The sequence below is a fragment of the Brevibacillus sp. NPDC058079 genome (assembly GCF_042885155.1).
Classification (GTDB): domain Bacteria; phylum Bacillota; class Bacilli; order Brevibacillales; family Brevibacillaceae; genus Brevibacillus.
In genome coordinates this window covers 1-57,671 of sequence record NZ_JBHVSO010000004.1, presented here as the reverse complement: position 1 = coordinate 57,671, position 57,671 = coordinate 1, and the positions used below count along the sequence as shown (strand labels likewise).

The 57,671-nt window shown below is 48.0% G+C and carries 58 protein-coding genes (1 of these 58 running past the window's edge); 41 read left to right on the top strand and 17 right to left on the bottom strand.

Annotated features, from left to right (window positions below):
* The 13 genes from ACFVS2_RS13440 to ACFVS2_RS13380 all read left to right on the top strand — a co-directional run.
* Positions 1–822, top strand: the end of a protein-coding gene (locus ACFVS2_RS13440) for an ABC transporter substrate-binding protein (protein WP_390234626.1). Its footprint begins 927 nt before the window's first position; 822 of the gene's 1,749 nt are visible here — the last part of the coding sequence; its start codon lies off the left edge, out of view; its stop codon occupies positions 820–822.
* An 87-nt stretch (positions 823–909) separates the two neighbouring features.
* On the top strand, positions 910–1,866 hold the full coding sequence (locus tag ACFVS2_RS13435; RefSeq protein WP_007729598.1) for an ABC transporter permease: 957 nt from the start codon (positions 910–912) through the stop codon (positions 1,864–1,866).
* Between the two features lie 11 nt (positions 1,867–1,877).
* The gene (gene opp4C / locus ACFVS2_RS13430; RefSeq protein ID WP_390234623.1) at positions 1,878–2,804 is read left to right on the top strand and encodes an oligopeptide ABC transporter permease; all 927 of its coding nucleotides are present in this window, start codon (positions 1,878–1,880) and stop codon (positions 2,802–2,804) included.
* Positions 2,805–3,115: 311 nt separating this feature from the next.
* Positions 3,116–4,102 carry an ABC transporter ATP-binding protein gene (locus ACFVS2_RS13425; RefSeq protein ID WP_390234621.1) on the top strand — a complete coding sequence of 329 codons (987 nt, stop codon included), beginning with the start codon at positions 3,116–3,118 and terminating at the stop codon, positions 4,100–4,102.
* Positions 4,092–5,057, top strand: coding sequence for an ABC transporter ATP-binding protein (locus tag ACFVS2_RS13420; RefSeq protein ID WP_304502541.1), 966 nt, complete (start codon positions 4,092–4,094; stop codon positions 5,055–5,057). Before ACFVS2_RS13425 ends, ACFVS2_RS13420 begins: the two co-directional genes overlap by 11 nt.
* Before the next feature lie 332 nt (positions 5,058–5,389).
* A complete protein-coding gene (locus ACFVS2_RS13415) occupies positions 5,390–5,584 on the top strand; it encodes a YezD family protein (RefSeq protein ID WP_390234619.1) in 195 nt (64 codons plus the stop codon).
* A 36-nt stretch (positions 5,585–5,620) separates the two neighbouring features.
* The gene (locus ACFVS2_RS13410) at positions 5,621–5,902 is read left to right on the top strand and encodes a DUF2325 domain-containing protein (protein WP_007729617.1); all 282 of its coding nucleotides are present in this window, start codon (positions 5,621–5,623) and stop codon (positions 5,900–5,902) included.
* Positions 5,903–6,125: 223 nt separating this feature from the next.
* Positions 6,126–7,769, top strand: a complete 1,644-nt coding sequence (locus ACFVS2_RS13405; RefSeq protein ID WP_390234616.1) for a peptide ABC transporter substrate-binding protein — start codon at positions 6,126–6,128, stop codon at positions 7,767–7,769.
* A gap of 71 nt (positions 7,770–7,840) precedes the next feature.
* Positions 7,841–8,731, top strand: coding sequence for a serine hydrolase (locus ACFVS2_RS13400; protein ID WP_390234614.1), 891 nt, complete (start codon positions 7,841–7,843; stop codon positions 8,729–8,731).
* 5 nt (positions 8,732–8,736) lie between these two features.
* Positions 8,737–10,161, top strand: a complete 1,425-nt coding sequence (locus tag ACFVS2_RS13395; protein WP_390234612.1) for a serine hydrolase — start codon at positions 8,737–8,739, stop codon at positions 10,159–10,161.
* 143 nt (positions 10,162–10,304) lie between these two features.
* Positions 10,305–11,480: a sensor histidine kinase gene (locus ACFVS2_RS13390; protein ID WP_390234610.1), complete on the top strand. Its 1,176-nt coding sequence runs from the start codon at positions 10,305–10,307 to the stop codon at positions 11,478–11,480.
* A gap of 100 nt (positions 11,481–11,580) precedes the next feature.
* Positions 11,581–12,300 (top strand): 3'-5' exonuclease, encoded by a 720-nt coding sequence (locus ACFVS2_RS13385; RefSeq protein ID WP_173620525.1) that lies wholly within the window; start codon positions 11,581–11,583, stop codon positions 12,298–12,300.
* A 25-nt stretch (positions 12,301–12,325) separates the two neighbouring features.
* Entirely contained in the window at positions 12,326–13,189 is an 864-nt protein-coding gene (locus tag ACFVS2_RS13380) for a GNAT family N-acetyltransferase (protein WP_390234608.1), read from the top strand.
* Between the two features lie 64 nt (positions 13,190–13,253).
* On the opposite strand, the gene ACFVS2_RS13375 is transcribed toward ACFVS2_RS13380, so the two are convergent.
* The gene (locus ACFVS2_RS13375; RefSeq protein WP_007729630.1) at positions 13,254–14,222 is read right to left on the bottom strand and encodes an MraY family glycosyltransferase; all 969 of its coding nucleotides are present in this window, start codon (positions 14,220–14,222) and stop codon (positions 13,254–13,256) included.
* A 186-nt stretch (positions 14,223–14,408) separates the two neighbouring features.
* On the opposite strand from ACFVS2_RS13375, the gene ACFVS2_RS13370 reads away from it, so the two are divergent.
* From ACFVS2_RS13370 to ACFVS2_RS13300, 15 genes are all read left to right on the top strand, one after another.
* A complete protein-coding gene (locus ACFVS2_RS13370; RefSeq protein WP_390234606.1) occupies positions 14,409–14,801 on the top strand; it encodes a hypothetical protein in 393 nt (130 codons plus the stop codon).
* A gap of 93 nt (positions 14,802–14,894) precedes the next feature.
* Positions 14,895–15,407: a GNAT family N-acetyltransferase gene (locus ACFVS2_RS13365; RefSeq protein ID WP_173620522.1), complete on the top strand. Its 513-nt coding sequence runs from the start codon at positions 14,895–14,897 to the stop codon at positions 15,405–15,407.
* A gap of 89 nt (positions 15,408–15,496) precedes the next feature.
* Positions 15,497–15,919: a GNAT family N-acetyltransferase gene (locus ACFVS2_RS13360; protein WP_390234604.1), complete on the top strand. Its 423-nt coding sequence runs from the start codon at positions 15,497–15,499 to the stop codon at positions 15,917–15,919.
* Positions 15,920–16,002: 83 nt separating this feature from the next.
* Entirely contained in the window at positions 16,003–17,859 is a 1,857-nt protein-coding gene (locus tag ACFVS2_RS13355) for a cache domain-containing sensor histidine kinase (protein WP_390234602.1), read from the top strand.
* Positions 17,831–18,589 carry a response regulator transcription factor gene (locus ACFVS2_RS13350; RefSeq protein WP_173620519.1) on the top strand — a complete coding sequence of 253 codons (759 nt, stop codon included), beginning with the start codon at positions 17,831–17,833 and terminating at the stop codon, positions 18,587–18,589. Before ACFVS2_RS13355 ends, ACFVS2_RS13350 begins: the two co-directional genes overlap by 29 nt.
* A 91-nt stretch (positions 18,590–18,680) precedes the next feature.
* Positions 18,681–19,973, top strand: coding sequence for an ABC transporter substrate-binding protein (locus tag ACFVS2_RS13345; protein WP_390234600.1), 1,293 nt, complete (start codon positions 18,681–18,683; stop codon positions 19,971–19,973).
* A gap of 54 nt (positions 19,974–20,027) precedes the next feature.
* Complete coding sequence (locus ACFVS2_RS13340) at positions 20,028–20,747, top strand: hypothetical protein (RefSeq protein ID WP_390234598.1); 720 nt, start codon at positions 20,028–20,030, stop codon at positions 20,745–20,747.
* A gap of 11 nt (positions 20,748–20,758) precedes the next feature.
* On the top strand, positions 20,759–21,697 hold the full coding sequence (locus ACFVS2_RS13335; RefSeq protein ID WP_390234595.1) for a carbohydrate ABC transporter permease: 939 nt from the start codon (positions 20,759–20,761) through the stop codon (positions 21,695–21,697).
* Positions 21,687–22,544: a carbohydrate ABC transporter permease gene (locus ACFVS2_RS13330; RefSeq protein WP_064203104.1), complete on the top strand. Its 858-nt coding sequence runs from the start codon at positions 21,687–21,689 to the stop codon at positions 22,542–22,544. The genes ACFVS2_RS13335 and ACFVS2_RS13330 overlap by 11 nt, the downstream gene beginning before the upstream one ends.
* A gap of 51 nt (positions 22,545–22,595) precedes the next feature.
* Complete coding sequence (locus ACFVS2_RS13325) at positions 22,596–23,939, top strand: FAD-dependent oxidoreductase (RefSeq protein WP_390234593.1); 1,344 nt, start codon at positions 22,596–22,598, stop codon at positions 23,937–23,939.
* Between the two features lie 30 nt (positions 23,940–23,969).
* Positions 23,970–25,658, top strand: coding sequence for a DUF4127 family protein (locus ACFVS2_RS13320; RefSeq protein ID WP_390234590.1), 1,689 nt, complete (start codon positions 23,970–23,972; stop codon positions 25,656–25,658).
* Between the two features lie 73 nt (positions 25,659–25,731).
* Entirely contained in the window at positions 25,732–26,205 is a 474-nt protein-coding gene (locus ACFVS2_RS13315; protein ID WP_390234587.1) for an MgtC/SapB family protein, read from the top strand.
* Positions 26,206–26,773: 568 nt separating this feature from the next.
* A complete protein-coding gene (locus tag ACFVS2_RS13310; RefSeq protein ID WP_390234584.1) occupies positions 26,774–28,873 on the top strand; it encodes a sensor histidine kinase in 2,100 nt (699 codons plus the stop codon).
* Positions 28,870–29,481: a response regulator gene (locus ACFVS2_RS13305; RefSeq protein ID WP_173620511.1), complete on the top strand. Its 612-nt coding sequence runs from the start codon at positions 28,870–28,872 to the stop codon at positions 29,479–29,481. The genes ACFVS2_RS13310 and ACFVS2_RS13305 overlap by 4 nt, the downstream gene beginning before the upstream one ends.
* A 111-nt stretch (positions 29,482–29,592) precedes the next feature.
* Positions 29,593–30,705, top strand: coding sequence for an aminopeptidase (locus ACFVS2_RS13300; protein WP_390234581.1), 1,113 nt, complete (start codon positions 29,593–29,595; stop codon positions 30,703–30,705).
* 24 nt (positions 30,706–30,729) lie between these two features.
* On the opposite strand, the gene ACFVS2_RS13295 is transcribed toward ACFVS2_RS13300, so the two are convergent.
* Together ACFVS2_RS13295 and ACFVS2_RS13290 are read right to left on the bottom strand one after the other, a co-directional pair.
* Positions 30,730–31,158: a DMT family transporter gene (locus tag ACFVS2_RS13295; protein ID WP_007729656.1), complete on the bottom strand. Its 429-nt coding sequence runs from the start codon at positions 31,156–31,158 to the stop codon at positions 30,730–30,732.
* Between the two features lie 23 nt (positions 31,159–31,181).
* Positions 31,182–31,880, bottom strand: a complete 699-nt coding sequence (locus ACFVS2_RS13290; RefSeq protein WP_390234577.1) for a cyclic nucleotide-binding domain-containing protein — start codon at positions 31,878–31,880, stop codon at positions 31,182–31,184.
* A gap of 191 nt (positions 31,881–32,071) precedes the next feature.
* Between ACFVS2_RS13290 and ACFVS2_RS13285 the strand changes: the two genes are divergently transcribed.
* Complete coding sequence (locus ACFVS2_RS13285) at positions 32,072–32,956, top strand: NAD(P)-dependent oxidoreductase (protein ID WP_173620508.1); 885 nt, start codon at positions 32,072–32,074, stop codon at positions 32,954–32,956.
* A gap of 50 nt (positions 32,957–33,006) precedes the next feature.
* Here ACFVS2_RS13285 and ACFVS2_RS13280 read toward each other — a convergent pair whose 3' ends face one another.
* Positions 33,007–34,068 carry an AI-2E family transporter gene (locus tag ACFVS2_RS13280; RefSeq protein WP_173620507.1) on the bottom strand — a complete coding sequence of 354 codons (1,062 nt, stop codon included), beginning with the start codon at positions 34,066–34,068 and terminating at the stop codon, positions 33,007–33,009.
* 203 nt (positions 34,069–34,271) lie between these two features.
* Between ACFVS2_RS13280 and ACFVS2_RS13275 the strand changes: the two genes are divergently transcribed.
* Complete coding sequence (locus tag ACFVS2_RS13275; RefSeq protein ID WP_390234574.1) at positions 34,272–37,184, top strand: WG repeat-containing protein; 2,913 nt, start codon at positions 34,272–34,274, stop codon at positions 37,182–37,184.
* 51 nt (positions 37,185–37,235) lie between these two features.
* Here ACFVS2_RS13275 and ACFVS2_RS13270 read toward each other — a convergent pair whose 3' ends face one another.
* The gene (locus ACFVS2_RS13270) at positions 37,236–37,418 is read right to left on the bottom strand and encodes a hypothetical protein (protein WP_390234572.1); all 183 of its coding nucleotides are present in this window, start codon (positions 37,416–37,418) and stop codon (positions 37,236–37,238) included.
* A 39-nt stretch (positions 37,419–37,457) separates the two neighbouring features.
* Between ACFVS2_RS13270 and ACFVS2_RS13265 the strand changes: the two genes are divergently transcribed.
* Positions 37,458–37,955: a GNAT family N-acetyltransferase gene (locus ACFVS2_RS13265; RefSeq protein ID WP_390234570.1), complete on the top strand. Its 498-nt coding sequence runs from the start codon at positions 37,458–37,460 to the stop codon at positions 37,953–37,955.
* 74 nt (positions 37,956–38,029) lie between these two features.
* On the opposite strand, the gene ACFVS2_RS13260 is transcribed toward ACFVS2_RS13265, so the two are convergent.
* Positions 38,030–38,563: an acyl-CoA thioesterase gene (locus ACFVS2_RS13260; protein ID WP_007729671.1), complete on the bottom strand. Its 534-nt coding sequence runs from the start codon at positions 38,561–38,563 to the stop codon at positions 38,030–38,032.
* A 167-nt stretch (positions 38,564–38,730) separates the two neighbouring features.
* Between ACFVS2_RS13260 and ACFVS2_RS13255 the strand changes: the two genes are divergently transcribed.
* From ACFVS2_RS13255 to cydC, 10 genes are all read left to right on the top strand, one after another.
* Entirely contained in the window at positions 38,731–38,940 is a 210-nt protein-coding gene (locus ACFVS2_RS13255) for a hypothetical protein (protein WP_056491323.1), read from the top strand.
* A 379-nt stretch (positions 38,941–39,319) separates the two neighbouring features.
* A complete protein-coding gene (locus ACFVS2_RS13250) occupies positions 39,320–40,264 on the top strand; it encodes a GNAT family N-acetyltransferase (RefSeq protein WP_390234568.1) in 945 nt (314 codons plus the stop codon).
* 232 nt (positions 40,265–40,496) lie between these two features.
* Positions 40,497–42,233, top strand: a complete 1,737-nt coding sequence (spoIIP, locus tag ACFVS2_RS13245; protein WP_390234566.1) for a stage II sporulation protein P — start codon at positions 40,497–40,499, stop codon at positions 42,231–42,233.
* Positions 42,234–42,295: 62 nt separating this feature from the next.
* Positions 42,296–43,162 (top strand): pentapeptide repeat-containing protein, encoded by an 867-nt coding sequence (locus ACFVS2_RS13240; RefSeq protein WP_390234563.1) that lies wholly within the window; start codon positions 42,296–42,298, stop codon positions 43,160–43,162.
* Positions 43,163–43,383: 221 nt separating this feature from the next.
* A complete protein-coding gene (locus ACFVS2_RS13235) occupies positions 43,384–43,968 on the top strand; it encodes a sigma-70 family RNA polymerase sigma factor (protein WP_173620500.1) in 585 nt (194 codons plus the stop codon).
* Positions 43,958–44,707: a hypothetical protein gene (locus tag ACFVS2_RS13230; protein ID WP_173620499.1), complete on the top strand. Its 750-nt coding sequence runs from the start codon at positions 43,958–43,960 to the stop codon at positions 44,705–44,707. Before ACFVS2_RS13235 ends, ACFVS2_RS13230 begins: the two co-directional genes overlap by 11 nt.
* A 511-nt stretch (positions 44,708–45,218) precedes the next feature.
* Positions 45,219–46,634, top strand: coding sequence for a cytochrome ubiquinol oxidase subunit I (locus ACFVS2_RS13225; protein ID WP_007729684.1), 1,416 nt, complete (start codon positions 45,219–45,221; stop codon positions 46,632–46,634).
* A complete protein-coding gene (gene cydB / locus ACFVS2_RS13220) occupies positions 46,624–47,637 on the top strand; it encodes a cytochrome d ubiquinol oxidase subunit II (protein WP_173620497.1) in 1,014 nt (337 codons plus the stop codon). Before ACFVS2_RS13225 ends, cydB begins: the two co-directional genes overlap by 11 nt.
* Positions 47,637–49,382, top strand: coding sequence for a thiol reductant ABC exporter subunit CydD (gene cydD, locus ACFVS2_RS13215; RefSeq protein ID WP_390234559.1), 1,746 nt, complete (start codon positions 47,637–47,639; stop codon positions 49,380–49,382). Before cydB ends, cydD begins: the two co-directional genes overlap by 1 nt.
* On the top strand, positions 49,379–51,136 hold the full coding sequence (gene cydC / locus ACFVS2_RS13210) for a thiol reductant ABC exporter subunit CydC (protein ID WP_390234557.1): 1,758 nt from the start codon (positions 49,379–49,381) through the stop codon (positions 51,134–51,136). Before cydD ends, cydC begins: the two co-directional genes overlap by 4 nt.
* A 44-nt stretch (positions 51,137–51,180) precedes the next feature.
* Here cydC and ACFVS2_RS13205 read toward each other — a convergent pair whose 3' ends face one another.
* The 11 genes from ACFVS2_RS13205 to ACFVS2_RS13155 form a co-directional block, all read right to left on the bottom strand.
* Complete coding sequence (locus ACFVS2_RS13205) at positions 51,181–51,519, bottom strand: YmaF family protein (RefSeq protein ID WP_015892832.1); 339 nt, start codon at positions 51,517–51,519, stop codon at positions 51,181–51,183.
* A gap of 168 nt (positions 51,520–51,687) precedes the next feature.
* Positions 51,688–51,942, bottom strand: a complete 255-nt coding sequence (locus tag ACFVS2_RS13200; protein WP_390234554.1) for a hypothetical protein — start codon at positions 51,940–51,942, stop codon at positions 51,688–51,690.
* A gap of 189 nt (positions 51,943–52,131) precedes the next feature.
* Positions 52,132–52,695, bottom strand: coding sequence for a signal peptidase I (gene lepB / locus ACFVS2_RS13195; protein ID WP_390234552.1), 564 nt, complete (start codon positions 52,693–52,695; stop codon positions 52,132–52,134).
* A 102-nt stretch (positions 52,696–52,797) separates the two neighbouring features.
* Positions 52,798–53,085, bottom strand: a complete 288-nt coding sequence (locus tag ACFVS2_RS13190; RefSeq protein ID WP_390234550.1) for a hypothetical protein — start codon at positions 53,083–53,085, stop codon at positions 52,798–52,800.
* Between the two features lie 71 nt (positions 53,086–53,156).
* Positions 53,157–53,627 carry a GNAT family N-acetyltransferase gene (locus ACFVS2_RS13185; RefSeq protein ID WP_390235464.1) on the bottom strand — a complete coding sequence of 157 codons (471 nt, stop codon included), beginning with the start codon at positions 53,625–53,627 and terminating at the stop codon, positions 53,157–53,159.
* Positions 53,628–53,653: 26 nt separating this feature from the next.
* A complete protein-coding gene (locus ACFVS2_RS13180; protein WP_390234548.1) occupies positions 53,654–53,833 on the bottom strand; it encodes a hypothetical protein in 180 nt (59 codons plus the stop codon).
* A gap of 186 nt (positions 53,834–54,019) precedes the next feature.
* The gene (locus ACFVS2_RS13175; protein ID WP_173620491.1) at positions 54,020–54,376 is read right to left on the bottom strand and encodes a group I truncated hemoglobin; all 357 of its coding nucleotides are present in this window, start codon (positions 54,374–54,376) and stop codon (positions 54,020–54,022) included.
* Between the two features lie 139 nt (positions 54,377–54,515).
* Positions 54,516–55,193: a hypothetical protein gene (locus tag ACFVS2_RS13170; RefSeq protein ID WP_390234545.1), complete on the bottom strand. Its 678-nt coding sequence runs from the start codon at positions 55,191–55,193 to the stop codon at positions 54,516–54,518.
* Between the two features lie 262 nt (positions 55,194–55,455).
* Complete coding sequence (locus ACFVS2_RS13165; RefSeq protein WP_173620489.1) at positions 55,456–55,821, bottom strand: HsmA family protein; 366 nt, start codon at positions 55,819–55,821, stop codon at positions 55,456–55,458.
* A gap of 131 nt (positions 55,822–55,952) precedes the next feature.
* Positions 55,953–56,156, bottom strand: a complete 204-nt coding sequence (locus ACFVS2_RS13160) for a hypothetical protein (RefSeq protein ID WP_007729712.1) — start codon at positions 56,154–56,156, stop codon at positions 55,953–55,955.
* A 99-nt stretch (positions 56,157–56,255) separates the two neighbouring features.
* The gene (locus ACFVS2_RS13155; RefSeq protein ID WP_390234542.1) at positions 56,256–57,089 is read right to left on the bottom strand and encodes a hypothetical protein; all 834 of its coding nucleotides are present in this window, start codon (positions 57,087–57,089) and stop codon (positions 56,256–56,258) included.
* Positions 57,090–57,671: the final 582 nt, after the last annotated feature.

The window sequence follows — 57,671 nt, the reverse complement described above, 5'->3', positions numbered from 1 at the left end:
TCGGATAACATTGAGCAGCTGCAAGAGCTGGGATACGTGAATATCAATCTGTACACATCCAGTGCCTATTCGTACATCAAGTTCAATCATTCCAAGCCATTTTTCAAAGACAAGCGCGTCCGCCAAGCCTTCATCTACGGACTGGATCGCCAAAAGATTTTGGACTTGACCTACCAAGGATACGCGCAAGTCGCCAATATACCGATCAGTCCTGTTTCGTGGGCCTATACGGAGGATGTCAATCCGTACGCATACAATCCGGAAAAGGCGAAGCAGCTCCTGGAGGAAGCGGGCTGGAAGCCGGGCGCGGACGGTATCCGTGAAAAAGACGGGCAGAAGCTAGTCGTGCATTACTACACGACAAAAGGAAAGCTGGGAGAGGTTCTGATCCCGATTGCCAAAGAAAACTACAAAGAGTTGGGCATCCAGTTTGAAGCGGAAATGATGGACTACAACGCCGTTTTGGCACGGACGGAAAAAGGAGATCACGACCTCGCTTCGTTCTCGACGACAATGCTGATCGATCCAGATGACGGTGTAGATGCCTTCTCGACGAAAAAGGGCAAGAGCGGATTTACCGGAACGAATGGCTACTCCAATGCCAAAGTAGACGAATTGTTGGAAGCAGGTCTATCTACGTTGGACATTGAGAAGCGCAAAACGATCTACAAAGACCTGTACAAAGAGCTGAGCGATGACCCACCATACATCTTCCTCGGCTACCGCAAAATTTTGTCTGCGCACAACGGCAAGATCAAGGGCTTGGAACCGAATCCGTTCACGGGCATTTCGACCAGCCTGCCTAGTATCAAAATGGAGTAACAAGTTCGAGTAACTGACTCACGAATGTTGTGCCCGGCCCTGGGGCTGGGCTTTCTTTTTTTCCCCAAGCATGAAAGGAGGCCAACGATGACGTCCTACTTCCTGAAAAGGGTCTTTTACATGGCATTGACGCTCTTCGGCGCATCCATTTTGATTTTTTTCCTGTATGCCCTAACGCCCGGTGATTTCGTCGATACGAGTCCCAAGCTGACAGCCGAACGAAAGCTGGAGCTAAAAGCGATGTACGGGCTGGATAAGCCTGTCGTCGAACGGTATTTCATCTGGATGAAAAACGCCCTCCAAGGCGATTTTGGTTATTCCCTGCAGTACCAGCAGCCGGTGATGTCGCTGTTGAACGATTACATCTGGAATTCGTTTTTGCTGGCGATTACCTCTACCTTTTTTACGTGGCTGATCGCAATCTCAATCGGAGTTCTGTCTGCTGCAAGGCAACATTCCTGGTTCGATGCGCTCGTGACGATCGGTGTTTTTGCTGCGATGTCGCTACCTGTCTTTTTCGTTGGACTACTGTTTATCAAGTTGTTTGCCGTTGATGCCAAGCTGTTTCCCGCAGGGGGCATGATGACGATCGGCAGCAAGGAAACAGGGCTCGCCTATGCGTGGGACGTGGTTCAGCACATGTTTTTGCCTGTGATGGTGCTGACTTTGCTGAGCGTGGGGACGCTGACTCGCTATTTCCGCACGAACATGCTGGAGGTTATTCAACAAGACTTCGTGCGCACAGCCCGGGCAAAAGGACTGAAGGAAAAAGTCGTCCTGCACAAGCACGCGCTGCGGAATGCGCTCCTGCCCGCCATTACACTGCTAGGCTTTGAGCTGCCAGCATTGTTCGGTGGGGCGATTATCACGGAAAAAATCTTTAACTGGCCCGGTGTCGGACAGTTGTACATGCAGGCGTTTTCTGTACGGGACTATCCGCTCTTGATGGGCTTTACGATGTTTCTGGCGATTCTCACCGTCATTGGAAACTTATCTGCTGATTTGCTGTACAGAGTGGCTGACCCGCGGGTTCGGTTGAAATAGGAGGGAAAACGATGGCATCAACGGTAAGTGAAGTAGCGGAGGTGACGAGACCAGAGCAGGTAGCGTTGCGTTCTTCCTTGTGGCACGAGGCGTTTTTGCGATTGAAAAAGAAGCGTCTGGCGATGGTTGGACTTGTGTTTTTACTCGTCATGGCAGTGCTATGTTTCATCGGTCCGTTTTTTTCTCCGTATGCATCCGGGAAGATTAATACGGCCATGATCAACAAGCCGCCAAGCTTCTCCCATTGGCTCGGGACGGACAGCTTGGGCAGAGACATTTTGACGCGGTTGATGCAGGCTGGCCGAATCTCGCTGACAGTCGGCATTGCTTCCATGGTGCTCTCCGTTTCCATTGGCGCCCTTCTCGGGGCACTGGCTGGCTTTTACCGTGGGTGGGTCGATCAAGTGATCATGCGGGTAGCAGACGTACTCATGACCATTCCTGGTCTGCCGCTCTTGTTTATTATGGGCGCAGTCCTCTCCGAGTGGAAAATCCCGACCGACTACCGCATTTACATCGTCATGGTCATGCTGAGCCTGATCGGCTGGCCCGGCTTGGCGCGAATGGTCCGCAGCCAGATGCTCACCCTGCGTGAAAGTGAATTCATGCAAGCAGCAGAAGTACTCGGTCTGCGCGACAGACGCAAGCTATTCTTTCATTTGCTGCCCAATCTGACACCGCTCTTGATTGTAGTTGCCACCTTGAACGTCGGTGGTGCGATCCTAAGTGAATCTGTATTATCGTATTTCGGCCTCGGAGTCGTCCCACCAACACCCACATGGGGCAACATGATGGATGCGGCAAACACACTGATCGATTTTCAGAAAAGACCGTGGCTGTGGGTTCCTCCTGGGATTGCTATTTTTGCTACTGTTATCTCGATCAATCTGCTGGGGGATGGATTGCGGGATGCTTTGGACCCGAAGCAGAAGCGTTGAGGGGTTCTTTTGAATTGTTTTCACCTTATTGAACTTACTTTCAAAAGGATAGCTGAAGCAGCGCAGGGAGAAGTGATTTCCAGTCCAAGCGCCTCTGGAGCCCATCCTAGCTTCGGAAAAAATGGCGGGGAATTTCAGCTTCACTTATGGACTACTTCCCCGAAACTTCAACGTTTGAAGCGCTCCCGCCATTTATTCCGAAGCGGACAGTGATACCCCTTGCGGGGCGTAGGCCGAAGCGTAGACTGGAAATCACTTCTCCCTCTCCGCTACAGCTCCTTCAAATACACGAAAAGGCAGGTGAGCCAAGCATGAATGCTTTAGTCGAAATCCAAAATTTAAGTACCTACTTCAAGTCCGAACAAGGCGTGGTCAAAGCAGTCGATGCCCTCGATCTGCGCGTCTATGAGGGAGAGACAGTATGCATCGTAGGCGAGTCGGGCTGCGGCAAAAGCGCGGCAGCCATGTCATTGATGGGACTAATCCCAGAGGCGGTAGGCAATATCGTTTCGGGTGAGATATGGTTTGCAGGCCGTGATCTGCGAAAAGTCAGCAAAGAAGAAATGCGAAAGCTCCGCGGCAATGAGCTGGCAATGATTTTTCAGGAGCCGATGTCGTCACTCAATCCCGTATTGACCATCGGTGAGCAGATCATGGAGCCGATCGTGGAGCATCAAGGTCTAAGCAAAAAAGTAGCCCGAGCGCGAGCCGTTGAGTTGATCGAGCTAGTCGGAATCCCGCGGGCAAAAGAAATCGCCAAATCGTACCCCCATGAATTGAGCGGGGGTATGCTGCAACGCATTATGATTGCCATCGCAATATCCTGCAATCCCCGCCTGCTGATCGCCGATGAGCCGACGACTGCTTTGGATGTGACCATTCAGGCGCAAATTCTCGATCTGCTGCGCAAAATCAAGGAGGAAGCCCAAACTGCGATTCTTTTTATCACGCATGATCTGGGTGTCGTAGCGGAAATGGCCGATCACGTAGTTGTGATGTACGCAGGGAAAGTGGTAGAGGTGTCTCCTGTTGTCGAGCTGTTCGAGGAGCCGAAGCATCCGTATACACAAGGCCTGCTTCGCTCCAAGCCTGTGTTGAATCAACGCAGAGCCAAGCTGTATTCCATCCCTGGTCAAGTACCGAATCCGGCGACACTCGGTGAATCGTGCTATTTTCTTGACCGCTGCGATCAGTGCTTGGACATTTGCCGGGTGAAGCAGCCGCCTCTGCGCGATGGGGGAGAAGGCAGAAAGGTCGCGTGCTGGTTGTATGAGGAGGAGATCGCCCGTGGACAATAACTTGCTGGAAGTGCGCCGATTGAAAAAATACTACCCGATTACCGGAGGGCTTTTAGGCAGGAGGATCGGCCATGTAAAAGCGGTGGATGACGTCAGCTTTTCCATCCAAAAAGGGGAGACGTTCGGGCTGGTTGGTGAATCCGGAAGCGGAAAAAGCACGACAGGTCGCACCATCCTGCGCCTTTTGGAAAAGACAGAGGGAGAAGTCCGCTTCCAGGGTATCGATGTGCACGCCTTGAATCGCCAAGAGCTCCGAGCTTTGCGCCCGCGGATGCAATATATTTTTCAAGACCCGTACAGCTCGCTGAATCCGCGGGTCCGAATCGGAGAAGCACTGGGGGAAGCGCTGCTTGATCACGGGCTGCTCCCACAAGCAGAGGTCAGGGAAAGAGTCTTAGAGGTCATGGCATTATGTGGATTGGCACCGTATCATGTCGATCGGTACCCGCATGAGTTCTCGGGCGGTCAGCGTCAACGGATCGGTATCGCACGGGCGATTATGATGAACCCTGATTTTATCGTCGCGGATGAGCCAGTATCTGCTCTGGATGTGTCGATCCAAGCCCAAATCATCAATTTGTTTGCAGAGTTGCAGGAGCAAAGGAAGCTGACGTACTTATTTATTTCGCATGATTTGAGCGTCGTGGAGCATCTGTGCACGAGGATCGGCGTTATGTATTTGGGGTCATTGCTGGAGCTGGCACCTCGGGATGAGTTATTTTTGGAGCCGCTTCATCCGTACACCAAAGCATTGCTCTCCTCTGTACCGCTTCCGATCCCGAAGAAAAAGCGGGAGCGTATCGTCTTGCAGGGAGACATGCCAAGTCCGGCGAATCCTCCGGCAGGGTGCAAATTCCACACGCGCTGCCCGTTTGTGAAGGACATTTGCCGACAGGAAGTGCCTGCTTTTCGCGAAGTTAGCACCGACAGATTTGTCGCCTGTCACTTGGTGTAACGGGAATCAATGGGGGAATGAAGAACTGCACCGGGCATTGACCGATAGCAGAATGATATGGTAATATTTTCATATCATAGTAAACGTATCGGTTTTTAAATAATTAACTGATCGGTCGACCGAAAGCTCCCGCGAGGACAAAGACAATCGAGCTGTCTAGTTGCGCAGGGGGCTTTCGTCAATCGAAGGAAAATGAGGTGAGAAAAGCCTCTTGATTCCCAAACTGTTTGACATTGACGGTTAAGGGATCAAGAGGTATTATCAGATCAAAAAACAAAGTAAGTTGGTATGATTAATATGAATTGATTTTACGAAACAGGAGGGGGCTTCCCATGGCAAAAAATGAGATTTTCCTAGACGATCTCTTATTAGAGAAAATCGCGCGCGCACTGGATGGTCTGGAATACGGCTCCATACATATTGTGGTTCACGATTCACAGGTCGTTCAGATTGAGCGAACGGAAAAATACAGACTCCCTGCGGAAAAGGCTGAGACAAAGATTTCGCAAGCGCGCACCGGAAAATAGAAGAAAAGGCGTGGAAAAAAGAGAGGAGGAAGGACTATGGCAGGCGTTCTTGTGGTAGGAGGAGATCGAGTAGCAGAAATCGAGAGCTTGTTGCAGAACAAAGGGTTCCAGAATGTCTATCACGTATCTGGTCGCAAAAAATCCGATGTGAAGGCGACGATTCCTTCTGATACGGAGCTTGTTCTTGTCTTTATTAACTTTGTGAGTCACAGCTTGAGCAAAAATATAAAGAAGCTCGCGAAGCAAAAGCACGTCCCGATCGTATTTTGCCGACGGTCATGTGATGCTGTAGCCATGTATGAACCAGCGATAAGCTAGAGAGGACAGTCCAAATATGCGCGGATGAATAGAAGTATTCAAGGATGAATACTTCTTTTTTGCGTGACAGAGACTACTGGTAGAAACTTGTCGGACCGATTCGGGTAAAAGTATTCAGCACTGAATAAAACCAACAAAAGAACAACCGAAAACACGAATGGCATAAAATTTGCAGAATATTTATTCAATAATCGGTTATCCAACTCAAACAGGGGGGTACAGCATGAAAAGACCAGTTGTCGTGACAAGTCTCTTCGTTTTGCTTACGGGACTATTTGCAGGCTGTAGCAGCGGCAATACGCCGACTCAAACCGCACCAGACAACCAGCAGCAACCAGCGCCAGCACAGCAGGCAACTGTGCAGACTGCGGCAGAGCAGACGTTGCACATGAATGCCGCCGAGCCTGAAACACTTGATTCAGGCATGTCCAACGATGTGATTTCTGGTGCCTTCATCCGTTCGTTGTACGACGGACTCGTTCGATTGGACAAGGATGGCAAGCCAGCCAATTCCGTTGCATCCGACATTCAAGTATCGGAGGACAAAAAGGTGTATACCTTTACATTGCGCGACAGCAAGTGGAGCAATGGCGACCCGGTTACGGCTCAAGACTTCGCCTTCGGCTGGATGCGCGTGCTCAATCCAAAGACAGCCAGCGGCTCCGCCTACAAGTACTATCCGATCAAAAATGCCCGCGCCTTTTTCGAAGGAAAGGCGAAAGCGGAGGATGTCGGCATCAAAGTCGTCAATGACAAGACACTGCAAGTCACCTTGGAAAACCCTACCCCTTACTTCCTGACACTTGCGACCTTCTACTATCCGGTCAACCAAAAGGTAGTAGAAGCCAATCCCGATTGGGCGAAAAAGGTCGAGTCCATCGTGACGAATGGGCCGTTCAAGCTGGTGAATTGGGAGCATAAAAACAAGATTGAGCTGGCCAAAAACGAGCACTATTGGGACAAAGATGTCGTGAAGTTTAACGAAATCGAGTTTTCCATGATTGAAGATACCAATACCGAGCTGGAGCTGTTCAATAGCGGCGAGCTGGATTGGGCTGGCGGCCCGATTAGCGGACTACCTGCGGACGCCATTGGACCGTTGCGCGATGAAGGCAAGCTGCAAACCATGCAACGTGCCACCAACTACTATCTCTTGTTCCAGACAGAGAAGCCGCCATTTACGAATAGCAAAATCCGCAAAGCGTTTGCCTACGCGATCAACCGCAGTGACATCGCAGAAAATATTGGTCAGGCCGGACAGACTCCCTTGATGGGCTTCGTCCCCATTTCCGCTTCCCTGAAGCCAGAAGGATATTTCAAGGATAACGATGTGGCGACGGCGAAACAGTTATTGGCAGAAGGAATGAAGGAGACGGGCATCACTAAACTGCCCGAAATCACCTATCTTTACAATACCTCCGACCTCAACAAGAAGATTGCCGAAGCATTGCAGGCTCAATGGAAACAATCTCTCGGTGTGGACGTCAAGCTGATCAACAAAGAATTGAAGGTCATGTTTGACGATCAGGAGCAAGGGAAGTACATGATTTCCCGAACAGGCTGGACGGGAGATTACAACGACTCCGTCAACTTCCTGGAGTTGATGATGGAGAAGTACAGCTCCAATAACTCTACTTTCTGGTTTAGCGAGAAGTACGTAGAACTGGTGAAAAAGGCGTACGCCGAGCCAGATGAGGCCAAACGCAATCAGTATCTAGTCGAAGCGGAGAGCATCTTGATGGAAGAAATGCCGGTCACAGGTGTGTACTCCAGCGTCAATTCGTGGGTACAAAATGAAAAGGTAAAAGGCATCACGGTCGATCCATTGGGCTACATCGACTTCAAGTGGGGATACAAAGAACAATAGCGCTGAAAAGAAAAGGCCGACACAAAAATCCATGTGTGGGCCGTTTCGCGAGCGATGAGGGAGGAATTTTAATGACTTGGCAGCAAGCAGTAGAAAACGTGCTGAAGGAAGCACCCGGTATTTTTGGAATCGCAGCTGTGCATCTGGAAACAGGAGAGACAGCAGGGCATCTGGATGAAGAGTTGTTTCAACTGGCGAGTGCATTCAAAATTCCGATCATGGTCACCTTGATGCGCGAAGTGGAAGCAGGACGAATCCGCCTCGACCAGCGTGTGACACTGAAATGGGAGGATCGCGTGCCGGGGTCAGGCATTTTGCAAGAGCTGGATGCCGGAGCGGCCTTAACAGTCAAAGACTTAGCGACACTGATGACGATTGTCAGCGATAACTATGCGACAGACAAAATCATCGAGCTGATCGGCGGCATCGACAAGGTGAATGAGCACATGCATGAGCTGGGGCTTTCGCAGATTCATTTGCGGCATAATTGCTGGGAGCTCCTCAACCACTGTGTAGGTATGAATGAGCCTGCACCTTCGGAAGCAGGGTTCGATGAGTTCATGCGACGGGAAGAGTCAGGCAATTACGAATTGATCCACGATGTATCGATACCTACCCGTGATAATAACGTAGCGACACCAGCCGAGCTAAACCGCCTGCTTATCATGATTGTGCGAAAAGAAATTCTCACGGAAGCCTCCTGCGAGCTGATGCTGGACATCATGCGACGTCAGCATTACAACAGCCGTCTGCCGTACTTGTTGCCAGAAGGAACAAAGGTCGCGCATAAGACAGGGACCGTCAATGCAGTCGTCAATGATGCTGGCATCATTTATTTGCCCGAAGGAAAAGGAATGATTGCGATCACGGCACTATCACGCGGTGTGACTGACAAAGAAGCCGCAGAGCTTACCATCGCCCGTGTAGCAAAAGCGATTTATGAGCAAGCAATGGGGAGTTGATGAAAATGACGGCATGGAAGGAACAGTTCCAGGCGTATGCACAGCAGCTGCTGGACGAGGCAAAGGCTCCGGGCGCCGCTATTGCTGTTGCACGTGATGGTGAGCTTTTGTACGAGGGGACGTTTGGTTTTCGCGACAGAGAGCAGCAACTGCCACTTTCCCTCCACACCGTTTTTGGCATCGCATCCATCACCAAATCATTTACCTGCGTTGCGATCATGCAGCTGCAGGAGGCAGGCAAGCTGTCTGTCCACGATCCGGTCGTGAAATATTTGCCTGAATTTCGGGCGGGCGACCACGAGCTGACTGCGCGCATGACGATACATCACTTCATGACACATACGCCTGGAATAGCGCCCATGCCTTACTTAGACGGTGCAATGAGGCGGAGTATGGAGAATGATCCCGCTGTCATTGGCACCAAGGCGGAGGAAGAACTGAAAACAGTGCCTTATCTGGATACTTACGAAGAAGTCATGGAAGCCATTGCTGGATTCGAAGGGAAGCCGCTCTCAGAGCCAGGGGGTGCCTTTAGCTACAACAACGATGCGTACGGGCTTTTGGGGGCGATCATTGAACGGGTCAGCAACCAGACGTATGAAAACTACGTTGCGACACATATTTTGCAGCCACTGGACATGGACAGAACCGTTTTCTCCGTGGATGAATTGGCTGACAAGGATGACGTCACGATTTTGTATACCAACAAAAAAATCGAGGACGAAAACCAAATCATTGCAGCACCCATCTGGCACGATGCCCCAGCGATGCGAGCAGCCGGTTTCCTCAAATCGACTGTGAATGATTTACTCGCTTATTTGGAAGTCTTTCGTTTGGGGGCAACGAGAAACCCGACATCGATTCTGTCTGCCGATAGTGTCCGGGAGATGCTCACTCCCTTTGCTCGTGTGGACGGGCACCGCTCCTACGGCTATGGTCTGATGGTCTCGCCTGCCTTTCCAGATAGCTTACTGGTAGAGCATGGCGGATCGCTGAAGGGAATCAGCTCGCACATTTTTTCGGTTCCGGATCAAGGGATTACGGGCGTGATTCTGGTCAATCTCGATGGCGTGAGCGTCCGAGAGTTGGTCCTCGGCTTTTTGAACAGTTATTTTGCAAGACCGGCTGGAGCTCCGGTCTATGTCTATGATCCATACGAGGTCACAGATGAGCAGCTGCCACTGTACGAGGGTCGCTACTCTTCGCAGGAATGGGTAAGCGCATCGATAGCCAAAAGCGAAGGCAAGCTATTCCTAGAGGTGGATGGTCACTCGTATCCACTGATCCCGGTACAAAAGGACAGCTTCGTTTTCCAAAAAAGAGATTCCATCCCTTGGATTGAGTTTTTCCGGGATGAAGACGGGCAAATAGTGAGGATGAGCTACGGATTGCGTCAGTTGACGAGAGAAACCACAAAATCGCCAAGTTAAAAGGGGAAACAAGGGTAGGAATCCTGAGGGTTCTTATCCTTTTTTTCTTCCCCAAAAGGGAACCCACCCGTTGCTAGCGAATTGTTCTTCTCGAATGGGAAAAAAAGGCAGGGGCAATCTAGGAACAATGGGAGACGAATAGGATGGATTGGATAGCGGCGAAAGACAGATGGCTATCGTCGTTGCTCTTGTCGATGGAAGATGTCGTGGAAGGGCATATGACGGACATGCTTTCGTTTGGCGGACCGATTTCCCATTACTATCGAAAATATGAACAGCAGCAGCGAATGGGAATTTCCGGTATGTTGACGGATGTCATGCAGCAATTGTTTTCCGAAGAGAAAGAGTACGCCGAGTATTTGTACGCACTGTCTGTGGAGTCCTACATTTGGGGGGAGACATGGGCAAAAGGAGACATTTCAAAGGAAGTACTGCTGCAAACGTTATACAATCTGCGCCAGCTTATCTTTGAGCGTGTGAGACATTCCTGTACGGATGCCGAGATAAGAGATGCGCTACTGTCTCGCCTGCATGAGATATTAAACATTCGTTACTACCATGCGATGCGCGGATATTTGGCCTGCAAGGATCAAATGATCAGCCATTTGCATCGGCAAAAAATCGGGATCATTGAGCAGATGGCAGCGGGAATGGCACATGAAATACGCAACCCCCTGACAGCGGTGAATGGGTTTTTGCAGCTTATGCGAAAAACGATAGAACACGACGGTCGCAGCCGAGGGTGGGAGATGTTTGAACAGTACATTCAAATTTGCCAGCACGAGATGCAGTCCTTGAATAATCTGGTGACGAGCTTTTTGATTCTTGCCCGCAAAAATGAAACGGGGAACAGTCAAAATGAGATCGTCGAGCTTCGTCCCTTGATGGAGCGTGTGCACGAGCTTGCGAAGCATTACGTGATGGAGAAAGAGGTGCGGTTGTCCTTTGGTTATGCAGAGTCGCATGTTCAGGTGTGGGCGATTCCTTCCTATGTGGAGCAAATTTGCCTGAATCTGATTAAGAATGCAATGGATGCGGTAGCCCATAATGGATATGTCACCATTTATACGGAAACCTCTTCGATGCAATCATTTGTAAGTGTGACGATTGAGGATAATGGATGCGGGATTTCCGAGCAACGCCAAAAGCACTTATTCGAACCTTTTTATATAACGAAGGAAAAAGGGACCGGGATTGGACTGTCGGTATGCAAAAAGCTCCTCGAAGAAATGGGCGGTAAGATCAATATCCAATCGACAGTAGGAGTAGGGACGAAAGTAGAAATCCTATTCGCAGTCCCTCCTGCAAAAGAATTTTAACAAAGTGGTTGCCAATCAGGCAGCCGCTTTTGTCTTTGTTTTGCTTTCTATGCCCAATCCAAGCCATAATAGAGACAATACATACAGGATGTGATTACGCTTGCAGATCATTGTTTTTGACCTTGAAACGACACTGACTTATCAGAGAGACAAGATCCCGGAAATTATTGAGATCGGAGCGGCAAAAGTCGTACCCGGAAAAAATGGCGTGGAGGTCGACACATTCCAGCGATACACCTTTCCAGCCATTGAGCGCAGAATTACAGAGAGAACGCGCAAATTCATCGGTCTCGATAAAGAGAACATGCCAACCTTTATCCCGTTTCGCCGGGCATTCGCAGAATTTATGAAGTGGATCGGCAACGATTCTGAATACTACCTGTGCACATGGGGGCAAGACGACAAGCGTCTGATGATCGAGCATTGTGCGCGGTTTGGCTTGGACTTCAACTGGATGCGCAATTACAACGACATCCAGCCGCCAATTAGCATGCTTTTGGCTGATCGCAAACAGATGAGTCTGAAAGAAGCGATCGACACGGCAGGAATCATCCAGGAGGGCAGGCTGCACTCCGCCTTGGTCGATGCCATCCACACAGCTCATTTGCTCATCAAATACAACAAGACGGTACAGTTGAAAGAAAACACGCCAGAAGAGAACTACAATTTGTCGAGCTCGTTGTACATTACGTGCCGATCCTGCAAAAAAAGCAAATACTACACGGCATTCGGGCGAAAAAGCAGAAGATGCGAGGCTTGCTTGCAACATCGCAAGAAGTTGGAAAAAGCCGCAGAAGCAGCAACCGTCCAACAGAGCTAACGGGAGAGAACGGAGGAGTGCGTAGATGATAAGACAAGCACAATCAACTGACAAAGAGACAATCGTGACGATGATCGGCGAAGGCATGCTTTGGAGGACCGAAGAGATTGTTGATATCGTGGAAAAAGCTACGGTTTACATCTGGGAGGAAGATGATCAAATCATCGGCTGTGGCACATATGATTTGAACTCCTCCGGCGAAGACGGGACAGCAGAAATATACGTCTATACAAAACCAGACCAGCGAAAGCGAGGAGTCGGTTCCCGGCTGTTCGATAAGCTTTGGCTGGAACTGCAACAGCACGAGGAGAAGCCGAGGGCAGTCATGGCTACCTATCGGGTAGACCACGGGCAAGGTGCTGATTTTTTTGCCAAGAGAGGTTTCGCTTCTATCTGGGGACATCATCTGATGAAATACACAGGAGAGATCGGGCCTGCGCCGACACTCGACGTACGAAAATTCACCGAGTCCGATATGGATATGTACATCCAATCGCAGAGTGACGCTTACTATGAGGTGCGCAAAGGCATCGATCTTCTGCCATACCGTTTGGCGGATTATCCTGAGAAAACGATGAACGCATGGAAAAACTGGCTGCTGGGTGAGATGAGAGAGGACATTTATTTGTTCGAGCATGAGGGAGTATTCGTAGGGTCCTTGATCATCACAGGACATGGCGAGGTTTACGATGTGTTCGTAGATCCCATGCATCAAGGCAAAGGCTATGGCAAAGAGCTTGTCCACTTTTTTGTGAACCGGACGCTGGAAAAGGGCTTGAAGCCCTATCTCGTCACAGGTACTCACAACGAACCTGCGATTGCATTGTACGAACGGACAGGCTTCCAGACGTTTCAGACGACCACGACAGCGAAGAGAGACTTTGCGTAATCCGCTTATAAAAAAATGCCGCAGGGATTAGACCCGAGCGGCATTTTTCATTGTGACCGATAGCCTATACTCCGAGCAGGAGCAGGATAATGGACGTCAGACTAAAGCAAACACTGATCAAGCACAGGAAGGTGACGACCTGCTTTGGATTGAGTCCAGAACGCAGCAGGCGATAATGAACCTGGCTGGCATCTGCTTGGTAGATCGGCTTTCCTTGCAGGAAGCGTTTAGTCACGACAAACAGATTATCGAAAATCGGCACACCGAGAGCTAAAATCGGAATGAACAAGGAGAGAACAGTTGCTTGCTTAAAGGCACCATCCAACGCGATAACCGCCAAGATAAAGCCGAGGAAGGTCGCGCCTGCATCTCCCATGAAAATTTTGGCCGGCGGCTTGTTGTACCGCAGATAAGCCAAGGCAACACCGACCAGACTGATCGCCATAATCGCAGAAGTGCTTTGTCCTTTTACCAAAGCGACTACGAAGAGCGTGCCTGCGGAGATCGCAGAAAGCCCTCCAGCCAAGCCATCCATGCCATCCGAAAAATTGATGACCGTCGTTACTCCGAAAATCCACAGGATGGTCAGGATGAACTGCAACCATTCCGGGAGCAATATGTATTCGCCACTCAATGGATTGTAAAAGCCGGAAAAAGTAATACCCGACAAGTAGACAATCACGGCGGCTGATACTTGGACGATCAGCTTGGGCAGGGCGGAAAAATCCTTGCCTTGCGTCTTGTACCAGTCATCAATGGTACCAATAATAAGCAGCAGTAGTGAGCCTGACAGAACAGCGATCGTTTGCCCGGTCGATTCTTTCGAGAAGAGCAAAAACGATGCAGCAAAGCCGACAAAAATAGCGTAGCTAGCTGTCAATGGGATAGGCTCCCGGTGAATTTTTCTTTCCACGTCTTTACGTGGCTTGTCCACAAAATCAAGGCGAAATGCCAATTTAGCCAGAGGCGGAATCAGCACCATAACGATACAAAACGACAGTAAAAACGAAAGAGCGTACGTTATCGTGACCATCTCCTACAGGTAGTGGGCTTTCTATATGCAAAGATACTCGCATACCGTGTTGTTTGACAAGTCTATTATAGGAAGGATTCCAAATTTTGTCGACTCTTGCAATCACGCTAGGGTGAGGTACCAAAAAAAGTTGGTACTTATCTCCAACAGAACTGATCCCTATAATCCTTCGTAGGAGGGATCCAGATGGAATACTTGTCATTATGGTTTATCGTAGGGATCATCTTTTCCATAACACTCGCGGCGAGACAGATCAAGCCTTGGCTGAAATTCGTTATATTCGGTTACTACCTCGTGCTATCCTACCTATTTATCTCTCGTAAAGAACAGATATATAGTGAATATCATCGGGTGCCCGTTCCAGAGCAGTTCTGGGAAACCAACTCGGATTGGGTGGGATTCATGCTGGGCTTTTATTTTGTCCCATTTTTTCTCATCCTGCTGTTCATCTACTTTTGGCTGTTTCGAAAAGCTAACAGTGTGAAGAGACGGTTTTTCATTGCTCTTACCATTGTACCCGCAGCGATTATTTATCTATGCTTGCTGTTTGTTTTCAGTATGTACGGATATCGACCTTAAACAAGTGATGTCAGATTATCTTACATAGTTTTGGTTTCTCCGTTATAGTGTAAGAAGGGAGAAAAAATCTTCTTCAAATACGGAGGGGCTCTTATGAAGTCAGCGCTTTGTTATCGGGAAGGAATCGAGTTTTCAGAGGAAGAACTGCGTCAGCTGTCCCAGTTGCTGGTCGATGTCGTGGAGGATGGGGCTTCCCTTGGTTTTTTACCACCTATGCAGCTAGAAGAAGCACGCGTCTATTGGACTTCGGTGCCCAATGAACATGTGAAAATTTGGGTAGCTGTACAGGAAGATGTCATCGTCGGAGCCATCCAGTTGCATCTGGTGAGTCGTCCAAATGGATTGCATCGGGCAGAAATCGCCAAGCTGATGGTTCATCCTAGAGCGCAGCGTCAAGGCATTGGGCGTGGACTGATGCTGTTGGCGGAGGCAAGGGCCCTTGCTGAAAACCGCAGTCTCCTCGTTTTGGATACACGAGCGGGCGATCCGTCCAATCAGTTGTATCAGTCGATGGGCTATCAAGAAGCAGGGCGCATTCCGGGGTTTGCCCGAGCGGCTGATGGCAGCTTGCATGATACCGTCCTTTACTTTAAAACATTGGAATAGTCGAACAAGCTACAAGCGGACGGTTAACAGGCGTCCGTTTTTCTGTTTAAATAGTATGAAAAGTTTCCATGCTGGGAGGTTCTTATAATTTGTCATTTGGACCCCAAGAATTGACAGTCACCCTAGATGAGCAAAAAGAAAACATCAAAAGATGTCTAGAAACTCATAATCAACTGTTTTTAATTGCAGAAGTGGACGGGAGAATTGTGGGGAACCTGACTTTTCGAGGGGGTATCCGATCGAGAACGCGGCATGTAGGTGAATTTGGGATTAGCGTTTTGAAAGAGTTTTGGGGATCAGGGATTGGGAGACTTCTACTGGAATCACTGCTGGAATGGGCCAAGCAATCAAAGGTGATACGAAAAATCAATCTGAAAGTCCGTTCAGACAACGATTCTGCTATTCGCTTGTACAGAAAGCTAGGCTTCAAGGAATTCGGTACGGTGACGAGAGGATTTTTGATAGAGGATACATTTTACGATTGTCTCCACATGGGCATCGAAATAGACTGAGGAACAGACCGTCAGGATGTTGACCTGACGGATTTTTGATGAACAAAATACTGATTATTCAAACAAGTGGGAAGGGGGCCATCATGAAAAGGAAAGTCTCGACGTTTTTTTTGCAAGGAACACTGCGGGTGAAGATTCTCACGCTTTTTCTCTGTTTGATTGCAATCCCGCTAAGTTTGCAGGGAATCATCACGTATAACAAGTTTTCTGCTTCAACGGAATTGAGGACGGCTGAATACACGGGGCAGATTGTGGGTCAGATCAATCGCAACCTGGAGCGCAATATTCGGGAGATGAAGCGCTTATCACTCATGCCGCTCTACGATCCAGAAGTCCTGTCCATTTTAAAAGGAATTCAGACTAATACGTCGGCTACTTCTTTTCTCTCCATGGAAAAAAGGGAGAAGATGACGCTGTATATATCCAGTCTTTCCTATAGCCGACCGGAAGTAAAAGGCATTCAAATCATCGCGGGGAATGGCATGATTTTTTCCAATCTGGACCCTTCCGTCATGAAGAGCAAGGGAGATTTGGCAGAAGAGGGATGGTATTCGCGCGTGATCAAGGAACAGGGGGCAGCCGTCATTATTCCACAGCATCGGCCCGGCTATTATTTGGATGCCTCTGGTGAGCGCTATGTGTCAGTAGCTCGATTATTGCGAGAGCCATATACGAAAGTACCGCTCGGAATCATTAAAATCGATATGAAAATGGACATGTTTGACCAGATCTTGTCCGATATGCCTTTTACCCAGGATGGGAGCTTGATCATCGTAAATGAGGGAAACGAGCTGTTTTATGAAAAGAGGGAGAGCGAAGGCTCACCGGGCTATCGTACTTTGCTGCAAGAAACTAACGGGATCAATCGTGGAAATGCGAATCAGATGATGATTCAGGGTCAGCGATATCTCTTCGTGGATCATCAATCGAGAGAGACGGGGCTTGTGGTGATCAGTCTGATTCCGCTCGATATCCTGCTCGCAGAATCCAATAGCTTGCGCAGTTTTACGATGCTGATTGCGGCGATGTTTTTACTCGTCGCTGGCGGGCTCGCGATTTATTTTTCCTATTCACTCAGCAAGCCGCTCGTTCAATTGAAAGAAAAAATGCTGCAAGTAAAGCGAGGTAACTTCCATGAACGAGTTCCTGTCGATTCCCAAGACGAGATCGGGAAGCTGAGCGAGCAATTTAATCAGATGGTCGAGGAAATCAACCGCCTTGTCAATGAGGTGTATCTCAGCAGCTTGCGTGAGCGGGAGGCGGAGCTGGCGGCCTTGCAGAGCCAGATCAATCCGCATTTTATTTACAATACACTCGAATCGATCAATATGATGGCGATCCGCTCGGGCAATTACGATGTGTCTGACATGGTTTCTTCGCTCGGAAAACTCATGCGTTATACGGTCGTTCGAGAGGATGGGCACGTTACGCTGACGCAAGAGCTTGTATCGTTAGAATCCTACGTCCGTATCCAAAAGATTCGTCTGGGCGAGCGCCTTCAGGTGTATATGGACGTGGAAGAGAGCCTGTCGGATCAGCGTATTCCGAAGCTGCTGCTACAGCCATTGCTTGAAAATGCAATTGCACACGGGATCGAGCATCAGGAACAGGGGGGGACGATATGGCTCACGGCGCTTTGTCAGGAGGGTGTAATGCAAATCAGCGTGAGGGACAATGGCAAGGGAATGTCTGAGCAATCATTGAGTCGTCTGCTCGCAAGTCTGCGTACGCCTATGCAGCAGCATGAGATGACAGGAAACGCACACAATGGGACAGCATTGCGAAACATTTCCCAGCGGCTGACTTTATTGTTCGGGGAAGAGTACGGGCTGACGATTGTGAGCAGACCGGATCAAGGCACGGAAATTACGATGAAGATTCCGCTCGATTTTCAGAAGGGAGAAATATGCGATGTACAAAGTATTGCTTGTGGAAGATGAACGAATGATTCGGGAAGGCTTGAAAACGTTAATTGAAAAAGGAGCATCTGGTTTTGCCGTCATGGCAGAAGCGGAAAATGGAAAGGATGCCCTGCAGTATATGCGCACGGAAATACCTGATTTGATTGTGACAGATATCCGCATGCGGGAAGTCGACGGCTTGGCGCTCATCGGGAAAATTCGGGAGATGTACGAGGAGCTGCCCATCGTGATTATTAGTGGCTATGGTGATTTTCACTATGCACAGAAAGCGTTGAAGTACAAAGTCTCCGACTATCTTTTGAAGCCCATTGATCGATTAGAGCTGGTGAGCACGCTCGCAAAAATCAGGCAAGCGCTGGATCGCAAAAAGAAAGTCAGGGAAGAAGAAAACAGCGTCGACGGCAGCCATAGAGAAGAAAGACAAATCATTCGCAAGGTAAAAGCATTCATTCATGATCATTTGGACGGCGATTTGAGACTCCAGACGCTGGCGGAGTCTGTTCATTTGAATCCGATTTATTTGAGTCAATTGTTCAAGACCGAGACGGGGGAAAATGTCTCCGACTACATCACCCAGGTGAGGATGAACCGCGCCAAGCGGCTTTTACACGAGACGAGCCTAAAGGTGTATGATATCGCCCGCTTAGTAGGGTATCAGAGCGCGAAGCATTTCATGCTGGTATTTAAAAAGGAAGTCGGGATGACACCCGGGAGCTACCGAGATCTCGTAGGCAGTGAAGATCTTTAAATCTCATACCAAATCTAAATCTCGCGTGATTTATCTCACTATTCGATCAATTTTATACTGGTGACAGGGAAATCAGATAAGGAGGTACGCCATGAAAAAGGCAATCCTGTTGGCATTGTCTACTGCTTTGACAGCGTTTACATTTGGGTGCAGCAACACCGCGACGACTCCCGGTGACTCCGCAGCGGGCAAGAAAGAAGCAGTCGAGCTTACGTTTTTGACATGGGGCAACCAAGCCCACCTAGACCTGTATACGAAGCTCTCTGAAAAATTCACGCAACAAAACCCGACCATCAAGGTGAAGCTGGAATCTGTGCCATTCCCCGATTACCAGCAAAAGGTGACGGTGCTCGCTGCTGGTCAGGAGCTGCCTGACATCGGTTGGGTGTCTGAGCGAATGGTGCCGCAGTTTATGGAGAATGGGATATTGGAAGATGTCTCGGATGTAAAGAACGATGCTGCTTTTAAGCTGGACGACTTTATTCCGTCGACGCTTGAGCTGTTCCGAAAAGACGACAAACTGTACGGACTGCCGTTTTCTACCCCACCTACCGTGATGTTTTACAACAAAGAATTGTTTGAGAAGGCAGGCTTGAAATCGCCGAACGACCTAGCGAAAGAAGGAAAATGGACGTGGGAGGAATTCGAAAAGTCGGCTCAGGCGATCTCGAGCGGAACCGGGGTGAGCAAAATCTACGGGGCCAACTTCTTCCGCGATTGGAAAACGTGGATCATCCTGTCTTCCTATTCGTGGTCAAATGGCAGCGGTCCGTTCAACAAAGAAATGAATCAGTTTACGTGGAATGACCAATACGGGGTGGAGACACTCAGCATGCTCCAACGGATGATGTTTACAGATGGGTCGCATCCGAAGGCGGGTGAGCAGGTCAGCTTTGAATCAGGCAAAATTGGCATGTTCTTTGACGTGTACAGCTACGTTTCGAAGGCACGGACGATCAAGGACTTCAAGTGGGACATTGCTCCAATGCCAGCGGGTTCAAAAGGCTCGGCACCGATGCTCGGTCAGGCAGGGTATTCGATTTTCAAAGGAACGAAGCATTTGGAGGAGACCAAGCTATTCCTCAAGTTCCTCGCGAGTGAGCAGGGTGTCCAGGAGACCTCGACTTACTTTGTACCGCCGCGCTTGTCTGTGCTGAATTCCGATCCGTTTTTGAATGTTCCAGGCAACCCTGACCCTGCACACATCAAGCAGGCGGTTATCGATGAAATGCCTAAGGCACACCTGCAGCCAGGCCATGTGGATTGGCAAAAAATCGACACGTCGATACTGGCTGGTTTTGATCAATTATTCGGTCAAACGGCACAGCCTGCGGATATCGTGAAGTCGCTGGAAGAGAAAGTCAATCCGATCTTGAAAAAGTAAGCTCGCCACAACGGTCTGGGATACAGGCCGTTGTGACTTGAGAGGGGGGTTACGATGAATCGTTTTCGACAAGCACTGGAAGAGAAGCCGTTTCTGCTCATGGTCAGTCTCCCGCAAAACGATGAGACCTTGGCCAGAGCAGCGATGGAGGAAGGCGCAGATGGCTTGAAGATGCACATCAATGTGTACCATCGTGCCAGTGGCAACCGGTTCGGTCCTCTGGCTGAATATACGGACTTTATCCAAAAGATACGCAGCCAGTTCGCAGGGCCGATTGGCATTGTTCCGGGCGGGTCAATGGAGGAGCTCAATCCCGAGGAAATCAAACAGTTCGATTCGCTGGGAATCGACTTCATCTCCATCTATGGTCATCATTTGCCTGCGTCCCTTTTGAAAATCGAAGGGGTGGCGAGTACGTTTGCCATCGATGATCAGTTTGATTTGAACCGATTGGAGGCCGTGAAGCATTTTCCCATGACCGCATTGGAGGCCGTGAAGCATTTTCCCATGACCGCATTGGAGGCGTCGATTATTCCGGGGAGTGAGTATGGCACGAGGCTTACGTTTGCCGACCTGCTCACCTATCGGTACATTGTAGAAAAGGCAGGCATCCCCATCATCGTCCCGACACAGCGGAAAATTGTGGCGGAGGATATGAAAGCTCTGCGGGAAACGGGAGTTCGTGTCCTGTTAGCTGGAGCGATGGCGATCGGGAGGACAGAGGATGAAATGCGCCGTTCCATCCATGCATTGCGGAACGCGATTGACAACTAAGGAGGGATCGTATGGAGAGCAAGTTGAATGTCCCGCTCTCTCCTGACAAGAGAACAAGTGACATAAGGAAAAAATCCTTCAACCGGGAAGCGAATCTGACAGGATGGCTGTTTATAAGTCCGATGGCCATCGGGTTTGTGGTGCTGTTGCTTGGTCCGCTTTTGCTCGCGCTGTACATGAGCTTTACGGATTGGCCGTTACTAGGGGAAGCTGAATTTATTGGATTGGAAAATTACAGAGCGATCTTTCAGGATGCCGAATTTTGGACGGTCGTGGGCAATACCTTTACGTTCTCTGCTGGTCTCGTCCCCCTGAATATCGTGTTGGCGTTGGGGTTGGCCTTACTGCTCGTGCGCAAGCTGCCAGGGATCGGGATTTTTCGCACAGCCATTTTTGTGCCGGTCATGACATCGCTGATCGTCTGGGCGATTGTGTGGAAGTATTTGTTTGCGACAGACACAGGGTTTATCAATCAAATCTTGCAGATGTTCGGGATTACAGGTCCCTCATGGCTGTACAATCCAAAGCTGGCGATGCCAGTGGTGATCGTGACGAGTGTCCTGAAAAATGTGGGCTTGAACATGGTTCTGTTCATCGCTGCCTTACAGCAGGTGCCCGTTCACTTATACGAGGCGGCGCGCATTGATGGAGCCAGTCGGACGCGTCAATTGTTTCAAATTACGATCCCAATGATCAGTCCGACGGTTTTTTTAACTACGTTGTTGACGATCATCGGCTCGCTCAAGGTGTTTGGGCAGATTTACGTCATGACCCAGGGTGGGCCAGATAACAGTACAAAGGTGCTCGTCTATTACATATGGGAGCGTGCCTTCAAAAACTTTGAATTCGGTTATGCGTCTGCACTTGCCTTTGTGCTGTTCTTTATCATTTTAGTGTTTACGCTCTTGCAGTGGCAGTTTAGAAAAAGGTGGGTGTTCCATGAAGAGTAATCGCCACGGATTACAAGCGGGCAAGTTATTGGGAATTGGAGGTCACTATGTAGCGTTAGGAGCGATCTCCCTACTGATGCTGGTGCCTTTTTTGTGGATGCTTTCTACATCGTTAAAAGAGCCGGCCAAAATATTCGTCTTTCCGCCAGAGTTTATTCCTTCGTCGATCCGCTTGGAGAACTACACGGAGGTTTTGGCGAATACGCCGTTTCATTTGTTCTATTGGAACAGCCTGTACATTGCGATTTTGGTTACGGTTGGAACGGTTTTATTTTCATCGATTGCAGGCTATGCGTTTGCCCGAATTCCGTTTCGTGGACGCAATATCGTCTTTCTAGTGCTGCTGTCAACGATGATGATCCCGCATGAAGTGACGTCGATTCCGATGTTTTTGTTCATGCGCATGCTTGGGTTTATTAATACGCATGTGCCGTTGATTGTGCTTCCCATTTTCGGGGCAGGCGGAATTTTTGGAGTGTTCGTCATGCGCCAGTTTTTCCTCGGGATTCCGAAAGAACTGGAGGAAGCGGCGATGATTGATGGCTGCTCGCGTTGGCGGATTTACTGGAGCATCATGCTACCACTAGCGAAGCCAGCCATCGCGACGCTGACGATTTTTACGTTTTTGACGAGCTGGAACGAGTTTTACGATCCGCTCATTTTCATCAACGACAGAGAGCTGATGACGCTGCCGCTCGCTTTGTCCTTGTTTACCGATGAAGTAGGGACAGCTTGGCATCATCTGATGAGTGCGTCCGTTATGGCGACCTTGCCGCTTTTGATCGTGTTCTTTTTCGCCCAAAAGCAGTTTATCGAGGGTGTATCGATGACGGGCCTTAAAGATTAAAGGGTAAAGGGAGTTCAAAATATCGACTTTTTCAACAAGGAGTGAGTGCAGATGGATCGAGTAGTGGAAGCAGATGTAGTCGTGGTAGGCGGGGGACCGGCAGGAATCAGTGCCGCTCTCGCCAGCGGACGATTGGGAGCCAAAACGATCCTGATCGAGCGTTACGGCTTTCTCGGAGGGATGTCGACGATTGCGCTCGTTTATCCGTGGATGACGTTTCATACGGAGAAAGGCGAGCAAGTCATTAAAGGAATTGCACAGGAAATCGTCGACCGCTTGCAAGAAAAGGGGGGATCGCCTGGACATTTGCAAGATACGGTAGGATTCGTCAGCACAGTCACGCCGTATCATCCGGAAATTTACAAGCTGGTCGCTGTGGAAATGCTCAAGGAAGCGGGCGTCAAGCTGTTTGTCCATAGCTTTGTCGATCAGGTGAAGGTAGAGGGGACAGAGATTACTTCTGTTACGCTCACCAGTAAATCAGGCAAGTATGAGATCAAGGCCAAGGTATTCGTCGATGCGACAGGAGATGCAGATATCGCTTATTTATCGGGAGCGCCGACAAGTAAAGGGCGAGAGGCAGATGGGCTGACACAGCCGATGACCATGAAGTTTCGCATGCGTGGCGTCGATCTGGAGCAGGTCAAGCAGTACATGCTTGATCATCCAGACGAGTTTTATCACAAGACGCCGTTTGCGCAGTTGCCGTCCATTCCACTGACGGGTGTCCAAGGCTTTTATACGCATTGGAAGATGTCAGGTGTTCCGATTAATCGGGATCAAGTTCTGTTTTTCACAGGGCCTGAAAGCGATGAAGTTCTGATCAATTGCACGCGGGTGCAGGGGCTGGATGGAACAGATGTCGAGGATTTGACGGAAGCGGAGGAAGAAGGGAGACGTCAAGTGCTATTTATGTCTGAATTTTTGAAAAACAAAGTTCCAGGTTTCGCGAAAGCATCCGTCTCCGCAGTTGGAACGCAAATTGGAATCCGTGAGACGCGCAGAATCGTCGGGGAGTACAGCTTGACGATCGAAGATGTGGTCGCGGGCAGGCGTTTTCCGGATGTCATTGCTCGAAGCGGCTATCCGGTTGACATTCACGATCCTTCTGGCAAAGGCGTAGTGGCAGCAGATATTGAAGGAGAGGGCGCTTATGACATTCCGTATCGATGCCTGATCCCTCCGTCCATTGACAACTTGCTTGCGGCGGGGCGTTGTATCTCTACGACACATGAGGCGCTGGCTACGACCAGGCTTACCCCGAGCTGTATGGCTACAGGGCAAGCAGCAGGTACAGCAGCGGCCATCGCATTTCACGACAAGACCATTCCGCGTTTGATTCACGTGGCAAAATTACAAGAACAATTGCGTCTAGCGAATGCCGTCCTCGATTAAACCTTTTCATTTTGAAAGGAGATTGGATCTATGAAAAAGTTGCGCGTTGTCATTTCAACACTGGCTATGGCAGCACTAGTAACAGGCATGGTTCCATTTACGCAGACGAGTACAGTTGCGGCGAAAAAAGCGTCACCAAAACCAATTGCCAAAGTCGCCCTTGTCCCTCTCGATGATCGTCCGGTCAACACGTATTTTCCACAAATGTCAGCACGGGCAGGCGGGGTGGAGGCGATTATGCCGGATGAAGACATGCTCGGTCACTTTATGACTCCGGGCGATGGGGAAGAAATTGGCGATTGGCTGATCAAACAAGCAAGTAAAGTGGACGGCTCGGTCATCTCTGTCAGCATGCTGGCATATGGCGGGCTAGTTGCGTCCCGTACCGACCAACAGTCCTATGAAGATGCCCTATCGAATATCGAAGCCATTAAGAGACTGAGAGACAAACATTCCAAAAAGCCGATCTACGTCTTCGATACGATTCAACGCCTGGCGGTGACGGCGACTGATCCCGAAACATTGAAGTACTATGAGCAAATCAGAGAATGGGCCATTTTATACGATGAAGTACACAACCTCGGCATGACAGAAAAAAAGGATCGACTCGATCAGTTGGAAAGGGAGATTCCTGAGTCTGTGCTGGAAGATTACTTGAATGCCCGCGAGCGAAACCACAAGATTAACTCCTTGATGATTGATTGGGTAGAGGATGGGACCATTGATTATTTAGTGCTGGCTCAGGATGACGCTGCTCCCCATGGTCTTCACCGGGCAGAGCGGGAGACCTTGGTCAAAAAAGCAAAGGAGCTGGATGTAGAGGATCGTGTGGCGATTTTTCCTGGAGCGGACGAAGTAGGAACCGTCTTGTTGAGCCGATTCGCCTTGAACGAAATGCGCATCCATCCAAAAGTAGCAGTCGAGTATTCGGGTATAGACGGCAGTGAGTGGACGGCGCCGTTTGAAGACACGACCTTTGATGTAAATGTCGAGAAGCATATCATCGCAGCAGGCGGCAAGCCAGTTCGGGATGAAGACGATGCAGATATCGTGTTAATGATCAATTCACCGAAGAAAAAAGGACAGAGCAACGCAGAGAGACGCGAAGATCTGGATGAGTTCGTCGAAGAAATCAATGATCTTCTGGAGGAAGGAAAGCAGGTCGCCATTACAGATGTGACGATTACAAACAAAGCTGACCCTGAGCTGATCGAGCGACTACAAGAAGAAGTAAAGCTGCCGGAACTTTTCGCCTACACGGCATGGGGAACGGCGGGAAATAACATGGGAAGCGCGTTGGGACAGGCGTTGCAACGATCAGCCTTTTTGGAAAAAGGAAATCAGTTCGGTGTGCCCTTAACGGTGGATGCGGCAGAAACCCATATCAATCTGCTCTTGTCATCGTTTGTAAATGACCATCATTACCGAAATGAAGTGATGGCAGAAGCACGTGACCTTGTAAAAGAGTTAAAAGGAAATGAGTGGAATCTCGGAGATGACTACGACGAAGTCAATGATTTTGTGAGAGATGCACTGATACCACATACGGAAGAATGGTACGAAAACTACTTTGCCAATCAATCGCTGGTTATTGGGAAGCGAGGCAAGAATACGTTTGAAGGTGAAATCGTCGAATTAAAGGATAGGGAGATCAAGCTTCCTTGGGAACGGTTATTTGAAGTCTTTGTCGGGCCAGAAGTGAAGATTGAAAGGGAGTAAGGTTTAGAAAAAGCCGGTCTATTTTTCGAGTCTGCACATATCATGTCTCTATCGCTATAAGAAGGTGACTAGGATGGAGACTCTACAATGGTTGTATGTGCACTATGACTTGGAAATGTATGTGCGGGTAGTGGTGAGCGCGATTCTCGGTTTGTTTATCGGGTGGGATCGCTCGCATAGAAATAAGCCTGCCGGGCTGAAAACGTACATGTATGTGTCCGTAGCCTGCACGCTCATCACACTCGTTTCTATTTACAGCACAAAGCTATACAGCGCGCCTGGCAATGGAACGATGATGGACCCGATGCGCTTGGCTGCACAGATTGTCACAGGTCTTGGCTTTTTGGGAGCAGGCGTCATCTTGAAGGACGGCTTGAAAGTAAAAGGACTGACCTCCGCAGCCATGATCTTTTTCGCTGGAGGGATTGGTATAGGGATCGGAGCCGGATTTTACGGCATTGTGATATTCTCGGTCATCATCGCCTTTGTACTCGCTAGGATCAGTCAGCGTGTGGAAGATGTCCAGCACAAGCGGTTTGGAAAGTGAATCATGGAGAAGCGGTGCATTAGCATCGCTTTTTATTTTTAGAAGGAGCTGTAGTGGGGGAAGAAGCGAATTTCCAGTCTACGCTTCGGCCTACGCCCCGCAAGGGGTCAAGACTGTCCGCTTCGGAATAAATGGCGGGAGCGCTTCAAAACCTAGAAGTTTCGAGGAAGGATTCCATAAGTGAAGCTGAAATTCCCCGCCATTTATTCCGAAGCTAGGTCGGGCTCCAGAGGCGCTTGGACTGGAAATTCGCTTCTTCTACGCAGCTTCTCATTATTGTTTGAAAGCAAATCTTAGGAGATGAATGCAGTCCTATGCTCTCAAAAACTTCTTTGTAATAACTTACAAAATGCCGTAGTAGCGCGAAGTCATCCACAGCTGTACGAAAGCACTGTCACATGTTTGGAAGGAGACCGCCCGAACGAAGAGAGGATACAGGCGACTGGAAAACATGTGGCAGGGCTTCTCCCGACCACTACAGTTAGAAGGACATGAACTTAGGGGTTTTGATTGTACCGATTTCATACTATGCTAACGTTAGAATATTTCAAATAGGATGAGTGCCTGCATGAGCAAGTGGTTTGTAAGGCTATGCAATCTTGTCGTTATCATGGTGATCGGGATGCTCGCCGTGACGCCATTCGCTAATGCCGTGGAACAACCACCCCAGGCCAAACGAGGCGTGATAGATTTGCGTGGCGTGGATTGGGAAGACGGCGACACGATTTGGCTGGATGGGGAATGGAGTTTTTACTGGCGGCAGTTCCTCACCCCAGGTACTTTTGAATCCCATGCTTCCGTACGAGAGTACATCCAAGTACCTTCATCTTGGAAGCAGGGGGCCGGGAATCGAACGGATATATCCAATCAGGGATACGCCACGTATCGACTGCTCATTCAGCTGGATGAGCAAAAGTCAGAAAGACCCTTCGCACTCTATATGCCCAGCGTCGCAACGGCCTACAAACTGTGGATAAACGGCAAGGCTATGGCCGAAAACGGTGTAGTCGGTGAGGATTTAGCGAGTATGACCCCGAAAAATTATCCCAAGGTCGTCGTGTTTCAACCAGATCAACCACAAGTGGAGCTCGTTATTCACGTCTCTAATTTTGTCCAGCGAAAAGGTGGCCTGTGGGAAGCCATTGAGTTGGGGCATGCTGAGCAAATCATGGGGAAGCGTGAAGCCAACATTATCTACAGTGGCATGATTGCTGCATCCTTGTTAGTCATGGGCATCTATCATTTCGGTTTGTATATGACACGCAAAAGAGAGAGTTCGACTCTCTATTTTTGTGGAGTCAGCATTGCGATCGCGGTCCGCATTTTATTTTTGGGAGAGACGATGGCTGTTAGCTTGTTTCCGCAGATCCCATGGGAGATGGTGGTCAAGCTGGAGTACATGTCTTCTCTTCTCACGCTGATCATGCTCGCTTGTTTTGTCCATTCGCAGTATCGGGCATTATTCAATCGTTTCATTCAGAGAGCCTGCGTCTGGACAGGGCTTCTCTTTATTCTCTTCGTGCTTTTTACCCCTGCTAGAATCTATACAGAATGGATTTATGTAGGAGAAGCCTATTTGTTGCTTAACTATGGCTACATGCTATTCGTTTATGGACGGGCCATCGTTCAAAAACAGACAGGCTCTGTCTTAAATGGAATCGGTCTCCTCGTATTTTTTACCGCAGTTGTCAATGAAGTGTTGTTTTACGCACATCTGTCTCCGTTTGAAAATGCAATTCCGTTCGGCTTGCTCGTTTTTTTACTCACCCAAATGATGAATTTGTCCATGGTATTCGCCCGTTCCTTTGCCCATGTCGAGCAGCTTTCCGAAGAGCTTGCGCAGACCAATGAATGGTTGGAGCAAAAAGTACTGCAACGGACACAGGCACTCGCGGACAAGAATCAGGAGCTGCAAAGGATGGAGGAGTCACGGCGCATGCTGCTCTCCAATATTTCGCATGAACTGGGGACGCCGCTCACGTCGATTCAAGGGTTCATCAAGGCGATGATTGACGGTGTGGTCAAGCCGAATGATCCGAAATACTTGGGGATCATCTATGAAAAAACAATCTATTTGCATCGAATCATCACGGATTTGTTTGAGTTGTCCAAGATGGAGTCGAGGCAGCTTCGCTTTCATTTTCAGCCATTGTCAACAGTTGGATTTTTCCGTGGCTTGTACGAGAAGCATTTACTCGATATGCAGGAGAAACAGCTGCAATTTGTGTGGGAAGCACAGGAGGAGCCAGATACGGAGTGCAAGCTTTTGCTGGTGGCTGATCCGATTCGCCTGGAGCAGGTCATGAGCAATTTGCTTGTAAATGCGCAAGCGTATACGGCACCGGGCGGGGTCATCAAGCTACAGGTAGAGTGGGAGCTGGCTCTGGATGGGACAGGCGAGGCAACCATCAAGGTAATAGATACAGGTGCAGGGATTCAGGAGGAGGCGCTTCCTTTTGTGTTTGATCGATTTTATCGGGGGAGTGAATCTAGAAAGCTACGGACGGCAGGAGTGGGGCTAGGTCTGGCCATCTCCAAAGAAATTATCGAAAATCATCACGGGAAAATCGGCGTACAGAGTAAAGCGGGAGAGGGAAGCCTCTTCTGGTTTTCGCTGCCAGTCCGCTGGAAGGAAGAGAGTGAAGAGGGAGGAGAGAAGGTGAGATGAGCAACGAGGTAGTCCTGTTGGTAGAAGATGATGAGAACATTCGCGAATTGGTCAGGCTCTATTTGCAGGCTAGTGGTTTTCAGGTGCGAGAGGCAGAGGATACGAGGCAAGCGCAGGCCATGATGCTGAGTGAACAATTGGATATGGTCCTCCTTGACATTTTGTTGCCGGATGGATCGGGCCTAGAACTTTGTCAGACATGGAGGCAGAGTGGAATTCATGTGCCTGTCTTGTTTTTGAGCTGTAAAAATGACACGGAGGATATGATCGCTGGCCTGGATCTTGGTGGTGATGATTATGTGACCAAGCCCTTTGATCCCAATCTGTTGATTTCACGGGTGAAGGCGCACTTGCGCAGGAGGAGCATACAGGGAGAAAACAGCAAAGCTTTGTTGTCTCCAAAAGGACTGATAGAGACCTTGACCAAACGAGAGCTGGAGATGCTTCACATGATCAAAGCGGGGTATACGAATCAGGAGATCGCACTGCAATATCAAATATCGATTGGTACCGTCAAAGGATACAATAACCAATTGTTCAGCAAGCTCGGTGCCAAAAACCGGACGCATGCCATTATGCTTGCGAGTCAGTTCGGCTTTTTTACGTGAGCCCTAACTTTAGTTGGCTCCTCTTTTTTCTCGATTTTTCCAATGATATTCCTCTGACAAACGCGCGTTATGCTGGAAGAGCAATGAAAATCTGGAAAGGACGCGTGCGCGATGAGAGATGAAAGACTAGGAAAAATAGCAGACAACTTGATTTCGTACAGCCTGGATGTGCAAGCCAAACAGCATATTATGATCATGGTCGTGGATGAAGGAGAGCCGCTGGCAATGGAATTGGTAAAGCGGCTGTATGCGAAGGGAGCGTATCCCCACCTGCGCTTTGTACGGCCGAAGGTCCAGCGGGAATGGTTGAAAGGGCTAACGGAAGAGCAGCTTGCCCAGACAGTTCAGTGGGAAAAGGACATGTGGTTTGGCATGCAAGGCTATATCGGAATTCATGGCGAGACAAATGATAGTGAGATGAAGGATGTTCCGCAGGAGAAGTACCGTCTGTACGCAGAAGCGTATGATTCCATTTTCCATCATGTCGACAATCAAGTTACGGGACTGCGCATTAACTACCCGACCTCGGCCCTTGCTCAAAAGGCCAACATGACGACAGAAGCGTTTGAAGATTTTTATTTCAACGTATGTTCACTCGATTATCGGAAAATGGCAGAAGCGTGCCAGCCGTTGTACGACCTCATGGACAAAACGGACAAGGTGCGCATCGTTGGACCAGGGACAGACCTGACGTTTTCGATCAAAGGGATTGGGACGCGGACAGCGGTAGGCAAACGAAACATTCCCGATGGCGAAGTGTATACCTCTCCCGTGCGCGACTCGATTCACGGGACGATCAGCTACAATACGCCCAGCAATTTCAAAGGCACGACGTTTGAAAACGTCCGGTTTACTTTTCGGGAAGGAAAGATTGTCGAGGCGTACGCTAACCATACTGACAAGCTCATGGAAATATTGGACACGGATGAAGGTGCACGCTACATTGGTGAATTCGCCATTGCGTTTAACCCGTACATTTTGCACCCGATGGGCGATACTTTGTTTGATGAAAAAATCGAGGGGAGCTTCCATCTCACACCGGGTCGTGCCTATGATCAGGCGGATAACGGCAACCGCAGCGCGATTCACTGGGACCTGATCTGCATTCAGCGTCCGGAATACGGTGGCGGCGAAATCTGGTTTGACGATGTGCTGATTCGAAAAGATGGAAGGTTTGTGCATGAGGCTCTGCTGGGGCTGAATCCGGAGCAATTGATTCTGTAGGGAGGGCGATAATGCCCTCCCCCTTTATTTGAGTTTGAAAACGACTACACCAGCGATCATGATGCCGATTCCGATGATTTTGTTCAAGGTGATCGGAACCTTTTGCACGCCGAACAGACCGAGAGAATCAATGAGGAGAGCGACAAGCAATTGTGAGATGAGCAGAATCGATACAGCGTAAGCAGGGCCGATGGCGGTAATGCCTTTCATCACACTAAAAACGATGATCGCTCCGAAAACGCCTCCTAGCAAATACACCTTGTTCACTTCCCCGATGCTTTTCCAATCGCCATCACGAACGTAGAGAAAGATCGCGAACGATACAAGAAAGCCTACGGCGTGAACAATCGCATTGGTTTGCCACAGTCCAAGCTTTGTACTGGCTTGCGCATTGAACACGCTTTGTAGACAAATAAAAACGCCAGCGAGTAACGAAAAGAGAATGCCTTGCACAATATGACCTCCTATATGGTTGATTACTCGTAGATGTTTCCGCTCGCAAGCTCGCTGATTTTTTCTCGATCCTTGATAATCAGTGCGCTTTTTTTGCGTTCGATCACGGATGCTGCGCAAAGATTGCGGATGACCCGGTTCAAATGTCGGTAGCTGGTACCCAACAGCTCGGCAACCTCTGTCAGCTTCGCCGTCTTTAACTCCTCGGAAGCGGTCGACCCCGTATCGCTGGACAGCGTGGAGAGCAAATAGCTGGCAAAGCGATTTTCAACGGGATACAACAGGTTCAGGCTGGTTGAGTTCGATGATGTATGCAGCTTGTGACTGATTTTATGTAGAATGAATTGCAAAAAAGGTGGGTGGTTCTGGTAGTTTTCCTGCAAAACTTTGAAGGGGAGACTGACCACGAGACTTCGATGGACAAACTCAACCGTATTGCGGACCTCGCATTGTGTGACATACTCGACGTCTCCGATAATCGCGAGTGGATTGTTAAAGCGTAGCAACAAAGATTTTCCGTTAGGGAGCGTCGTGAAAATCTTGATTTTTCCCTTCAGAATGAAGTACATATGGTGAAGCTGATCGCCCTTCGAACAGAGGATGTCACCCTTTTCAGCCTGATACAGGCGCATTTCATGGAGAGTAATGGCGTCAAAAATATCGGGCAAGGAACTATTTTGCAACAGCGTATGCAAAAGTGTGCGGTCGTGAAGTTCTTTCATGTATCAAGCCTCCTGCTAGTTTGCTTGCAGGTTATACCCTCTTTAGTAAAAGGCATTTGCGCGCGAAAAAAAAGGACATATGTCCTTTTTCCCATTTAAACACAGAAGACGCGTAGCAGGAATATTCGGATAGATTCGAGAAGTACAATTGTCGAGATAATAGGAAAGAGAGAAACGAAGGAGTGGTTCACATGACTTTGCCTGTAAGTGAAAGAATCATTGGATTTGTAGGAACGGGTGTCATGGGGAAAAGCATGGCAAACCATTTTCTGCAAGCAGGATATACAGTGCTGGTGTACACGCGTACAAAGGAAAAAGCGGCAGATTTGCTGGCAGCAGGTGCGATTTGGAAGGAACATGTCAGTGAGCTGGCAAAAGAGGCAAACGTGATCATCACAATGGTCGGCTACCCATCTGATGTCGAGGAAGTGTATCTCGGCGCGGACGGAATTGTGGCAAATGCGAAGCCAGGCACTTATTTGATCGATATGACGACATCGAAGCCGTCGCTGGCGAAACATATTTATGAGGAAGCCAAAAAGCACGAGCTGCATTCCCTTGATGCGCCTGTCTCCGGTGGAGATGTGGGGGCACGCGAAGCTCGACTGACTATCATGGTTGGTGGCGATCAGGAAGTATTTGATGCGATGGAGCCAGTGTTTACGATCATGGGGACAAACGTCGTCTTGCAGGGTGGACCAGGTGCAGGTCAGCATACCAAAATGTGCAACCAAATTTGTATTGCCACGAACATGATCGGTGTGTGTGAAGCGATTGCATATGCGAAAAAAGCAGGTCTGGACCCAGAGAAAGTGCTGACGAGCATTGCAGCGGGTGCCGCAGGCAGCTGGTCGCTGTCGAATCTGGCACCGCGCATGATCGCGGGCAACTTCGCACCAGGCTTTTACGTCAAACATTTTATCAAGGACATGGGAATCGCATTGGAAGCAGCGGAGGAAATGGGGCTAATGACACCAGGACTCGCGCTCTCCAAATCGCTCTATGAAGAACTGGCAGCAAACGGCGAGGCAGATAGCGGTACGCAAGCTTTGATCAAATGGTTTGAAGGCAAGTAGAAGTAAAAAGGAGCCCTTTTCACGAAGGGCTCCTTCTCTATGTCCATCCGTCACGTGTTGACTTGTACATCTCGTACATCTTTTGGGACGGATCTATTTTTGGTAGGGGGTTGTTCCATTTTCTTCACTTCTAAGATGTCTAGCAAGAAAACAAAGGACGGAATCCCGACAATCAGTCCCCATACTCCAAAGAAATGCTCGGAAAAGATCAGAACGACAAACGTGTAGAAAATCGGCAAGTGAGTCTTCGTTGCCATCAAGCGAGGATTCAACACATATGCCTCAAGCGCGTGAATCACCATGATAAAAACGAGCAAATAAACAACGGTTGCGATACCACCTACGCTAAAAGCGATGGCACTGAGCGGAATCAATGAAATGGCGACACCTGCAACGGGAATGAGCCCCAGTATGAAGACCATGATGGCGAGTCCCAATAGATTCGGAAAGCCCATGATCCATAGACCGATAACGGTGAAGGTCGTATTGAATAAGGCGATCAACAGCTGTGTTTCGATTACTTTACCAAAGGTCAGGATGAATTTTTGGCTGAAGTAGGCGATTTCGTTGTACAGCCAGGATAATTTGCTCGTGCGAAATTGAGCCGTAAACGTAACGACATTGTCTTTACCGAGCAGGAAAAACAGACTCAGAATAATCGCTAGAAAGACATTGAACCCAACGTTTCTGACCACTGCGAGAAAATCAAGGCTGCCTTGAACGATGCCCTTCATATCTAGCTTCCCAACAACAGACATAAGATAGGGGGCAAACTCATTGTGCTGATTTTGGTGGTACACTTGCTCGATGACATGGAACAATTGTCCGGTTTGGTGAATAAGCGCCGGAATGGCTTTCATCCCACCGACAACGAGAAAGAACGTCAGTAACATATAGAGAAAAATGAGAATCAGCTTGGGATGGATCGGCACGACTTTGTGTATAAGACGTGTGAGGTATTGATGCAGCCGATTCATTAAATAGGTAACTAAAAAGGTTAGCAAAACCATGTTCAGCATACTTCCCAAGGAGTAAAGCAACAAACAAAATAACGCCAAAATCCCAAATCGTCTTACATCCGGCTTTTGCAAGGCGGCAGCAAAGAAATTCATGGGAACATCCTTTCCAAGTGCTCTTATAAGCACTCCCATCCGTATACGATGATTATACTGCGTCGGTGTGAACAATTATAGCACGCTTAAAAGCGAGTGGAGGGAAAGAAAAGGTTCCAGTTGTTTGAAAAAGTGCAACGAAACTATTTCACCCCACGAAGCGTCAAAAGAAGGGAATGTTTGCCAAGGGAGGCTAATTACCAATGAACATAAAAACGAAGACCATCAGTCTGGTTACCGCTGCCGTACTCGGGGCAAGTGCGTGGACTTCTTCTGTCCATGCGGCTACGTTTTCGCAGATTCAGCCGTATGTTACAGACTACAAGATCGGTTTTACGGACGGTAGCAAGCTGGTCACACAGGCTATTTATGATGAATTTCAACTAGCTACTACTGGCATGATCGTAACAAAAAGCGGTAAAAAAGGAATTCTCGACGCACGGACGGGGAAAGAAATAACTCCTGCGATCTGGGATAACGTCGACATTCCCGATTCCCAAAATATCGCCATTGTCCAAAAAGGCGGCTGGTTCCAATATATCGATTTGAAGACAAACAAGCTGTCGACCATGAAGTTTGCAGGTGCGCATCCGTATGATTTGTCCAAAGAGCAGGGGACGGCGATCATGCTGCTGGGAAAATCATCTATGCTGCTCCATTCGAATGGAAAGGTCCTGATTCCGCCATTTGCAGGCAAGCTCGCGATGGTTCCATTAGTTGCTCCTGATCAGACGGAAAATAGAGACGCGGAGAAAAAGCGTTATTTTGTCGCAACGACGCCGAAAGAGCTCATGATGTACGATCCTGCTTCTGGGAAAAAGTTGTTTGCGCTGGCAAAAGCAGAGCTGATTCCAACTGAAGGGGGTCCAGACACAGCGTATCTCAAAGTACGATCCGGTGGAAAAGAAGGCTTGATCGATCGCAACGGAAAGTACGTACTAGAGCCGAAATACAATGCGCTCTATATTTGGAACAATGGATACTTTCAGGTGATCGGACCCAAGGGACAAGGACTGTGGAAAGACGGACGGATGCTGGCAGAGCCCATTTACAAAGAAGTCGGGTTCGAGCATAACAATCCGGATGTGTACTACACGGTTTCTGGAGATGTCATCACGTATCATTCCAGGTCCAAAGGTACGTCGCATCCATTGAAAAAAGGAGCCCAGTTTTTGCATGGCAGCTACGTGTTGGGACAGGACCCGAAAACGAATCTGTACGGCGTCCTCCAAGTCGGGGGAGAGACGGTTATCCCCTTTGCTTATCCGCGGGCTGAAGGTCCGCCAGCTGCACGCTTGCTCGTCCGTAGTGACGGGAAAAAAACGATTCTCCCAGGCTGGGATAAAGAAGTCAAGGAGCCAGATTTTTGGTTCGACTCGTATGTGACTTTGGGCAGCTACAGCATGCTTAGCATCAAGGACGGAAACAAAATCGGGCTTTATTCTGAAGATGAAGGCTTGCTCCTGTCTCCTGTTGCGAATCGAATCATTCGCCACGAGGAAGTAACGGGCGAGGTGCTGGTGACGGAGCCGGATGGAAAGGTGCTGCGATACAGCATCGGAGGGAAACAAATAGAAGCTGTCAATCCAAATCCGTTGTCCGATGATTTGACGACCATGTATCAGCCGGGAAAAGGCGTTATGATCGTGGACCGCAAGACGAACCAACCAATCAGCAAGCTCTACCAATCTGTCTACATGGATTCCGATAGCAAGCTGATCGTTGCAATGTATCAAGATTGGACGGATCTTTATACGCCAGAGGGCAAGCTGTTGACAACGGAGACCCAGGTCGCGTTGTGGAAGTCAGGCAACGACGGACCGCCTCTCAACTTGATCAAAGTGGCTGACTCCGTATACACCACGAGTGTGAGATCGGGGGCTGCCGGTATGGCGATGATCAAGGCTGATGGCGGGCATCTTCAAGTCGTAAGCGATTATATTTATCGCGATGTAACGGAAAGAATGCTGCAGGATCACAAGATCGTGATAGCCGCACGTGAAGACGGCACCATGGATATATGGGCACCAGAAGGAAATCAGCTCGTAAATAAGCTCACAGGCGTGACAAATTGTCTGTCCGATGGCGATTTCGATAAGCTATTCGTTCAAACGAGTACCGGATGGGATGTATACTCATCAGAGCTACTGCGCTTGAGTACGGGGGATTATCAGTCTTTGAAGTTTTTGATTGCAGCAAATCGAAAGCAGAGTGCCATCGTTTATGAGGATAAAAAGACGGGATTGCGCGGACTTCTGTCTATGGATGGCAAGGTGCTGACAAGTGCCAAGTTCGAGACGATTATGCCGGTTGAACAGGTATTCCTGCAATTGTGGAACCCTGCTGGTAGTCAGTCTCCTTATGTGTTCACGACAAAAGACCAGTTCGGCTATTTAGATCAGGGTGGGCAAGAGCTGTTTGCGACTCGATTCCTGACGAAAAAACCAGTGGTCTCCTATCGTCCGATAACATTCGATTCTTTTTCTGCTTACTCAGATTTGATGCGAAAAAGTCCACTTGAGTTAATTGATTTCGACAAACCGTATAGCTGGCCATCTGGTGGAAACAGTGAGAGCAAGTTTTTTACCAATCTGGCGCTTTATTTGAATTTGCCGAAGGATGTAGGCAAGCAGGCAGTAGTCACTGAGCTGGTGTCCACGGGAGTCATCAAGGCCGATGAGAAACGTACTGTCATGAGTGACGAAGATATGTTCCGAGTGGCTTATTTCATGGCGACAGGAAAAACAAGTCAAGCGATGACGACGCCACAGGTGGTGGAATGGGCACTGAAGCGGGGAATTGTGCCGGAGAGAGGCGGAATGAGCTATTACATGACGATGGATTTGTACACGGAGTATCAGTACATCTTGATGACAGAGCTCATGCGTTCCCTGAAAGGAAAGAAAGTGCTCAAGCCAAAGGTATTAACGGTGGCTACGCTCAGTCCAGTACAACAGCAAATGCTCACTACAGCACTTGTCATTAACGGAAAGCCAGTAGATCAACTATCAATCCCGCTCCCACAAGCTGAGTGGCAAAAAGCCATTCAAGGCTTGGTCAACCAGTACAACAAGCAAGCGGCTAAATTGCTTGCGGCTTATGAAGCGAAGTTGTGAGCAGATAAACGTACAGGCGCGGATGTTCATCCTGCGCCTTTTTTTGTGCTATTAAAAAAATGGCCAATATTTTACAATTAACACAAAGAAGGCAGCGTGAACGCAAGCCGAGACCGCCAAGGAGACAATGAACGAAACAAACGAAATCTGATCGAGCTTGTAAGCGACAAAGAAAAATATCGTAAAGGCAATAAAGGCGATAAAGGTACCTTCCTCTAGATAAGCAACAGTCATATGAAAATTCCACCTCGATTCAAGAAAGGATACGTACTCATGATGATTACTATCGAAAAATTAAGCATACAAGATGCAGCCAGCCTATTTCAATTTGAAGTGCGCAATCGCGCCTTTTTTGAAAAATCGGTTCCCAGTCGGGGAGACGCTTACTACCAATATGACCATTTTTTACGAGGTCTGCAAGCCTTGCTCGACGAGCAGGAGCAAGGAATCTCGTTTTTTGGCCTCATCAAAAACAGCCAAGGTGACATCTTGGGAAGAATGAATTTGGTAGACATCGAGAAAGACGAAGGAATCGGACATCTCGGCTATCGAGTCGGGGAAGATACCGCTGGTAAAGGCGTAGCTTCGCAGGCACTGAAGGTCTTTTTAGAGGGGCATGTTCCCCACTTGAATGTCAGAATGATCTGTGCGAAAACAACACCGGATAACATCTCCTCGCAAAAAGTGTTGTTGAAAAATGGATTCGAGCACTATGACATGGAGTCGGAAACACCGGATGACTTTCTCCACTATCGCTTGTGCGTTGTCTAAAAAGCTGCTGGCTGAAGGTATGAAGCTACAGCAAAAAGTCCCCAGCCTGTAAAAGGTAAGGGGACTTTTTGGCGTTACGGGGTGTTCAATAACGGCTCCCAGGGACGTCTCGTTCCGAGCATATCCGCGAGATGCTTGTTATCCTTGCGACGTATTTTACGTGCCGCTGCTCGCTCGTCAGCACCATTGTGCAGGAATACTTCCTCTTCCGTCTCCGGCACGATCTTGGGCACAGGGGTAGGCCGCCCATCCTCGCCAATCGCTACAAACGAGAGAAATGATGTGGCACAGACGCATCGAACGCCCGTTAGCAAATCCTCCGCAACAATTTTGACAAAAACCTCCATTGACGTGTTATGCGTCCATGTGACGAAGGCTTCTAGCGCAACCTCATTGTCCACCCGGATCGGCTGCAAAAAGTCGACGGAATCTGTGGAGGCTGTCACGACTGGCCCACGGGCATGCTTCATGGCAGAGATCGCAGCAACATCGTCGATATGCGCCATCAGCCTGCCGCCGAACAGCGTATTGTGATTGTTCGTATCCGGGGGCAGCACATGGCTTGCTTTGAACGTGCGCGACTCCCGAACAAAACGTTGAATCGTCATAAAGGTAGCTCCCTTCTTTCTTGCAATCGGATTATGAATGATGACAATCTTCTCTCCTTTTCATTGTTCCACAAAAAAATGGATCTATTCCTCTTCGGTGGAGTAAGACGGCGAATTTTATCAAAGGCAATGGACGGGATAAGGTATGCGAGAGGAGGTTTTTCGGTTTGGGGGACTATGTGCAATATTTCAATAATCTTATTGCCTCGATTAATGATATTCCGAACAAGCTGATGAGCGTTTTATCCGTTATTCATGCACCCATTCAGCATTTGACGAACACATTGATTGTCACAAACATCCTGTTGGGTCTACTTGTACTGACCTCCATTGCGAATGTGTTTATGCTTTGGCGAAACGGCAAAAAGAGACACTAATGCTGTTGCCACGTATGTCATTTGCCGCTATACTTGTGGAGTAGTCTATGGATAATAATGTAACGGTTGTTGCTACGACCGTCTCTATATCGAAATCGTATGCACGTAAAAACAGCGGAAAGGAGGGTGTCCACATGAAAAAAAGATCATTAATGTCTTTGCCAAAAGGAATTGGATACTCCACCGCTGTTTTCTTTGATCTGGCTAAATCACGGGAGAAGTATGTCCAAAAACGGATATAGCGACCATCCTTTGATGTAGTGGGACTCATCAGGATACAGTGGAAAAACGCCACAGGTCGCTTCCTGTGGTTTTCTTTTTTGAGCACCGCAGGATTTCCTGTGGTGTTTTTTTATTTCGAAAAAGGGAGATGGATTGTATGCAAGGAAACGGAGAGAACATTTGCGTAAGACTGGTACAGGAATCAGATGCACAGAGCCTCTTGGCGCTTGAAGTGAGAAACAGAGACTTCTTTCAAAACTTCACAGGGACGAGAGAAGAGGCGTTTTACACGCTGGAAGGACAAATCGACAGGATCAAGAGCTCGATGGCTTTAAAAGAAGAAGATAGAGGGTACGTCTTTGTCATTGCGAAAAAAGGACAGGATGAAATCATTGGGGAAGTCATCCTTTCAGAGGTCGTAAGAGAGAATCTGCAAAGCTGCTGGATCGGCTACTTCCTGGACAAAGAGCATAATGGAAAAGGCTACATGACCGAAGCCGTAAAGCTCGTCGTTGACTATGCCTTCGAGACATTAGGTCTTCACCGTTTGGAAGCAGGCGTGATGCCGCATAATATAGGCTCGATCAAGGTGCTGCTAAAAGCTGGTTTTCACAAGGAAGGGATTGCCAAGAAAAACGTGAAAATCAATGGTCGGTGGGAAGATCATCAAACACTGGCGATTGTGAAAGAAGAACAAACCGATCAAGTGAAGCCCAAGGTTCAGCGCAAAAATCCTAGTACAGTTGCTCCGCCTATGGGACCCTATACACATCTGACGGTCGTTCCAAAAGGAGCCGATTTGCTCGTGCTTTCTGGGCAAGTAGGAATGGACCTTCACGGAGAGTTGCCGACAGATATGAAAGAACAAGTAGAAAACACGCTACAGAACATACTGCGCAATTTTGAAAGTGAGTCAGTAACTGCGGACCATATCATCAAAATCAATATTTGGGCAACCGAGGAAATGGATTGGAAGCATTTTAATCAGGTGTGGGAGAAGTTCCACGGGGGGACACCGCCAGCAATGACCATGTCTTATGTACCAGCATTGGCAGTCCCTTCGCTCAAAGTGGAGATAGAAGCTTGGGCAGCGAAATGGTAGGAAGGAAATAGAGTCGAAAGAAAAAGGGTGAAGCTTTTCGCTTCATCCTTTTTTCTGTAACTTTTTTCTAGCAAATACGTCACTATTTTCAGGAGATAGAATGATCGTGACGATATTGCTGTTTTGAGAGCAAAAGATGTCAAAACATGAAGGAATATGCGGACGAATCGAGAAGTTCTTTCTATTAGCTGGATTTTCCAAAAATACGAAAAAACAGAGGGGAACGAGGAACTTGCTTTTACGAGTAAATGTCAGCTTGCTAGCTGTTTTCTTCTTGATTTTGCTGATGCCTCTGTCCATTGCGCGAGCGGCCACCCATGTAGACGTGGCGGTCGATCAGTTAAATATTCGAAGCGAGCCAGGTACGACTACCCAGATCGTCGCAACACTCAAAAAAGCGACGCGGTTGCCAATCACCAAGCAGCAAAAAGATTGGACTCAGGTAAAGCTGCCGAACGGCAATACCGGATGGGTCAATAATAAGTATGTGAAGATGATAGAAGTTCCACAGATCAAATATGTCAAAAGTAATGTGGACATGCTGAATGTTCGGGCAGAACCAAATGCCACTGCACAAATTTTGCAGATCATCGACAAAAACGGTGTGTTTTTGCAAATGAGAAAGCAAGGGGAATGGGCACAAATTAAGCTGTCTGATCAAAAGAACGGCTGGGTGAAAGCTAGTTTCTTGATGGAGACAACGGCACCCGCACCAAAACCAGCCCAGGTACCAGCACAAATCCCAGACCCGACAACAATTCCAGCACCGCCCCCGCCCCCTCCTGTACTCCCATCCAATACAGGGAGTGAATTCGGGCAAGGGACAATCGTATTAACCGAAGGCTATGAAGTTTATGCACAGCCAGATATTCTTGGTACCGTCATTGGTGAAATCCATGGCGGGATGACAATCAATCATTACGGATATGCAAATGGTTGGTACACCATTAACTTTAACGGGACCTATGCCTATATCTTCAAACCAATGGAACAGACTGGGACAGCTCCGCCACTGCTTGGTTCAACACCGGGGGCACCAGCAACTTTGCCAACAACGCCTCCCTCTAATCAAGAACTACAGATTCGCGTCAAAAATCCTGATTCTAACATCCGCAACGGTCCCACAACCGATCATGATATAATCGGAACTGTTCAACCCGGACAAGTATTCCCGGTTGTGCAAACAGTAGGAGACTGGTACCTCATCAGGCTGGCAGACAATTCGACCGCCTACATCGCGGGGTGGATCGTAGAGAAGATTCAACCAGCTGGTACTCTGCCACCGACAGGAGCAACGTACGAGTACAACAGTGGGATGATTGGAAACGAGAAAGTGTATATCTATCACACCCATAATCGTGAGTCTTGGCGAAATGTTGCACGGAACCAACAAGGAAGCTCGGTAGATGATCCTGAGATCAACATCACGCTTGTTGGGAAAAGGCTGGGCGAGCTGTTGCAAACAAGAGGCATTTCGGCAATGGCGAGCCAGGACGATTTCGCTCAGAGATTGAGGGAACAAAATAAAGCCTACTCGATGTCTTATTCCGAGTCGTACAAGGCGGTAGCGGCAGCGGCTGCAACCAGTCCGCACTTGCAGTACATTTTCGATATTCATCGGGACAGTGATGAGCCACGCAGCAAGGTAGCGATCACGATCAATGGCAAAACCTATTCCCGGATGCTGTTTGTAATCGGAACAGCGAATCCGAACCATCTGGCGAACAAAAAGCTGGCGGAAGAGCTGCACGCCCGTCTGGAAGCCTCTTATCCCGGTTTGTCGCGGGGGATTATCCTGAAAGGTTCAAATCAAGGGAACGGGGTGTACAATCAGTCCATTTCCGAGGGAGCCCTGCTTTTGGAATTCGGTGGTACGAACAACACCTTGGAAGAAGGCTATAATACAGCAGAAGCCTTTGCCGATGTCTTTGGGAATTACCTGATCGAATCTCAAATCGCCTTCAATTAAAAGTAGCACGATTCTTTTCGCCACACGCGAGAGAATCGTGTTTTTTTCCAGGAGGATCATTTATGGCTACACATCAAGAACACATACAATCAACTGACGATAAAAGTCGCCGTCATCTTCAAGGTGACTGTGAAAGCTGCTTTGGCTTGTGCTGTGTGGCATTGCCTTTTGCTGCTTCCTCTGACTTTGCCATCAATAAAGACGCAGGAAAGCCCTGTAGTAACTTACAGGCAGACTTCCGATGTGGTGTTCACACAAAGCTGAGAGGGATAGGCTTTCGCGGTTGTACTGTCTACGATTGTTTTGGAGCTGGTCAAAAGGTGTCTCAAGTCACTTATGGCGGCCAAGATTGGCGTGCAGTACCTGGAACAGCGAAGCAAATGTACGAAGTATTTCCGATCATGTGGCAGCTTCATGAGCTGCTCTGGTATATAACGGAGGCGTTAACCAAGCAAGCTGCCCAGTCCCTCCATCCTGCATTGAAGGAAGCGTTGGAGGAGACACAGCGCCTGACGGATCACAGTCCTGAGGACATCCTGAAGCTGGACATCACTCTTCATCGAGCAAAAGTGAACGAACTATTGTTGCAGACAAGTGAATTGGTACGTAAGGACGCGGTTGCCAAGTACAAAGGGGGCAAGCAAGGAAAAGCCTATGGACGAGGCGCTGATCTCATCGGTGCCAAGCTCAAAGGTGCTGATTTACGAGGAGCTCAATTGCGCGGAGCTTATTTGATTGCTGCTGATTTGAGAGGAGCAGATTTGCGGGGAGCTGACCTCATTGGTGCAGATTTTCGCGATACAGATGTGAGCGGAGCGAATTTGACGGAGACGTTGTTTCTCACGCAGGTTCAGCTCAACGCGGCGAAGGGCGATGCAACCACCAAGCTACCACCTTCGTTCACGCGTCCACTGCACTGGGCTAAATGACTGAAAAAAAGCAGGATGTCATTCGTTGACAACCTGCTTTTTTTCAGTCATTTGTTTACCTCCAAGACCAGCTGCATTTTTACGCGCCACATGTTAATTCCTCTGCTCTTTAAAAATGGTTGTTAATACAATTCTACTTTTTCCGTATTAACTATCGTGAGGCCCACAAACCAGACAAATTGCGCAATTTGTTCATGATAACAAGAAGGGAGGGGAAGTAGTTGGAGATTGCCCAAGTAAACACAGGCATCTGCCAAAACGAAGAAAACGCTAGACACGCAGAAAACATGTCGACCGAAACGTTTGCCGAAATTTATGGTGCGTACTATAAGCGCGTCTATAAATATATTTGCTATCGGATCAACAATCACTACGCAGCAGAAGAAATATGTAGCCATGTGTTTGAAATGGTGATTTCAAAATATAGCAGCTTTTCACCGGATAAATCAAACTTTGAAGTCTGGCTGTTTGCGATCGCCCGAAACGCAGTGGCAGATTACTTCCGCTCACAGAAAAAAAGAATCAGCTTTTCATTGGATTCGATTCTGAATCTGGTCTTGCCGAAGTCGTCACCGGAGGATATCGTGATCCGCGACGACAATCATCAAGCCTTATTTCAAGCACTGGCGAAGCTGAGTGACAAGGAACGCAATATCATCGCCATGAAATATGCGGCTGGTCTTAAAAACGCAGAAATCGCAGAACTTCTTGGTGTCAGTGGTTCAAATATTGGCGTCGTGCTCTACAGATGCTTGAAAAAGCTGCAGATGGAATTGCAAAAAGGAGGCTTCCGTTATGAAGAGTAAGCATGATCTAGACGATTTTCGTGAACTCACCGACTTGCTTACTGATCTGGAATTAGATGACGCCACTCCAAAAGTCAACATATACAATCGGCTGAAATTCAAATTGGAATCAGGAAACATACAACTACATGAAAAGGACGGGATCTATATGAAAATGAATAAATGGAAAGCTGCCACAGTTAGTGCTGTTGCTGTTGTTTGCCTTTTAGGTGCATTCTCAACTACGTCGTTTGCCCAAGGAATGCTTCAGACGATCTTGGCACGCTTTCAGGTCGGGAACATGGAAATTACCCAATATGATAAAGAGCTGCCTGCTACACAGTCCAATACCCAAGAAATCGAGATACCTATAGAACGCAAGGCCCCTCCTCAGATGACAGTGGAAGAAGCACGCGCAGCTAGCAAAATGGACTTTCCCGCACCGACATGGTTGTCAGAGCATTATTCCTATGTAAACACGGTCGTTCAAGGCGAGCGTATGGTAGAAGTTCAGTATAAAAAAGAGAAAGAGTTTATTTCCTTGTTGATTTCAAACGGTGGCGAAAACGGCATCAGCACGACAGAGGGTGTCAAGATCGAAACCATTGGCGGGAAAAAGGTACATTTCGCCAACGGAATCGTGATTTGGGAGCATGAAGGATTCACGTACGAGTTGTACCAGATGGCAGAGAAGAGCTTTGATGCTGCGACTATCGGCAACATCATCGATTCCTTGTCAACGAAATCCGCCAAAAAATAAGCGGTTGTTACTTCACCACGTACCCAGGCAGGACCGACTTCGATTGCTTTTCGAGGTCGGTCCTGCCTGGGGCTTTGTTGACTGAATAGGGGAAAGATGGGCCCGTAAAAGGGTCCATTTTTTTTACGGCCATAATCGTCTATAATTTTCAATATGAATGAATAGATTACATTTGAAGTGAAATAAGTAAAGAAGCATAAGTCTACCCCAAATGATAGGATAATCCTAAACAGTCACAGAGTGTTAAAAATCATGTAACGAATCGGACACCCTCTAGGGTCAAAAGTCCTGCTACAATTATACATGACCGGAAATATACAGGGTAAAACAAAACAAAGAACTCTCTCACGAAGATGAATGCGAAAAGGGGGTTACAAGAGAGAGAATCAATTGTGAATTTTTTCACATATATTTGTGATTTTTTTCACAAAGTCGCCATATATGCTGGTTTCCCCACTGGTATAATTCCGGTACATAAAGGCCAAAGCGCGAATAGAAAGGGATCTTGTACATGGATATAGTGGATTTGGGACGACTTCAATTTGCGATAACAACTATCTTTCACTTTGTTTTTGTGCCGATTTCCATCGGGCTGTCATTATTAGTAGCCATTATGGAAACGATGTATGTGGTAAAAAAGAATGACTTGTACAAAAAAATGGCCAAGTTTTGGGGAACCTTTTTGCTCATAAATTTTGCTGTCGGGATCGTGACAGGGATTATGCAGGAGTTCCAATTTGGGATGAACTGGTCTGATTTCTCACGATTCGTCGGTGATGTATTTGGGACACCGCTAGCGATTGAGGCCCTCTTAGCATTCTTCCTCGAATCGACTTTTATTGGACTTTGGGTGTTTGGTTGGGATCGTTTGTCCAAAGGTGTGCATCTCGCATGTATTTGGCTCGTATCCATCGGAACGATTCTTTCGGCTCTTTGGATTTTGGCAGCCAACTCGTTCATGCAGCAGCCAGTCGGCTTCGCTATCAATAACGGACGTGCAGAGATGGTAGATTTCTTTGCTCTCCTTACCAATGGACAATTACTATATGAATTCCCGCATACTGTATTTGCGGCATTTGCGACAGGTGCCTTCTTGGTAGCAGGTATCAGTGCTTGGAAGCTGTTGAAAAAACAAGACGTTACATTCTTTGTACAATCTTTCAAAATTGCGATCGTGGTAGCATTGATTTCCTCGCTTGCTATTGCTCAATTCGGCCATGGTCAGGCACAGTATTTGGTTGCTACCCAACCGATGAAAATGGCAGCGAGTGAAGGTCTCTGGGAAACAAGCTCAGACCCAGCTCCTTGGACAGTTTTTGCAACGATTGATCCAGAAAAACAAGAAAACGGCTTTGAAATAAAAATTCCTTACTTGCTTAGCGTTCTGACGTACAACTCGCTTTCAGGTTCTGTACCGGGCATGTTGGAATTGCAGGCAGAGTATGAGAAAACCTACGGTCCTGGAAACTACATTCCACCAGTTCGGACGACCTTCTGGAGCTTCCGCATCATGGTAGCGGGCGGTAGTGCAATGATTTTGCTGGCTTTGTACGGGGCTTACCTCGCTTTACGCAAAAAGCTGGAACAGCCAAACAAGCGATTTATGCAGTTGATGGTTGCGGGTATTTCGTTGCCATTCATCGCAAACTCAGCTGGATGGATCATGACGGAGGTAGGTCGTCAGCCGTGGACGGTATTCGGGCTACTGCGTGTTGAAGATTCGGTTTCGCCAAGCATTAGCACAGGAGAGGTATGGTTCTCTCTCATCGCCTTCACGACGATTTATCTCATCCTGCTATGTCTCTTGGCTTATCTATTTGCTCGTGTGGCCAAAAAAGGACCGGATATGGATAGTCATGAGGAAGTAGAGGATTTACAGCTTCAGGATCCATTTGACCGTGTAAGGAGTGAACGTTATGGAGCTTAATGAACTGTGGTTCCTACTCATTGCCGTTCTGTTTACCGGATTTTTCTTTCTCGAAGGCTTCGACTTTGGTGTCGGCATGGCGACGCGCCTGCTATCACGGAATGATTTGCAAACCCGGGTTCTGATCAATACGATTGGCCCGTTCTGGGATGCCAATGAAGTGTGGCTGATTACAGCCGCTGGTGCGATGTTTGCAGCGTTTCCGGAGTGGTATTCCACGATGTTTAGCGGGTATTATCTCGTGCTTACGCTGATTCTGCTTGCGTTGATTGGACGCGGGGTAGCATTTGAATTTAGAGGCAAAGGGAAAGGCGAGGCTTGGAAAAAGACGTGGGACGCAGCCATTCTGATTGGAAGCTTTGCACCGCCGATGTTGTTCGGAATGGTGTTTGCCAGTCTGGTGAAGGGTGTGCCGATTGATCAGAATATGGAAATGACTGCTGGCTTCTCTGACATTGTGAATGGTTACTCTTTGTGGGCAGGAGTGACAGTTACAGGACTATGCTTGCTGCACGGTCTGAACTTCATATCATTGCGCACTGTAGGCGAGCTACGTGAAAAATCACGTGTACTGGCGGCAAAGCTGTTGCCGATGCAAGCGGTTCTCATGGCGGTGCTTGTAGGGTGGACATTCATGGTAACCGATCTGTTTGAGCGTCAGGGTGTTTTGTTGACAGCAGCCGTACTCTTAGGTGTTGTGGCTTTTGTACTGGCTCGTCACTTCTTGAGACAAGGTAGGGAAGGATGGGCTTTCGGGATGACAGGTGCGATGATCCTGTTGACGTTCGTCTCGATGTTTATCGGTTTGTTCCCACGGGTGATGGTCAGCACGATTGATAGCGCGTTTGATTTGACCCTTTATAATGCAGCTTCGAGTCCATACACGTTAAAAGCAATGACCATTGTTGCAGCAGTGCTTTTACCGTTTGTACTAGCCTATCAGGCTTGGAGCTACTTCGTTTTCCACAAGCGAGTCACTGAAAAGGATCATTTGGAGTACTAATGGACAAGGAATTGTTCCGCTTACAAGGAATCCGACCGGTTATGCTGCTGCTAGCCGGTCTTTCCCTCCTACAAAGTGCGGCGATTATCGGTCAGGCACTGCTTTTGGCGAAGTCGATCGCGATCTTGTTTGAAGGTCAAGCGCTTCAGATGGCGTATCAGCCGCTTGCACTGTTTTTGGTCATGATAGCCGCTCGTCATAGCATCGTTTGGCTGCAAAAGAAAGTCGCTGGCCGTTTTGCTGAAGCCTCTAGTGAGTCTTTGCAAGAGCGAGTTCTATCTCGATTGTTCGAGCGTGGTCCACGTTTTGCCGCCAGTGAAGGAAGCGGAAAGCTTGTTACGCTTGTCCTGGAAGGTGTAGATCGTGTACGTACCTACCTGGAGTTGTCTGTTCCGCGTACGCTGGATATGGTTTTTGTTACGTTTCCGCTTCTGGCATTTGTCTACATGCAAGATGTGATTTCTGGACTGATCCTGACGGTAACGATGCCTGTCCTCATTGGTTTTTTTATCGTACTCGGTCTGGCGGCGCGTAAACAAGCAGACAAACAATGGCGCTCGTATCGAATGCTATCCCATCATTTCACCGATTCGCTTCGCGGGCTTGCGACCCTCCGGTTTTTGGGACGTAGCAAAGACCATGGGGAGACCGTCGGTAGAGTGAGCGATCAATATCGATCTGCTACGATGCGCACTTTGCGCGTGGCCTTCTTGTCTTCTTTGGCACTCGACTTCTTCAGCATGCTGTCGGTTGCGTTTGTGGCGGTTGGTCTTGGGTTGCGGCTGATTGAAGGAAACTTTGGGTTTGAAACGGCATTGGTCATCCTGATTCTTGCACCAGAATACTTTTTGCCAGTACGGATGCTGGGATCGGACTACCACGCCTCATTGGATGGTAAGGAAGCGTTGGGGACTATTCGTACGATTATCGATAGTGGCGCTCCGGATGAACATAAGGCAGAACCACAAGCAACAGATAGCCAGAGGTCTCTGACAGGTGTATTGGATGGAATGATTACTTTGTCCGATATTCGTGTCGTCGGTGAGGATGGCAGACAGGTACTGGGTGAGGTATCTGCGGAATTGGGCAGCAACATGAGAAGAGTGGGCATTGTAGGGGCGAGCGGGGCTGGAAAATCAACCCTCCTCGGAGTGCTAGGCGGCTTTTCTGATCCCGACGCTGGCATGATACAAGTAGATGGGCAACCCATTACGGGGGATGCGAAGCAGGAGTGGCAGCGGCAAATCGCTTACATTCCACAGCATCCGTATTTATTCAATCAATCGTTGGCGGATAACATTCGCTTCTATGAGCCGGAAGCGAAGCAGGAACAGGTGGAGCAGGTGATTCGTGATGTTGGTCTGGGAGAGCTGGTGGACAGCTTGCCAAATGGCTGTGACGAAATCATTGGCGAAGGGGGTCGTACGTTAAGCGGCGGACAGGCGCAGCGGGTTGCATTGGGACGTGCGCTGCTTGGCAACCGACCAGTGATTTTGCTCGACGAGCCGACCGCTCACTTAGATATTGAAACGGAATGGGAGCTCAAACAGACCATGTTGTCGGTATTGGGGGACAGGCGCGTATTTTTGGCCACACATCGTTTGCATTGGATGCGAGACATGGATTGGATTTGGGTAATCGACCAAGGACGACTGGTAGAAGCGGGTACCTATGAACAGCTCGTTGCACAAAAAAGCGTATTTTATCGGTTGTTGACAGCTGGTGCCAAGGGGGAGAAAGGATGAAGGAAGCGCGAGAAGGCAATCAGGGGTGGTTTCTTCCATACTTTCGCCAGTTTTTCTGGCAGTTTGCCACAGCGGCTTTGCTGGGAACCTTGGCAGTGGCATGTGCGAGTGCTTTGCTTTATACGTCCGGCTATCTGATTTCTCGCTCCGCACTCAAGCCCGAAAACGTCTTAATGGTCTATGTTCCCATCGTACTTGTCCGGGCTTTTGGCTTTAGCAAAGCAGTCATTCAGTACCTGGAGCGTTTGGTTGGACACGATGCAGCTTTGCGTGTGTTATCGCGTATGCGTGTGCGTTTGTACCAGGCCATCGAGCCGCAAGATCAGCTCCTTCGTACTCGTTTTCGTACGGGAGATCTACTTGGTGTACTAGCAGATGACATCGAGCAACTACAGAATGTCTATCTGCGCTTTGTGCTGCCAGCCGTCTCGGCGGTCATCCTCTACGGGGCAGGTATTGTGGCACTGGGAAGAATGGACGGAATGTTCGCACTGCTGATGGCGTTGTACTGTGGTTTTCTACTGTTTGTTGCACCCGCAGTAGTTTTGTGGTCATCCATTGCCAAGAGTCGTCGGTTCAAGCAGGAGAGACAGGCAGCATATCGGGAGCTGACTGATGCAGTTTTTGGCATGAGTGACTGGATTCTCAGTGGTCGTACAAAGCAGTTCCTTCAGTTGTTTACAAGACGGCAAAAGACAGCTGCCCAGATCGAAAACTCTATTCGACGCGGAGAATGGCGAGTCCAGTGGATGGCGCAGTGTGCAATCGGTGGAGCCATTGTTTTACTGGTTATCTGGGCGGGTGGACTTGCCGCTGCCAATCAGATTCCTGCTACGTTGATTGCTGCGATTGGGCTGGTCGCATTTCCGTTGATGGATGCGTTTGCCCGTATTTCTGACGCTGTTGTGCGAATGCCAGAATACAAGGAGTCTCTGAGGCGGCTTCGTGAGATCGAGGGCAGTCGTCTATCCATTGGGGAAGCGAAGAAGGAAAAGGTGGCAGATCAAGCTGGAGGTAGCTTGAAGCTCGATCATGTTCATTTTCGCTACCCACAAGCTAGCAGTTGGAGTGTGCAGGATGTGTCTTTTGAGGTGCCTCAAGGTGGTAAAATCGCGTTGCTCGGTCGCAGCGGAGCGGGTAAATCGACAATACTGAACTTGATTCGAGGTGCCATACAGCCGGAGGCAGGTCAGGTGACAGTAAATGGGCAGCCTGTCCAGTCAGAAGAGGCTTCTGCTTGTTTGTTTTCCGTGTTGAATCAGCAGCCGTATTTGTTTGACACAACCGTAGCCAATAACATCAGGCTCGGTCGACCCGATGCGTCCGATGAAGAAGTGCGTGCTGTGACAGCTCAAGTCGGTCTAGATCAGCTGATTGAATCCCTTCCGGACGGTTATCAAACACGGATGCAGGAAACCGGTCTGCGCTTCTCTGGCGGAGAAAGGCAGCGCATAGCTCTTGCACGGATTTTGCTGCAAAACAAGCCGATTGTTCTCCTTGATGAACCGACGGTAGGATTGGATCCATTGACTGAACGCGATCTGATGACAACGATCTTCCGTGTCTTGCAAGGGAAGACATTGATTTGGGTGACTCACCATTTGAGCGGTGTAGAGCAAATGGACGAGGTCATTTTTATGGAGCAGGGGGTCATCTCGATGCGAGGGACACATGAGCAGTTATATCAGGACAATCCAAGGTATCGCAACCTGTATACATTAGATTGTCCGTTGGCGTCAGTGTTGGAAAATTAAGAAGCGGTAGAGAGGCTGTTCCGGAGAGGGACAGCCTTTTTCGCTTAAGATAGGGCCTCACTGGTTACACCCCGGTAGTAATGAGTGTGTCCGTCATCATAAGTGGTTTGACCTGAAAACTCATGGTAATGACTTCCGTCCGGCAGTGGAATAGGCGGCCCCGTCCATCCCCTGTAGTGATGCACATGTCCATCATTAAACGTAGTCGTACCTTCGTAGTAATGGACGTGCCGATCTCTCATTCCTTCTGGGGGTGACGTTCTGCCACGTATTCGGTGACGATGACGATCCGAAATGCTTGTCAGTGTGTCATAGCCATGAAAATGCCCAGGCCGATCGGCAAATCGAATAAAGCGTAATGAGTGAGAGTGCTGAGAGCTCATCAAGAAACGCCCCTTTGCATGCATTTATCACTAATAAATGCGTTTATCAGGCGTTTCGAAACGGACATTCGTCTAGATGTAAATTACCTGACAAAGCAAAACGCCAGCAATATGAAGGCGCGATAATCAGGATGTACAAAAGCTACACAAATAGTTGGGCATAAGTAGCTACAATGTTATCAATAATTGCGGCATCCTTGGTATGCGCATTAAAAACCCAGATATCCCACTGATGCTAGAAACGATAACCTTATCGGTAATGGAAACAGACTTTTTGCCAGTGACTGTGGTGTAGAAAACTTCTTTTATCTCCAAGCTTGGATCTTTTATATCGATTTGGATTTTGACTTCTGCTTGTGGAGGTACGGTTACTGGACCCGGATGAGCATGGATTGTGTCTGGTATGAATGTTCTTGTTATCATGGTAGTCCCCTCGATTGAAACATGAAATTTCCTTAGATATTTCTGGTTACTATTTTTATTTGCATTAACTTTTTTTAGTATTTTTAAAACTCGTGAGGTTATTGCGATTGGACTGATAACGAGGTTACGGATGAAAAAAGGAAACAAAAAGAAAAAGAGCCTTCCTCAGTGGAAAGGACTCTCGTCTGATTAAAACAGTTTTTTCCCCATGATATGATCGAGTGGAATTACGCCAATGACTCTACTATCATCGCTATTGTTACGATTATCTCCCATCACAAACACATGGTTTTCCGGTATGACGATCTTGGTATCAGGTACGTCGACCATCTTTTCTTTTATGTACGGCTCGTTTAACGGCTGTCCATTCCGATACAGGCTCTCGTTCTTAAACTCCAAAGTATCACCGGGTTTGCCAATGACTCGTTTTACCCAGAATGTTTTAGCATCGCTTTTCCCCATGGCGAGCATGAGCAGAGGATTTTCAAGGATGTCGTCTTTTAACGTACGATCCCGGTCTACACGGCTGTCGACCACGACAATATCGTTGTACTCAGGGAGATAAGAGAATGTGTGGGACAATTTCGACACATAGATGCGTTCGGCGTTTTGCAAAGTAGGCTCCATCGATTGTCCATTCACCTTAAACGGTTGGAGGACAAATATGTTAACTAACATCGCGAGTGAAAGGGAGATGCCCAACGTTTTCGTCCAGCCCCATATTGTTTTTACATTTTTCAAATCAGACCGCATCCTTCCACGTGAAAGATTACTTTGGTGTGGCTATTGATTAGTACGTGAAATGGTGCTTCTTGGTTACGTAAATGAATAGAGAGGCTTGTGAAGCAAAAGGAATTAAGCAAAAAAGCTGAAAAAGATGACAGCAAAAATGCCGCTGGGAACAGAGGCGAGCAGAAAATAAAAGGTCCATTTCCATCTGCTTTTATAATCTTGCACTTCATGTTCTTTGTAATAGGCTGAGGGGGCGCTAAGGGCGTTATAAACCATTAATCCAGCCAGTGCAATGAGACCAAATGCAAGGTACTCCGCATAATTGCCAGCTTGATCGATGTTCCCAGTCGTTATTGCTATAATCATACAGAGAAACTGCAAAGCAGCGCCAAAACCAAGTGCTTTAAGCATGAGAACCACCTGTTGTTTTTGGGATAATTTAACTGTATTTACGTTTAAAAGGACAAAACGTTTCAATAAGATTAAATCTTTTTAACAAACGAAACCCGGTCGTTTCCTTTTCCATCATAATTAGAAGTCACATCGATTCCATCCACCATTTGATCTCCTTTTTCAACCGCAAAACCTAGCTTCATGTGGAAGGAGATTGAGCCTTTATTAACAGGAGAGGTAATGCATCGAATCGTATCGCATCCTTTTTGTTTTACGGTTTGAAAGAAATGGTGGTATAATTCGCGGCCCCATCCATCCTTTCGCTTGTCTGGATGTACCCCAACGAAGTGAATGTAAGCTTCCCCAGGGAACGTTTGGGACAAGAAGCCGATGAGGAACGCGATGACTTCTCCATTCTCTTCAACAATAAAGCTCGTCGACTGGAAATGGACAAAAAACAGCTTGGGTAACATATCAGACATTTGTCGCCCACCCCACCAATCGTTGAGGACCGTAATAACTTTGAAGTAGTCTTGCTCTTGTACATTTCGGATTTGCATCATGCGTGCCTCCTTATCAACATACCTCACTGTGACAAGTCTTTCTGATCAGGCAATTTTTCCCAGACTACAATGATTAGAGTTGCGATAGGACCGAGGAATAAAGAGAGAAAAAACCAGTTAAGACCGCTACGATTTTTTCCTTGAGCTAGCCCAGCGTTGATGAGGGCCAATGTACCCCAACCAACAAAATATTGATCTTCCATTTTCGAAACTTCCTCCATTGTTCAAATATTGCTCCTATCATATACGTAATGAAGTAAATAGAGTTGCTAAGAATTTTACAAAATGTGTATGAACACACTAAAAATGGCCAATCGAAAACGAAGGGCCACTGAGAGGAACGTATCCACTTTTCCCTGAGCCATTACATCAGGCGTTTTGATACTCGGTTATTTATACAAAATATCATCCCGTAGTGACTCTACTTTGCTCAGAGCATCGGCAATATCCCCTTCGCTGACACCAAAGTGAGTCAGGGCATCACGCAAATGCCTAACGATGGCATCAAAATGAATGGGTTGCAGATTCATCCCTTCGTGAACCTTTGCCATGGACTGTCCAGTGTATTGATTCGGACCACCGAGGGCATAGCTGATGAACTTTGTTTGGTGTTTACGCTGTTTTTCCATATCGGTGTTTTTGAAAAAGTGGTTCACGGTGTCATCAGCTAAAACTAAATCATAAAAGTAGTCCACTACTTTTGCGACTGTATCTTCCCCACCATATTTCTCGTAAAACGTGCTCATTATTGGCCTCCTTAGGACGTTTGCTTCCCTTATATATTCCACCATTGATGGAAATTTATTAAAGAAAAGCCCCCAAGCTGATGCCGATTGCATTTCGACGTCAGCCTGCGGACTAGATGCATGCCATGTGCGCTTTGTTTTAGCCAATTTTCCTGATCACTTTCGAATTTCCACCTGAACTGATAATGATCCATCCTTCAGGAACAGGCGAGGCTTGCAGTACCTCAATCTGTGTTCCGTTAGGAGCACCATTGACATTTCTGATCACATTCGATCCTCCATAGGTTCGAACCATGATCCATCCTTTTGGGATAGGCGAAGCGAGCATCACTTCTACCTCCGTGCCGTACGAAGCACCATCAACATTTCTGATTACATTCGATCCTCCAAAGGCTCGAACCATGACCCATCCGACTGGAATAGGCGAGGCAAGCATCACCTCTACCTCCGTGCCATAAGAAGCACCGTTCATATTCTTGATTACATTCGATCCTCGAAAAGCTCGAACCATGACCCATCCTTTTGGGATAGGCGAAGCGAGCAGCACCTCTACCTCCGTGCCATAAGAAGCACCGTTCACATTCCTGATCAGGTTCTGCGTTCCTAAAGTTCTAACGATAACCCATCCGGCTGGAATAGGTGAGGTAAGCGACACCCAGATTTCTTCACCATACGTGGCGTTTCTGATTGTTTTATTGGAAGCGTAGGGGGTTGCCTTTTCCTGTGTAGGGAGAGCTGCCCCTTGGACTTGTGTGGCTAGAGAGGGTACTACGACGACTGAACTTAATGACAGGATAAGAAGCGCTTTTTTAAACATGAGCATCAACCTTTCTGAAATGATGAATGTTGTTTAGAAAACGATCATCGAGTCGCAGTTAAGTGCTGTATATTTCTAAAAATACTAATTTATTACATTTTATACGATTATCGTTCTGATTACTTTAGGAGATATTGTCGAATGGTAGGCAAAGTTGACGATATGTTGAACAGCCGTGAGAAAAGCAAATGACCCTCTCATCAGTTGAGAGGGTTGAGGGAAGGGTAGATTGTTCGCGTGCGGAGCGAAATGAAGAGTATTCCTATTTCATAAAGCTTAAAGCCACACCAATAGAATAAGGTACAAGCCATAAAATCCATACGATTAGGCTAAATTTATGGAACTGCTTGATTTGATGTTCATTCTTTTTCCATAGAACAACACAGGCCCACACTGTATGGAAAAACATCAAGATCAAAGCGATCAACCCGGTAATGCCATGCAAATTTAAGCTGGAACCGTCTGCGAGCAATTTCATAAACGTTGTTCCGATAGTGTCGAATACTAAACCCAAACCAAAAAAGATAAGGTGTTTCGACTTTAGCCTTCCTGAACGTTTTTCGCCCCATACCCCAATCGTATAGGCAATGAGAGCAAGATTTATAAAAATCACGGCTGCTGCTAACACGTAAGATCATCTCCTGTTCATTTCTTTTGACTACGCTTGTAAGTGTAATCGTTGAACATGAACATAAGATGAACGACAGTGTAGATGGGGGTACAGATGCCCCTCAAATGAGGAGCACCAGTACTGCAAAGCTAGTTGTCTAGGTGCGATGGACCATCTGCATGAAACAAGTGTCTCAAGATCGCTTGACTCACTTCGGTCACTGGTTCAAAAACAAAAGCAACCAGGTGTTCATGTGGCTCCAGATAATAATTCCTGTAGCCGAGTTGAATCAACTCCAGATTGAGTCGCGCTGCATCTTCGAAACTTGCATAGAAATACAGATGCTTGGTCATAGTAATCACCTCCTTCCGCACTAAAACGTAGCAGAAGGAGTAGAATCACACCAACGATTACGAACTTGATTTCCAATTGGAAAAGGAAAAAACCCTTATTTACAATAAGGGTCGTACGACGCTCATCGAGAGCACTGCTCCACTTAACCATGATTCCGCAAAAGCGTTTTGGCTACCCGATTTATTCGAGACTACCCAAATGCCAACGTTAAAGGTGTACTGGTGCCCGGGAGACATTGCGAAGCTGATGCTTGGTGGATTGGTCACATCAACGTAACCGGATGATTCGTAGCGACCGCCACCGTTTCCATGTACACTTTCGCTGAACAGCTTCCCACTCGCACTGTTGACCAGTTGCCCGTCCTTCAGTACGGTCAACTCTGTGCCTGCCTCAACCATAACACTATCCGTAGATTCAATGCTAGACAGGTGCCACTTGGGCACAAAACGTCGAGCGGCGTATCCTGTTGCGGTCACTTCGCGATCTGTGGAGAGCATTATGCCAAAACCCGCATGTGCCGCTATGAAGCCTGGGGCACCCATTCCACCTACTCCTGATACAGCTCCTGATCTGGAGATTAAACCGACTTCACCTGTTTCGTTATTGAGGTTCTGGAAAGTGGGAGGACTTCCATCTGGGAGAAACCAGCTCCATGTGAAATCAAAAGGGGGGACAATAGCCAACGTCCGAATGTGGGCAGTATCAGGAATGTTCAGGTCTATAGACTGTAGGCTAGATCGATCATCTTGTGCATTGACGCTTGTCTGTACTTTCGCCTTCGATGTATCAGTGACAAGCGTTTGTTCAACTTTCTTTTCGAAGCTTGTTATGAGTGTGGCAATAGAACGCTCAGCGGCCTGACGTAGTTCGGGTTGCGTCACATTTTCACGAAATGAAATATGCGCATTCGGAGGCAGGCCATTAACGGACATGCGATGTTTCTCAGTCGTGTGAATCTCCTCCTATTATCAATCAGCTAAAATTTATCGTTACCATAAAGGAGGAACACGATACCGATTCAAATCGACATGTACCCGTATCGATTACGTATATTTGCGGCTTTGAAAATAGCCCCATAGGAAAGTCATGGCCAAAACCGTGAATAAAATCACAACAGCGTTATATACAAATACTTCTCTGATTTGAAAACTCATGATCATGCCAAAAATGGATATTCCAAAACTATCCAAGTTGTACTGAGTGAGACTGTATGTGTAGATTCTATTCGCAAGTTGAGCCAAAGCGAAGGCAACAAATATGTAAAGGGAAATATCCAAAAGAGCATCCCTCCTAAAGTGAATGGGATTATATGTAAATCATACCACGGAGGGACCATTCTTTTACACATCACCTAATTTTTTACAAAAAGAAAAACCCTTATAAATAGATAAGGGTTTTTCCCAGGTTGTCGAGAAAGTATCGGCAACCTTTTTTTAGTTCGGATTACTTTTATAAATTACCGCGTTAATATAGTATAATATGATTATTAATATAGCTTTGGACGGTGGTATTTC

What these genes read in the sequence shown, in the direction of transcription:
- ACFVS2_RS13435 (WP_007729598.1), top strand. Translation starts at nt 910, where the DNA reads ATGACGTCCTACTTCCTGAAAAGGGTCTTTTACATGGCATTGACGCTC.
- opp4C (WP_390234623.1), top strand. Translation starts at nt 1,878, where the DNA reads ATGGCATCAACGGTAAGTGAAGTAGCGGAGGTGACGAGACCAGAGCAG.
- ACFVS2_RS13425 (WP_390234621.1), top strand. Translation starts at nt 3,116, where the DNA reads ATGAATGCTTTAGTCGAAATCCAAAATTTAAGTACCTACTTCAAGTCC.
- ACFVS2_RS13415 (WP_390234619.1), top strand. Translation starts at nt 5,390, where the DNA reads ATGGCAAAAAATGAGATTTTCCTAGACGATCTCTTATTAGAGAAAATC.
- ACFVS2_RS13410 (WP_007729617.1), top strand. Translation starts at nt 5,621, where the DNA reads ATGGCAGGCGTTCTTGTGGTAGGAGGAGATCGAGTAGCAGAAATCGAG.
- ACFVS2_RS13405 (WP_390234616.1), top strand. Translation starts at nt 6,126, where the DNA reads ATGAAAAGACCAGTTGTCGTGACAAGTCTCTTCGTTTTGCTTACGGGA.
- ACFVS2_RS13400 (WP_390234614.1), top strand. Translation starts at nt 7,841, where the DNA reads ATGACTTGGCAGCAAGCAGTAGAAAACGTGCTGAAGGAAGCACCCGGT.
- ACFVS2_RS13395 (WP_390234612.1), top strand. Translation starts at nt 8,737, where the DNA reads ATGACGGCATGGAAGGAACAGTTCCAGGCGTATGCACAGCAGCTGCTG.
- ACFVS2_RS13390 (WP_390234610.1), top strand. Translation starts at nt 10,305, where the DNA reads ATGGATTGGATAGCGGCGAAAGACAGATGGCTATCGTCGTTGCTCTTG.
- ACFVS2_RS13380 (WP_390234608.1), top strand. Translation starts at nt 12,326, where the DNA reads ATGATAAGACAAGCACAATCAACTGACAAAGAGACAATCGTGACGATG.
- ACFVS2_RS13375 (WP_007729630.1), bottom strand. Translation starts at nt 14,222, where the DNA reads ATGGTCACGATAACGTACGCTCTTTCGTTTTTACTGTCGTTTTGTATC.
- ACFVS2_RS13370 (WP_390234606.1), top strand. Translation starts at nt 14,409, where the DNA reads ATGGAATACTTGTCATTATGGTTTATCGTAGGGATCATCTTTTCCATA.
- ACFVS2_RS13365 (WP_173620522.1), top strand. Translation starts at nt 14,895, where the DNA reads ATGAAGTCAGCGCTTTGTTATCGGGAAGGAATCGAGTTTTCAGAGGAA.
- ACFVS2_RS13355 (WP_390234602.1), top strand. Translation starts at nt 16,003, where the DNA reads ATGAAAAGGAAAGTCTCGACGTTTTTTTTGCAAGGAACACTGCGGGTG.
- ACFVS2_RS13350 (WP_173620519.1), top strand. Translation starts at nt 17,831, where the DNA reads ATGTACAAAGTATTGCTTGTGGAAGATGAACGAATGATTCGGGAAGGC.
- ACFVS2_RS13345 (WP_390234600.1), top strand. Translation starts at nt 18,681, where the DNA reads ATGAAAAAGGCAATCCTGTTGGCATTGTCTACTGCTTTGACAGCGTTT.
- ACFVS2_RS13340 (WP_390234598.1), top strand. Translation starts at nt 20,028, where the DNA reads ATGAATCGTTTTCGACAAGCACTGGAAGAGAAGCCGTTTCTGCTCATG.
- ACFVS2_RS13335 (WP_390234595.1), top strand. Translation starts at nt 20,759, where the DNA reads ATGGAGAGCAAGTTGAATGTCCCGCTCTCTCCTGACAAGAGAACAAGT.
- ACFVS2_RS13330 (WP_064203104.1), top strand. Translation starts at nt 21,687, where the DNA reads ATGAAGAGTAATCGCCACGGATTACAAGCGGGCAAGTTATTGGGAATT.
- ACFVS2_RS13325 (WP_390234593.1), top strand. Translation starts at nt 22,596, where the DNA reads ATGGATCGAGTAGTGGAAGCAGATGTAGTCGTGGTAGGCGGGGGACCG.
- ACFVS2_RS13320 (WP_390234590.1), top strand. Translation starts at nt 23,970, where the DNA reads ATGAAAAAGTTGCGCGTTGTCATTTCAACACTGGCTATGGCAGCACTA.
- ACFVS2_RS13315 (WP_390234587.1), top strand. Translation starts at nt 25,732, where the DNA reads ATGGAGACTCTACAATGGTTGTATGTGCACTATGACTTGGAAATGTAT.
- ACFVS2_RS13310 (WP_390234584.1), top strand. Translation starts at nt 26,774, where the DNA reads ATGAGCAAGTGGTTTGTAAGGCTATGCAATCTTGTCGTTATCATGGTG.
- ACFVS2_RS13305 (WP_173620511.1), top strand. Translation starts at nt 28,870, where the DNA reads ATGAGCAACGAGGTAGTCCTGTTGGTAGAAGATGATGAGAACATTCGC.
- ACFVS2_RS13300 (WP_390234581.1), top strand. Translation starts at nt 29,593, where the DNA reads ATGAGAGATGAAAGACTAGGAAAAATAGCAGACAACTTGATTTCGTAC.
- ACFVS2_RS13290 (WP_390234577.1), bottom strand. Translation starts at nt 31,880, where the DNA reads ATGAAAGAACTTCACGACCGCACACTTTTGCATACGCTGTTGCAAAAT.
- ACFVS2_RS13285 (WP_173620508.1), top strand. Translation starts at nt 32,072, where the DNA reads ATGACTTTGCCTGTAAGTGAAAGAATCATTGGATTTGTAGGAACGGGT.
- ACFVS2_RS13280 (WP_173620507.1), bottom strand. Translation starts at nt 34,068, where the DNA reads ATGAATTTCTTTGCTGCCGCCTTGCAAAAGCCGGATGTAAGACGATTT.
- ACFVS2_RS13275 (WP_390234574.1), top strand. Translation starts at nt 34,272, where the DNA reads ATGAACATAAAAACGAAGACCATCAGTCTGGTTACCGCTGCCGTACTC.
- ACFVS2_RS13270 (WP_390234572.1), bottom strand. Translation starts at nt 37,418, where the DNA reads ATGACTGTTGCTTATCTAGAGGAAGGTACCTTTATCGCCTTTATTGCC.
- ACFVS2_RS13265 (WP_390234570.1), top strand. Translation starts at nt 37,458, where the DNA reads ATGATGATTACTATCGAAAAATTAAGCATACAAGATGCAGCCAGCCTA.
- ACFVS2_RS13260 (WP_007729671.1), bottom strand. Translation starts at nt 38,563, where the DNA reads ATGACGATTCAACGTTTTGTTCGGGAGTCGCGCACGTTCAAAGCAAGC.
- ACFVS2_RS13250 (WP_390234568.1), top strand. Translation starts at nt 39,320, where the DNA reads ATGCAAGGAAACGGAGAGAACATTTGCGTAAGACTGGTACAGGAATCA.
- ACFVS2_RS13240 (WP_390234563.1), top strand. Translation starts at nt 42,296, where the DNA reads ATGGCTACACATCAAGAACACATACAATCAACTGACGATAAAAGTCGC.
- ACFVS2_RS13230 (WP_173620499.1), top strand. Translation starts at nt 43,958, where the DNA reads ATGAAGAGTAAGCATGATCTAGACGATTTTCGTGAACTCACCGACTTG.
- ACFVS2_RS13225 (WP_007729684.1), top strand. Translation starts at nt 45,219, where the DNA reads ATGGATATAGTGGATTTGGGACGACTTCAATTTGCGATAACAACTATC.
- cydB (WP_173620497.1), top strand. Translation starts at nt 46,624, where the DNA reads ATGGAGCTTAATGAACTGTGGTTCCTACTCATTGCCGTTCTGTTTACC.
- cydD (WP_390234559.1), top strand. Translation starts at nt 47,637, where the DNA reads ATGGACAAGGAATTGTTCCGCTTACAAGGAATCCGACCGGTTATGCTG.
- cydC (WP_390234557.1), top strand. Translation starts at nt 49,379, where the DNA reads ATGAAGGAAGCGCGAGAAGGCAATCAGGGGTGGTTTCTTCCATACTTT.
- ACFVS2_RS13205 (WP_015892832.1), bottom strand. Translation starts at nt 51,519, where the DNA reads ATGAGCTCTCAGCACTCTCACTCATTACGCTTTATTCGATTTGCCGAT.
- ACFVS2_RS13200 (WP_390234554.1), bottom strand. Translation starts at nt 51,942, where the DNA reads ATGATAACAAGAACATTCATACCAGACACAATCCATGCTCATCCGGGT.
- lepB (WP_390234552.1), bottom strand. Translation starts at nt 52,695, where the DNA reads ATGCGGTCTGATTTGAAAAATGTAAAAACAATATGGGGCTGGACGAAA.
- ACFVS2_RS13190 (WP_390234550.1), bottom strand. Translation starts at nt 53,085, where the DNA reads ATGCTTAAAGCACTTGGTTTTGGCGCTGCTTTGCAGTTTCTCTGTATG.
- ACFVS2_RS13185 (WP_390235464.1), bottom strand. Translation starts at nt 53,627, where the DNA reads ATGCAAATCCGAAATGTACAAGAGCAAGACTACTTCAAAGTTATTACG.
- ACFVS2_RS13180 (WP_390234548.1), bottom strand. Translation starts at nt 53,833, where the DNA reads ATGGAAGATCAATATTTTGTTGGTTGGGGTACATTGGCCCTCATCAAC.
- ACFVS2_RS13175 (WP_173620491.1), bottom strand. Translation starts at nt 54,376, where the DNA reads ATGAGCACGTTTTACGAGAAATATGGTGGGGAAGATACAGTCGCAAAA.
- ACFVS2_RS13170 (WP_390234545.1), bottom strand. Translation starts at nt 55,193, where the DNA reads ATGTTTAAAAAAGCGCTTCTTATCCTGTCATTAAGTTCAGTCGTCGTA.
- ACFVS2_RS13160 (WP_007729712.1), bottom strand. Translation starts at nt 56,156, where the DNA reads ATGACCAAGCATCTGTATTTCTATGCAAGTTTCGAAGATGCAGCGCGA.
- ACFVS2_RS13155 (WP_390234542.1), bottom strand. Translation starts at nt 57,089, where the DNA reads ATGTCCGTTAATGGCCTGCCTCCGAATGCGCATATTTCATTTCGTGAA.